Source organism: Sphingomonas paucimobilis NBRC 13935, from assembly GCF_000739895.2.
Taxonomy (GTDB): Bacteria; Pseudomonadota; Alphaproteobacteria; order Sphingomonadales; family Sphingomonadaceae; genus Sphingomonas; species Sphingomonas paucimobilis.
Window position 1 is genome coordinate 54,975 of record NZ_BBJS01000011.1, and the last position, 48,364, is coordinate 103,338.

Annotated in this window: 45 protein-coding genes and 1 pseudogene (1 of these 46 running past the window's edge); 30 read left to right on the forward strand and 16 right to left on the reverse strand. The window is 65.3% G+C overall.

All coding sequences use genetic code 11. The features are described 5' to 3' along the window. Together pspF and SP6_RS03210 are read left to right on the forward strand one after the other, a co-directional pair. A protein-coding gene (gene pspF, locus SP6_RS03205; protein WP_007404244.1) for a phage shock protein operon transcriptional activator crosses the window boundary here: on the forward strand, positions 1 to 873 show its 3' portion. It extends 177 nt beyond the left edge of the window; 873 of the gene's 1,050 nt are visible here — the last part of the coding sequence; its start codon lies beyond the left edge, outside the window; the stop codon is at positions 871 to 873. A gap of 66 nt (positions 874 to 939) precedes the next feature. Beyond that, positions 940 to 1,551, forward strand: coding sequence for a superoxide dismutase (locus tag SP6_RS03210; protein ID WP_007404156.1), 612 nt, complete (start codon positions 940 to 942; stop codon positions 1,549 to 1,551). Between the two features lie 159 nt (positions 1,552 to 1,710). Here SP6_RS03210 and SP6_RS21200 read toward each other — a convergent pair whose 3' ends face one another. Next, positions 1,711 to 2,097, reverse strand: coding sequence for a hypothetical protein (locus SP6_RS21200; RefSeq protein WP_161797733.1), 387 nt, complete (start codon positions 2,095 to 2,097; stop codon positions 1,711 to 1,713). Between the two features lie 58 nt (positions 2,098 to 2,155). Between SP6_RS21200 and SP6_RS19960 the strand changes: the two genes are divergently transcribed. Next, positions 2,156 to 3,556: a tetratricopeptide repeat protein gene (locus SP6_RS19960; RefSeq protein ID WP_161797734.1), complete on the forward strand. Its 1,401-nt coding sequence runs from the start codon at positions 2,156 to 2,158 to the stop codon at positions 3,554 to 3,556. 98 nt (positions 3,557 to 3,654) lie between these two features. Here SP6_RS19960 and SP6_RS03220 read toward each other — a convergent pair whose 3' ends face one another. Genes SP6_RS03220 through mtaB form a run of 3 tightly spaced genes read right to left on the reverse strand, consistent with a single transcriptional unit; the run spans position 3,655 to position 6,457 of the window. Continuing rightward, complete coding sequence (locus tag SP6_RS03220) at positions 3,655 to 4,284, reverse strand: septation protein A (protein ID WP_007404109.1); 630 nt, start codon at positions 4,282 to 4,284, stop codon at positions 3,655 to 3,657. After that, a complete protein-coding gene (gene ftsY, locus SP6_RS03225) occupies positions 4,281 to 5,216 on the reverse strand; it encodes a signal recognition particle-docking protein FtsY (protein WP_007404018.1) in 936 nt (311 codons plus the stop codon). The genes SP6_RS03220 and ftsY overlap by 4 nt, the downstream gene beginning before the upstream one ends. Further along, on the reverse strand, positions 5,213 to 6,457 hold the full coding sequence (gene mtaB, locus SP6_RS03230) for a tRNA (N(6)-L-threonylcarbamoyladenosine(37)-C(2))-methylthiotransferase MtaB (protein ID WP_007404176.1): 1,245 nt from the start codon (positions 6,455 to 6,457) through the stop codon (positions 5,213 to 5,215). Before mtaB ends, ftsY begins: the two co-directional genes overlap by 4 nt. On the opposite strand from mtaB, the gene SP6_RS03235 reads away from it, so the two are divergent. Beyond that, positions 6,456 to 7,031 (forward strand): DUF924 family protein, encoded by a 576-nt coding sequence (locus SP6_RS03235; protein ID WP_082052411.1) that lies wholly within the window; start codon positions 6,456 to 6,458, stop codon positions 7,029 to 7,031. The two genes, mtaB and SP6_RS03235, sit on opposite strands and share 2 nt — an antisense overlap. Here the strand turns inward: SP6_RS03235 and SP6_RS03240 are convergent. Beyond that, on the reverse strand, positions 7,006 to 8,466 hold the full coding sequence (locus tag SP6_RS03240; protein ID WP_007403999.1) for a putative bifunctional diguanylate cyclase/phosphodiesterase: 1,461 nt from the start codon (positions 8,464 to 8,466) through the stop codon (positions 7,006 to 7,008). The two genes, SP6_RS03235 and SP6_RS03240, sit on opposite strands and share 26 nt — an antisense overlap. Positions 8,467 to 8,789: 323 nt before the next feature. On the opposite strand from SP6_RS03240, the gene ffh reads away from it, so the two are divergent. From ffh to rimM, 4 genes are all read left to right on the forward strand, one after another. After that, positions 8,790 to 10,310, forward strand: a complete 1,521-nt coding sequence (gene ffh / locus SP6_RS03245; protein ID WP_007403978.1) for a signal recognition particle protein — start codon at positions 8,790 to 8,792, stop codon at positions 10,308 to 10,310. 57 nt (positions 10,311 to 10,367) lie between these two features. Continuing rightward, positions 10,368 to 10,754 (forward strand): 30S ribosomal protein S16, encoded by a 387-nt coding sequence (gene rpsP, locus SP6_RS03250; protein ID WP_007404083.1) that lies wholly within the window; start codon positions 10,368 to 10,370, stop codon positions 10,752 to 10,754. A gap of 107 nt (positions 10,755 to 10,861) precedes the next feature. Then, on the forward strand, positions 10,862 to 11,002 hold the full coding sequence (locus tag SP6_RS20790) for a hypothetical protein (RefSeq protein ID WP_007404167.1): 141 nt from the start codon (positions 10,862 to 10,864) through the stop codon (positions 11,000 to 11,002). Beyond that, entirely contained in the window at positions 10,974 to 11,468 is a 495-nt protein-coding gene (gene rimM / locus SP6_RS03255) for a ribosome maturation factor RimM (RefSeq protein ID WP_007404075.1), read from the forward strand. Before SP6_RS20790 ends, rimM begins: the two co-directional genes overlap by 29 nt. Here rimM and SP6_RS03260 read toward each other — a convergent pair. Next, positions 11,458 to 12,366: an NAD(P)/FAD-dependent oxidoreductase gene (locus SP6_RS03260; protein WP_007404224.1), complete on the reverse strand. Its 909-nt coding sequence runs from the start codon at positions 12,364 to 12,366 to the stop codon at positions 11,458 to 11,460. The genes rimM and SP6_RS03260 overlap by 11 nt on opposite strands. 86 nt (positions 12,367 to 12,452) lie before the next feature. On the opposite strand from SP6_RS03260, the gene SP6_RS03265 reads away from it, so the two are divergent. The 4 genes and pseudogenes from SP6_RS03265 to rplS all read left to right on the forward strand — a co-directional run bounded on the left by SP6_RS03265 (position 12,453) and on the right by rplS (position 14,221). Then, positions 12,453 to 12,725: an AbrB/MazE/SpoVT family DNA-binding domain-containing protein gene (locus SP6_RS03265; RefSeq protein ID WP_007404154.1), complete on the forward strand. Its 273-nt coding sequence runs from the start codon at positions 12,453 to 12,455 to the stop codon at positions 12,723 to 12,725. Next, positions 12,718 to 13,101 carry a type II toxin-antitoxin system VapC family toxin gene (locus tag SP6_RS03270; RefSeq protein ID WP_007404158.1) on the forward strand — a complete coding sequence of 128 codons (384 nt, stop codon included), beginning with the start codon at positions 12,718 to 12,720 and terminating at the stop codon, positions 13,099 to 13,101. Before SP6_RS03265 ends, SP6_RS03270 begins: the two co-directional genes overlap by 8 nt. After that, positions 13,098 to 13,813, forward strand: a pseudogene (trmD, locus tag SP6_RS03275) (tRNA (guanosine(37)-N1)-methyltransferase TrmD); the annotation flags it as partial. The gene SP6_RS03270 and the pseudogene trmD, both read left to right, overlap by 4 nt. 15 nt (positions 13,814 to 13,828) lie before the next feature. Continuing rightward, on the forward strand, positions 13,829 to 14,221 hold the full coding sequence (gene rplS / locus SP6_RS03280) for a 50S ribosomal protein L19 (protein WP_007404007.1): 393 nt from the start codon (positions 13,829 to 13,831) through the stop codon (positions 14,219 to 14,221). Positions 14,222 to 14,445: 224 nt separating this feature from the next. Here rplS and SP6_RS03285 read toward each other — a convergent pair whose 3' ends face one another. The 5 genes from SP6_RS03285 to SP6_RS03305 form a co-directional block, all read right to left on the reverse strand. After that, positions 14,446 to 15,087 carry a peptidylprolyl isomerase gene (locus tag SP6_RS03285; protein WP_007404062.1) on the reverse strand — a complete coding sequence of 214 codons (642 nt, stop codon included), beginning with the start codon at positions 15,085 to 15,087 and terminating at the stop codon, positions 14,446 to 14,448. A 73-nt stretch (positions 15,088 to 15,160) separates the two neighbouring features. After that, complete coding sequence (locus tag SP6_RS03290) at positions 15,161 to 15,619, reverse strand: GNAT family N-acetyltransferase (protein WP_007404140.1); 459 nt, start codon at positions 15,617 to 15,619, stop codon at positions 15,161 to 15,163. A 140-nt stretch (positions 15,620 to 15,759) separates the two neighbouring features. Beyond that, the gene (gene rpoD / locus SP6_RS03295) at positions 15,760 to 17,790 is read right to left on the reverse strand and encodes an RNA polymerase sigma factor RpoD (RefSeq protein WP_037568007.1); all 2,031 of its coding nucleotides are present in this window, start codon (positions 17,788 to 17,790) and stop codon (positions 15,760 to 15,762) included. A gap of 142 nt (positions 17,791 to 17,932) precedes the next feature. After that, positions 17,933 to 19,780, reverse strand: a complete 1,848-nt coding sequence (gene dnaG, locus SP6_RS03300) for a DNA primase (protein ID WP_007403969.1) — start codon at positions 19,778 to 19,780, stop codon at positions 17,933 to 17,935. 98 nt (positions 19,781 to 19,878) lie between these two features. Then, positions 19,879 to 20,331, reverse strand: coding sequence for a GatB/YqeY domain-containing protein (locus SP6_RS03305; RefSeq protein ID WP_007404070.1), 453 nt, complete (start codon positions 20,329 to 20,331; stop codon positions 19,879 to 19,881). 141 nt (positions 20,332 to 20,472) lie between these two features. Here SP6_RS03305 and carA point away from each other — a divergent pair, with 141 nt between their 5' ends. The 5 genes from carA (at position 20,473) to SP6_RS03330 (ending at position 26,437) form a co-directional block, all read left to right on the forward strand. Then, positions 20,473 to 21,657 carry a glutamine-hydrolyzing carbamoyl-phosphate synthase small subunit gene (gene carA, locus SP6_RS03310; RefSeq protein WP_007404210.1) on the forward strand — a complete coding sequence of 395 codons (1,185 nt, stop codon included), beginning with the start codon at positions 20,473 to 20,475 and terminating at the stop codon, positions 21,655 to 21,657. 6 nt (positions 21,658 to 21,663) lie between these two features. Continuing rightward, positions 21,664 to 21,891: a hypothetical protein gene (locus tag SP6_RS03315; protein ID WP_037568004.1), complete on the forward strand. Its 228-nt coding sequence runs from the start codon at positions 21,664 to 21,666 to the stop codon at positions 21,889 to 21,891. Next, positions 21,891 to 25,223 (forward strand): carbamoyl-phosphate synthase large subunit, encoded by a 3,333-nt coding sequence (gene carB, locus SP6_RS03320; RefSeq protein ID WP_007404011.1) that lies wholly within the window; start codon positions 21,891 to 21,893, stop codon positions 25,221 to 25,223. The genes SP6_RS03315 and carB overlap by 1 nt, the downstream gene beginning before the upstream one ends. A 94-nt stretch (positions 25,224 to 25,317) precedes the next feature. After that, the gene (greA, locus tag SP6_RS03325; protein WP_007404021.1) at positions 25,318 to 25,794 is read left to right on the forward strand and encodes a transcription elongation factor GreA; all 477 of its coding nucleotides are present in this window, start codon (positions 25,318 to 25,320) and stop codon (positions 25,792 to 25,794) included. Positions 25,795 to 25,798: 4 nt separating this feature from the next. Beyond that, entirely contained in the window at positions 25,799 to 26,437 is a 639-nt protein-coding gene (locus SP6_RS03330; RefSeq protein ID WP_007404012.1) for a rhomboid family intramembrane serine protease, read from the forward strand. A gap of 220 nt (positions 26,438 to 26,657) precedes the next feature. Here SP6_RS03330 and SP6_RS03335 read toward each other — a convergent pair whose 3' ends face one another. Continuing rightward, on the reverse strand, positions 26,658 to 26,873 hold the full coding sequence (locus SP6_RS03335; protein WP_007403996.1) for a DUF4170 domain-containing protein: 216 nt from the start codon (positions 26,871 to 26,873) through the stop codon (positions 26,658 to 26,660). Between the two features lie 126 nt (positions 26,874 to 26,999). Between SP6_RS03335 and SP6_RS03340 the strand changes: the two genes are divergently transcribed. Continuing rightward, the gene (locus SP6_RS03340) at positions 27,000 to 28,256 is read left to right on the forward strand and encodes an NAD(P)/FAD-dependent oxidoreductase (RefSeq protein ID WP_007404144.1); all 1,257 of its coding nucleotides are present in this window, start codon (positions 27,000 to 27,002) and stop codon (positions 28,254 to 28,256) included. Positions 28,257 to 28,299: 43 nt separating this feature from the next. Here the strand turns inward: SP6_RS03340 and SP6_RS03345 are convergent, their stop codons facing one another. Then, positions 28,300 to 29,007, reverse strand: coding sequence for a FadR/GntR family transcriptional regulator (locus SP6_RS03345; RefSeq protein ID WP_007404072.1), 708 nt, complete (start codon positions 29,005 to 29,007; stop codon positions 28,300 to 28,302). A 203-nt stretch (positions 29,008 to 29,210) separates the two neighbouring features. Here SP6_RS03345 and SP6_RS03350 point away from each other — a divergent pair, with 203 nt between their 5' ends. The 3 genes from SP6_RS03350 to SP6_RS03360 all read left to right on the forward strand — a co-directional run bounded on the left by SP6_RS03350 (position 29,211) and on the right by SP6_RS03360 (position 32,897). Further along, on the forward strand, positions 29,211 to 31,175 hold the full coding sequence (locus tag SP6_RS03350) for a CocE/NonD family hydrolase (RefSeq protein WP_007404187.1): 1,965 nt from the start codon (positions 29,211 to 29,213) through the stop codon (positions 31,173 to 31,175). Positions 31,176 to 31,333: 158 nt separating this feature from the next. Next, complete coding sequence (locus SP6_RS03355; protein ID WP_007404230.1) at positions 31,334 to 32,470, forward strand: GAF domain-containing protein; 1,137 nt, start codon at positions 31,334 to 31,336, stop codon at positions 32,468 to 32,470. Next, entirely contained in the window at positions 32,433 to 32,897 is a 465-nt protein-coding gene (locus SP6_RS03360; protein WP_082052413.1) for a response regulator, read from the forward strand. The genes SP6_RS03355 and SP6_RS03360 overlap by 38 nt, the downstream gene beginning before the upstream one ends. Before the next feature lie 64 nt (positions 32,898 to 32,961). On the opposite strand, the gene SP6_RS03365 is transcribed toward SP6_RS03360, so the two are convergent. Continuing rightward, the gene (locus SP6_RS03365) at positions 32,962 to 33,423 is read right to left on the reverse strand and encodes a MarR family winged helix-turn-helix transcriptional regulator (RefSeq protein ID WP_007404034.1); all 462 of its coding nucleotides are present in this window, start codon (positions 33,421 to 33,423) and stop codon (positions 32,962 to 32,964) included. 96 nt (positions 33,424 to 33,519) lie between these two features. Here SP6_RS03365 and SP6_RS03370 point away from each other — a divergent pair, with 96 nt between their 5' ends. The 3 genes from SP6_RS03370 to SP6_RS03380 are packed head-to-tail and all read left to right on the forward strand — an operon-like array spanning position 33,520 to position 37,804. Beyond that, positions 33,520 to 34,716: an HlyD family secretion protein gene (locus tag SP6_RS03370; protein WP_007404087.1), complete on the forward strand. Its 1,197-nt coding sequence runs from the start codon at positions 33,520 to 33,522 to the stop codon at positions 34,714 to 34,716. Then, entirely contained in the window at positions 34,713 to 36,302 is a 1,590-nt protein-coding gene (locus SP6_RS03375) for an MDR family MFS transporter (RefSeq protein WP_007404239.1), read from the forward strand. Before SP6_RS03370 ends, SP6_RS03375 begins: the two co-directional genes overlap by 4 nt. 8 nt (positions 36,303 to 36,310) lie before the next feature. Then, on the forward strand, positions 36,311 to 37,804 hold the full coding sequence (locus tag SP6_RS03380; protein ID WP_007404100.1) for an efflux transporter outer membrane subunit: 1,494 nt from the start codon (positions 36,311 to 36,313) through the stop codon (positions 37,802 to 37,804). A gap of 370 nt (positions 37,805 to 38,174) precedes the next feature. On the opposite strand, the gene SP6_RS03385 is transcribed toward SP6_RS03380, so the two are convergent. Together SP6_RS03385 and SP6_RS03390 are read right to left on the reverse strand one after the other, a co-directional pair. Continuing rightward, positions 38,175 to 38,567: a MerR family transcriptional regulator gene (locus SP6_RS03385; RefSeq protein WP_007404251.1), complete on the reverse strand. Its 393-nt coding sequence runs from the start codon at positions 38,565 to 38,567 to the stop codon at positions 38,175 to 38,177. Next, a complete protein-coding gene (locus SP6_RS03390) occupies positions 38,564 to 40,285 on the reverse strand; it encodes a long-chain-fatty-acid--CoA ligase (RefSeq protein ID WP_042468547.1) in 1,722 nt (573 codons plus the stop codon). Before SP6_RS03390 ends, SP6_RS03385 begins: the two co-directional genes overlap by 4 nt. 143 nt (positions 40,286 to 40,428) lie before the next feature. Here SP6_RS03390 and SP6_RS03395 point away from each other — a divergent pair, with 143 nt between their 5' ends. The 6 genes from SP6_RS03395 to SP6_RS03420 all read left to right on the forward strand — a co-directional run. After that, entirely contained in the window at positions 40,429 to 41,565 is a 1,137-nt protein-coding gene (locus tag SP6_RS03395; RefSeq protein ID WP_007404200.1) for a thiolase family protein, read from the forward strand. After that, positions 41,565 to 43,892 carry a 3-hydroxyacyl-CoA dehydrogenase/enoyl-CoA hydratase family protein gene (locus SP6_RS03400; RefSeq protein ID WP_037568084.1) on the forward strand — a complete coding sequence of 776 codons (2,328 nt, stop codon included), beginning with the start codon at positions 41,565 to 41,567 and terminating at the stop codon, positions 43,890 to 43,892. Before SP6_RS03395 ends, SP6_RS03400 begins: the two co-directional genes overlap by 1 nt. 18 nt (positions 43,893 to 43,910) lie before the next feature. Further along, the gene (locus SP6_RS03405; RefSeq protein ID WP_007404185.1) at positions 43,911 to 45,707 is read left to right on the forward strand and encodes an acyl-CoA dehydrogenase C-terminal domain-containing protein; all 1,797 of its coding nucleotides are present in this window, start codon (positions 43,911 to 43,913) and stop codon (positions 45,705 to 45,707) included. A gap of 163 nt (positions 45,708 to 45,870) precedes the next feature. After that, positions 45,871 to 46,278 carry a DUF2147 domain-containing protein gene (locus tag SP6_RS03410; RefSeq protein ID WP_037567999.1) on the forward strand — a complete coding sequence of 136 codons (408 nt, stop codon included), beginning with the start codon at positions 45,871 to 45,873 and terminating at the stop codon, positions 46,276 to 46,278. 35 nt (positions 46,279 to 46,313) lie between these two features. Continuing rightward, complete coding sequence (locus SP6_RS03415) at positions 46,314 to 47,624, forward strand: OmpP1/FadL family transporter (RefSeq protein ID WP_007404227.1); 1,311 nt, start codon at positions 46,314 to 46,316, stop codon at positions 47,622 to 47,624. Positions 47,625 to 47,638: 14 nt separating this feature from the next. After that, a partial coding sequence (locus tag SP6_RS03420; RefSeq protein WP_042468542.1) for an electron transfer flavoprotein subunit beta/FixA family protein occupies positions 47,639 to 48,364 on the forward strand: 726 nt, incomplete at its 3' end.

Below are 48,364 nucleotides of genomic sequence, written 5' to 3' on the forward strand. Positions count from 1 at the left end.
GTCGTGATGAACTGCGCGGCGCTCCCTGAGACGCTGATCGAGGCCGAGTTGTTCGGGCATGAGGCGGGCGCCTTTACCGGCGCGACCAAGGCGCGGGCCGGGCGATTCGAGGAAGCGAGTGGCGGCACGCTGTTCCTCGACGAACTGGGTACGTTGTCGATGGCGGCGCAGGACCGGCTGCTCCGCGCGGTCGAATATGGCGAGGTGACCCGGATCGGCTCGTCGCGGCCCTTGCGGGTCGATGTCCGTATCGTCGCGGCGACCAACGAGCATCTGCCCGACAAGGTCGCCGCGCATCAGTTCCGCGCCGACCTGCTCGACCGGCTCTGTTTCGAGGTCGTCACCTTGCCGCCGCTTCGCGCGCGCAAGAGCGATATCATGCTGCTCGCCAATCATTTCGGGCGGCGCATGGCGGCGGAGATCGGTTGGGAAAGCTGGCCGGGTTTCGGTCCGGCGGCAACCGACGCGCTGATGGAGCATCGCTGGCCCGGCAATGTCCGCGAACTGCGCAACGTCGTCGAGCGCGCCGTCTATCGTTGGGATCGCGAGGGGCCGGTCGATGCGATCGAGATCGATCCCTTCCGCTCGCCCTATCGCCCGCAAGGCCAGTCGCCGGCAGCGGCCAAGAGCGAGAGCCCGGGGCAGGGGAGTGCGCCGGCGCCCGCGACCAATGATGGCGACGAGGTGGCGGCCTGCGATGTGGGCCCTTCCGACTTCAAGTCGCGCGTCGCCCGGTTCGAACGCGAGCTGCTGACCCGTGCCCTGGCCGAGAACCGCTTCAACCAGCGGACCACCGCCGAGGCCCTGGGACTGAGTTACGACCAGCTTCGTCACGCGCTTCGTCGCCATGATCTGATCGGAACGGTTGCGTAACTCCGTTCGGGGAGCCATTTGAGGCGCCCGGCGTTGCCACAGGCAAACCCAAAAGGAGCACTTACGATGGCTTTCGAACTGCCGCCCCTTCCGTACGACTATGACGCGCTGGAGCCGGTCATCTCCAAGGAGACGATGACCTTCCACCACGACAAGCATCATGCGGCCTATACCAACAAGCTGAACGAGGCGGTCGCGGCGGATGCGTCGCTTCAGGGCAAGTCGATCGAGGACATCCTCGCCACCATCTCGTCGGCACCGGCGGTCGTCCGCAACAATGGCGGCGGCTTCTGGAATCATGACTTCTTCTGGAAGATCATGACCAAGCCCGGCACGACCCAGCCCTCGGGCAAGCTCGCCGAGGCGATCGAGGCGTTCGGCGGTCTCGACAAGCTGAAGGATGAGTTCAACACCAAGGGCGCGGGCCAGTTCGGTTCGGGCTGGGCCTGGGTCATCGCGGATGCCGAGGGCAAGCTGAAGGTCACCTCGACCCCGAACCAGGACAACCCCCTGATGGACGTCGTCGCCGACAAGGGCACGCCGATCCTGGGTAACGACGTGTGGGAGCACGCCTATTACCTGACCTATATGAACGACCGTCCGGGCTATCTGAAGGCCTGGTGGGACGTGGTGAACTGGGACGAGGCCGGTCGCCGGTACGAGGCCGCGGTGGCGTAATCCCGTCACATCCGTTTCGGACAAGGGAAAGGGCGGCCCCGATGGGTCGCCCTTTTTCGTTTCTTTGAGGCAAGATGATTGCCGGAATTTCCAAGCGGTTACGACTGATCGACATGATCGCCAGCACTTTGGCGCTCATGAAAAGAACAAATGCATTATTTAATCGGAATAGTGAGCCGACTTTCCAGCAGGTGAAAATAATTTATCCTGGCCGATAATGATGAAATGAGTCGAACATAGAAAAGTCGTTGCTGGCGGGAGGGTCAAGGTGGCGATCGAAATCGGAATTTCTGTTCGCGGCGGGATCGTAAGCTGCGTTGTGGCCCTTTGCGCTTCCTTGATCATGGCGCACCCCGCCTGGGCCGAGTTCGATGCGCCGATTGCCAAGGCAAATGCCGCGAGCACCAGGGTGGCGGAAAAATCTTCGGTCGCTGACGGAGAGGCCAATGAGGCATCGGACGACATAGGCAAGGACAAGACGATCATCGTCAACGGCCGGCGTCTGCCCCAGGCGGAGGCGCCGAAATGGGCGATCTGCTCGGTCATCAGCCGTCTTCCGGCCTATTCCCTGATCCTGCGCACCGCACCGGGAGCGATGCCGCCCGTGATCCAGCCCACGCGCATGCCCCGCAACCCCGACTATAAGGCACCCCCGAAGGTTCCGGTCGGTTCGCCGCTGCCTGTCTTGGGCAAGACCCGTTTCGGCATGACGATGGGCGGTGATATCGCGCTACCGGGCGGCGACCCGTCCGTGGCGATCGAGGCGGGGGCGCTGCCGGGCGGGTTCGAAGCGACACAGCAGGGGGCCTACGCGACGGGGCTGCAAAGAGCGCGATCCTATGGCCTGGGCGCGTTGTCGGCCGATCATGCGGCGGCGCTGAACTGTCTGCAGATGTTTCGCGGCGCGAGCGAATTGACGCAGGCGCCCCGCATGTCGGCGACGGCGCGCGATCCGTACACGGCCGCCGCCGAATATGCGATGCGCGATACCTCGCTGCCCATGGGGTTCGCCCTGTTCGATCAGGGGCGCTATGCGGAGGCATTGCCCTATTTCCGGGATGCGGCACGTCGGCTCACCGATCATAATGGCGGCGATGAGGCGGCGCTGTTTGTCGCCAAATTGCTGCTGGCGGGCTTTGGCGACGGTGATGAGAATGATCGCGCGATAAAGTCGCTGAAACGCGCGGCGCTGACCAATTATGTCGAGCGGCTGCACCGACCGGTTTTCGATCCGGACAATCCCGAAATGAACACCGCCTCGGGCGAAGCGGCCATGATGCTGGGGGCGATCTATCGTCAAGGTCTGTACGGGACCAAGGCCGATATGGACGAGGCATGCCGCTGGTACCGGCGCGCGGCCTTTGTCGGCCACGTCGCCGCCTACAAGGCCCTGGGGGATATCCAATATTTCGGGCTGGGTATTCCACGCGATCCCAAGGCGGCATTCGCCAATTATCAGCGTGGGGCCAAGCGTCACCTTGCTGCGGCGCAGGCGGCGCTCGGCGATATGCTGGAACATGGCGATGACGGGGTGGCGGCCGATCTACCCACAGCGATTGCCTGGTATCGCGAGGCGGTGAAACATGGCGATCCGGATGCCGCCTATGCGCTCGCCCATGCCTATGACAGCGGGCGCGGCGTGCCGCTCGATCGCGAGGTGGCGTTCGGTCTGTACCGCCAGGCGGCGCTCAAGGGATCGGCCGAAGCGCGCGTCGCGGTCGGGACCTATTATCGGACGGGAACCTTCGTCGCGCGGGACGAAGCGATGGCGCGGCGTTGGTTCGAACTGGCGTCGCGCGATGGCGATCCCGACGGGATGTTCAACTATGCCGCGCTGCTGGCCAATGGCCGGGGCGGTGACCGTGATCTGCCGCGCGCCTGGGCCTGGCTGACGCGCGCCGCCGCCCGTGGCAATGCCGAGGCCCCTGCGGCGATCACGGCGGTCGAGGCCCGGATGACATCGACCGAGAAGGCCGCCGCTACGGAGATCAGCCGGCAGCTTTAATTCGAGCGGGCTGGGCCCCTTCGCCATTGTCTCGCAACGCTCACAATGACGTGCCTACCCCATGTGAGCGGCGGCGAGGCCGACGCCGAGTGCCAGCCTTACTCCACCGGCGGTTCGTCGATCTTCACGGCTTCCGCGTTCAGCCCATGCTTCAGCAACATCGGGATGTTGGCGATGGCAAAGCCGATGGTCAGCGGCATCGCGCCCCACAGCTTGAACCCGACCCAGAAATCCCAGGTCGAATGGCGCCAGACCACCTCGTTCAGCACCGCCATGAAGGCGAAGAAGATCGCCCAGTTGCGTGTCAGCTTGCGCCAGCCGACCGGGGTCAGGCCCGAATAGACGCTGCCCAGCACCATCTGGATCAGCGGTCGTCCCGTGACCAAGCCGAAGAACAGCAACGCCGAGAACATGGCATAGACGATGGTCGGCTTCATCTTGATGAAGCGCTCGTCGTGGAAATAGAGGGTCAGGCCGCCGAACACGACGACCAGCGCACCCGACAGCCACAGCATCGGCGATATGCGCCCCAGCTTCACCCGACTGACGATCATCGCGATCACCGTGGCGACCATGAACGCCGCCGTCGCCACCAGCACGCGCGTCAGTGCCCCCATCGGGGCGAGGAAATTGACGGCGAAGAAGAGGACCAGCGGGCCATATTCGATCCCGGCCTTCAGCGCGGCGCCCGCTTCCTTCTGGGGGACTTCCTTCTGCGGGGCGTTCACTTCCGGCCTCCTTCGATGCCGGCGATGATCCGGCTGACCTCATTGGCGTCGAACGGACGCAGGTCGGTCATGCCCTCACCGACACCGATGGCATGGATGGGCAGGCCATATTTCTCCGCCGCCGCGACCAGCACGCCGCCGCGCGCGGTGCCGTCCAGCTTGGTCATGACCAGGCCGGTGACGCCCGCGACGTCCTTGAACACCTCGATCTGGTTGAGCGCATTCTGGCCCGTCGTCGCGTCGAGCACCAGCAGGATGTCGTGCGGCGCCTCGGGGTTCAGGCGGCCGAGCACGCGGCGGATCTTGGACAGCTCGTCCATCAGCTCGCGCTTGTTCTGAAGGCGCCCGGCGGTGTCGACGATCAGCACGTCGACGCCGGTCGCGGTCGCCTGCTTCACCGCCTCATAGACGATGCCCGCCGCGTCGCCGCCTTCCTTGCCCGATACGATCGGCACGCCGACCCGCTCGGCCCAGGTGGCGAGCTGGCCGATCGCGGCGGCGCGGAAGGTGTCGCCCGCCGCCAGCATGACGCCGTAATCCTGCTCCATGAACAGATGGGCCAGCTTGGCGATGGTCGTCGTCTTGCCCGAGCCGTTGACGCCGATGACCAGGATCACCTGCGGCCGGGGAAAGGCGTCGATCTCCAGCGGGGTGGCGACCTTGGCCAGCGCCTTCTCCACCTCCTCGGCGACGACCAGGCGAATGCCCAGGTCTTCCATGTTCCGCTCGAAGCTGCCTTCCGACAGGCGCGTGCGGATATGACCGGCGGTTTCGGGGCCGAGGTCGGAAGCGATCAGCGCTTCCTCGATCTCGTCGAGCGTATCCTCGTCTAGCCGCGCGGTACCCAGGCCGGCGAGATTGCCGACCAGCCGGTCGGAGGTGCGACGGAAACCGCCGAGCAGCTTTTCGTGCCAGGAGGGAGAAGAACTCATACCAATTGTCCGATCAGATGGGTTTCGGTCGCCGCCGTGACCCGAACGCGGGCGATGCGGCCCGGTTCGGTTGCGGGGGAAAAATGGATGTCTGCAAAGTCGGGCGCGTGGCCGCGCGTGCCTGGCCGTTCGACCAGTACGTCACGCGTCCCGCCGATCTGGGCCGCCAGCCAGTCGCGGCGGCGGCGCGCGGCCGCCTCGCGAAGCTTCGCGGCGCGCTCGCGGCGAAGAGGATGGGGCACTTGCGGCATTCGGGCGGCGGGCGTGCCGTCGCGCGCCGAATAGGGGAAGATATGGGCGTGCACGATCCGGCAATCGTCGATCAGCGCCAGCGTGTCGGCCGCCATCGCGTCATCCTCGGTCGGGAACCCCGCGATCAGGTCGGCGCCAATCGCGATCTCGGGCCGCGCGCTCAACATGCGCTCGACGATCGCTACCGATTGGGCACGGCTGTGGCGGCGCTTCATTCGCTTGAGGATCAGGTCGTTGCCCGCCTGAAGCGACAGATGAAGGTGCGGCATCACCCGCGGCTCGCCCGTCACCAGCTCGAACAGCCGGTCGTCGATCTCGATCGAATCGAGCGAGGACAGGCGCAGCCGGGGCAGGGCGGGGACATGGGTCAGGATACGCTCGACCAGCAACCCGAGGCCCGGTTGGCCCGGCAGGTCATGGCCATAGCTGGTGAGATCGACGCCGGTCAGCACCACCTCCTGGTGCCCCAGCTCGACCGCGCGCGCGATGCGTTCGATCACCAACCCGGCGGGCACCGAGCGGCTGGGCCCGCGCCCGGTCGGGATGATGCAGAAGGTACAGGCATGGTCACAGCCATTCTGGACTTCGACGAACGCCCGCGCATGGCCGGCAAAGGCGGAGACCAGATGCGGTGCGGTTTCGACCACGCGCGACAGGTCGGCGACCAGCATCGGTTCGGTCGAGGCCCAGCTTTCGGGGCGCAGCTTGTCGGCATTGCCCAACACGCGGGCGACCTCGGGCATGGCGGCGAAGCTGGTGGGATCGATCTGCGCCGCGCAGCCTGTCACGACGATCTGGGCATCGGGACGCGCCTTGGCCGCGCGGCGGATCGCGGCGCGGGTCTGCTTCACCGCTTCGTTGGTGACGGCGCAGCTATTGACGACGACCATATCCTCCCGGCCCGCGGCCAGCGCGCGGATCGTTTCGCTTTCGGCGATGTTGAGGCGACAGCCCAGACTGATGATCTCGGGCCCGGAAGGGGACGACATGGTTGCTGATCTAGGGATGGATGAACGACGTGTCCACGCGGAGGCGCGGGACATATTGGACTTCTGGTTCTCCCTGGCACCCGAAAAGCATTTCGCCAAGGACGATGCGCTCGACCAGGTGATCGCCGAGCGGTTCGGTACGCTTCGTGATCAGGTGCTGGCGACCGAAGCGATGGGCTGGCGCGACGATCCCGATACGCTGCTGGCCGCGATCCTGCTGCTCGATCAGTTTTCGCGCAATTTGCACCGGGATTCGGCGCAGGCTTACGCCGCCGACCCGCTGGCGCTGGAGCTTTGCCTGGCGGCGATCGATGCGGGATGGGAGTATCGCTATCCGCCCGAGCGGTTGGTCTTTGTCTATATGCCGCTGATGCATGCCGAGTCGCGCGCGATGCAGGATTTGAGCGTCGCCAAATTCGCCGAACTAGGCCGCGAGGAAAATCTGTCCTTCGCCCGCGATCATCGCGATGTCATCCGGCGCCATGGCCGTTATCCCAGCCGCAATGCCGTGCTGGGCCGGACCTCCACGCCCGAAGAACAGGAGTATCTCAGCCGGCCAGACGCGGGATGGTAGGGAAGGGGGACGATGAGGCACTCCCCGCCAGCAACCGCTTTTCCGCCAGGAGCTGACGGACCTGCCCCAGATCCATGGGTGCCCCGTAAAACGGCCCCTGACCATGGGCGCAACCGATGATGCGCAGCCGCTCTTGGGTCTCGGCATCGCGCAGGCCCTTGGCGGCGATGGGCAGGTTCAGATTGTCGCCCAGTTGGACGATGGCGGTCACGATCTTCATCAATTCGGGATCGGCTGCCATATCGCCGATGAAGTCGGGGTCAATCCGCACCCGATCGAACGGCAAGGCACGTAAGTGCGCCAGGCTGGAATAGCCGCTGCCGAATTCGTCCAGCGCCAGGCCGATGCCCTGGTTCTTCAGGCTGACGACGATCGACTGGGCCAGCGCCATATTGGCAAACAGGGCGTTCTCGGTGATCTCGACCTCCAACCGATGGGCGGGGAAGCCGCATTCGGTCAGCGTCTTGATGATCTTCTGCGCCAGCCAGGCATCATGGAACTGCGCGGTGGTCAACGGAAAGGAGAGGGTCAGCGACGGATCCCAGTCGCGCGCGGCGGCCATCGCCTGTCGCATCAGCGCTAGCGAGACGTCGCCGGACAGGCCGGAGGCTTCGGCAACCGGCATGAACCGTTCGGCCGTCATCGCCCCCAGGATGGGATGGTCCCAATGCGCCAGAACCTCGAACCCGGTCAGCCGGGCATTGCCCAGATCGACCTGGGGTTCGAAGCGCGGTTGGATATCGCCATTGGTCAGGGCGGCACGCAGGTCGCTGACAATCATGTTGCGCTCGGCCATGGCGGCTTCCATCGCCGGATCGAACCACAAAGGCCGTCCATCGCCACGGCTCTTGGCCGCGATCAGCGCCAGGTCGGCGCGGCGGATCAACTGGTCGATCGTCGCGGTCGTGCCCTCTACCTGCGCCAGAGCGATCGCGGCGCGGGGAGCGAACTCCTGATCGGCCAGCCGGATCGGCTGCGCGATGCGAATCGCCAGTCGCTCCGCGAGCCGGTTGATGCGGTCGCGGCCGCGGGCGTCGACCGGAATCAGGCATCCGAAGCAATCCCCCTCGAACCGCGCGACAATGGCTTCGGAGGGGGCTTCGCCGCGCAGCGTTTTGGCGACATGCTGTAACAGGGCATCGCCCGCGGCATGGCCGAACGAACCGGCGATCGCCCGAAACCGGTCGATATCGAGCAGCAGCAGCGCGACCCCGCGCTTGCGGCCATGAGCGGCGTCGATCATCGCCTGCCCGGCGCGCTGCAACTGGGGGCGGTTGGTCAATCCGGTCAGCGCGTCGGTACGGTCGACGGGGTCGGCATCAGGGCGCTGCGCCAACGGCATCCGCCAGTAGATAACGGTCAGTGCGGCGGCGGTCAGAAACAGGATGATTTTGGCTGGCAGCACGAAGCCCAGTTGAATCAACAGGATCGCCACGGCCACCATGAACGCGCCGCCGGCAAGTCCCAACGCGAAAAGGCGTGCCCGAACAGGCGGGGGAGCGGGGGTGTCGGGCGGCCCGTGCATAGCAAAAAGAGGTCGCATGTCAGGCGTGTACAAGAGGTTAATGTCGGGGCCCGACGCCCTAGACTTGCGCCGGGTTGAGTTTTGCCATAAGAGCCCTCCCCAAGTTCCGTTTCGGAATGTGAAAGTGAAGCGCCCAAGGGTGCACGCTGGCCGGCGAGGTTTCGCCCGCCGGCGCTTTTGCGTTTGGCGGAATGGCGTGGGTCTTCGGGCCGGGTTTTGACGAGGTAGAGGCGATGTTCGACAGCTTGAGCGATCGGCTTGGCGGCGTATTCGACCGCCTTCGTGGCCGTGGCGCGCTGACCGAGGCGGATGTCCGCACCGCGATGCGTGAGGTGCGTGTCGCGCTGCTCGAAGCCGACGTCGCGCTGCCCGTCGCGCGCGATTTCGTCGACAAGGTCACCGAACAGGCGATCGGCCAGAACGTTCTGCGCTCGATCACGCCGGGCCAGCAGGTCGTCAAGATCGTCCATGACGCGCTGGTCGACATGCTGGGCGCGGATGCCAGCGAGCTGCTGCTCGACGTCACCCCGCCCGCCGTCGTGATGATGGTCGGCCTTCAGGGCTCGGGCAAGACGACGACGACCGCCAAGATCGCCAAGCGGCTGTCGAGCGGGGCGATGGGCCGCGAGCGCAAGAAGGTGCTGATGGCGTCGCTCGACGTCAATCGCCCGGCCGCGCAGGAACAGCTGGCGACGCTCGGTACCCAGGTCGAGGTGTCGACCCTGCCGATCATCGCGGGCCAGCAGCCGGTCGAGATCGCCCGCCGCGCGCTGCAGGCCGCCAAGCTCCAGGGCTATGACGTCCTGATGCTCGACACCGCCGGTCGCCTGCACGTCGACCAGGCGTTGATGGACGAGATGAAGGCGGTGGCGGAGATCGCCCAGCCGCAGGAAATCCTGTTGGTCGTCGACTCGCTGACCGGCCAGGACGCGGTGAACGTCGCGACCAGCTTCTCCGAGCAGGTGCCGCTGACCGGCGTGGTGCTGACCCGTATGGACGGTGACGCGCGCGGTGGTGCGGCGCTGTCGATGCGCGCTGTCACCGGCAAGCCGATCAAGTTCGCCGGTGTCGGCGAAAAGATGGACGCGCTGGAAGCCTTCCACCCGGAGCGCGTTGCGGGCCGCATCCTCGGCATGGGCGACGTCGTGTCGCTGGTCGAGCGCGCCGCCGAGACGATCCAGCAGGAAGATGCTGAGCGCATGGCCATGAAAATGGCCAAGGGTCAGTTCGATCTGAACGATCTGCGCGGCCAGCTGGCGCAGATGCGCCGCATGGGCGGGCTGGGCGCGCTGGCGGGCATGATGCCGGGCATGAAGAAGGCGCAGAACGCGCTCAATGATGCCGGTGGCGACAAGATCCTGCTCCGCATGGATGCGATCATCACCTCGATGACGCCCAAGGAGCGCACCAAGCCCGAACTGGTCAACGCCAAGCGCAAGATCCGTATCGCCAAGGGTTCCGGCACCACGGTGCAGGACGTGAACAAGCTCCTGAAGATGCATCAGGAAATGTCCACGGCGATGAAGAAGATCAAGAAGATGGGCGGCATCAAGGGCATGATGGCCATGCTCGGCAAGGGCGGCCTTGGTGGCCTGGGCAATGCGCTAGGCGGTCCGCAGATGGGCGACATGCTCAACAAGGCGGGCGCCAATGGTCTTCCCGGTGGCGGCATGGGTGGTCTGGGCGGCGGTAAGCTGCCCGACGGGATGCCCAAGCTGCCCCCCGGCTTCGAGAATCTTCTGAAGAAGAAATAACCCCCGCGCCGGACGGAATTGCCGGTAATTTTGAACTTTTACTCCAAGGACTGAAATATGGCTCTCAGCATTCGTCTGTCGCGTGGTGGCTCGAAGAAGCGCCCTTACTACCGCATCGTGGTGGCCGACGCCCGTGCGCCGCGCGACGGCAAGTTCATCGAGAAGATCGGCAACTACAACCCGCTCCTCGCCAAGGACAACGACCAGCGCGTGCAGCTCGACGCCGAGCGCGCGAAGCACTGGCTGGCCAATGGCGCGCAGCCGACCGACCGCGTCGCCCGCTTCCTGGACGCCGCCGGCGTTCGTGAGCGCGCCGCTCGCAACAACCCGAACAAGGCGAAGCCCGGCGAAAAGGCCACCGAGCGTGCCGAAGAGCGTGCCGAGAAGCTGAAGGCTGCTCAGGAAGCCGCCAACGCTCCGGCCGAAGAGACCGCCGAGGCGTAAGCCTTTGATCCTGGGCCGGTCCCGATCGATCGCGATCGGGCCTGCCTTAGGCATCGGAATGCGGGGCCATGCGTTTCCTAAAGCCATTGGCTTAGGAGGATAAGCGCATGACCCCGCCGACCGAACCCGATCCCCGGACCGCACCCGACGATCATGACGACGCGACCAACCAAGGCGTCTCCGCCCCCGACCCCGCCGAAGGCGACGACGATAGCCCCGATGGCGACTCCGGTTCGCCCAGCGGGTGAGCCGCGCGTTACGCTGGCGGTGATCATCGGCGCGCATGGCATCACGGGCGAGGTCCGGTTGAAGGTCTTCGCCGAGGACGTCTCGGCCTATCGCGCGTTCAACGATGGTGCGCTGACGCTGAAATCGGCACGCGAAGGCTCGAACGGGGTCATCGCGCGCTTTGCCGAAGTGACCGACCGCAACGCGGCCGAAGCCTTGCGAGGCACGGAACTGACCGTGCCGCGCTCGGCGCTGCCCCCTTTGGAAGAAGGGGAATATTATCATGCCGACATTATCGGGCTGCCCGCCATCGCCAGCGATGGTGAGGAACTGGGCCATGTCGCGCTGATCGAGAATTTCGGTGCGGGCGACGTGCTCGAAATCGAGCGTCCTGATGGCCGCCGCTTCATGGTGCCGATGAAGGTCGAAGCCGTGCCCGAATGGGATCAGGACCGCCTGATCGTGGAACGCGCTTTCATCGCCTGATCGGGCGTTGCTCGTTCAACAGGTTGCGGATCGTCGTGGCCGCGACCCCGGCCTCGCCCATGGCGTGGCTGATCTGATCCAGCCCCTTCACCACATCGCCCGCCGCAAATAGGCCGGGCACTGACGTGCGCTGGTGATCATCCACCTCCAGGCATCCGCTCGGATCCGCCTTCGCACCGGCCGATACCGCCAGCTCGGAGCGAATACGCGATCCCAAGGCCGGATAAACGCTGTCGAAGCGCATTCGCCCTTGGGCCGTGTCCAGCGCCAGATGATCCCCCTCGATCGCCCAACCGCCGCAGGGACCATCGACGCGCGTGATGCCAGCCTCATCCAGTGCCCGCGCGCATTCGGGATCGAGGTCATGCTCGGCATCGGGGGCGATCAACGTCACGTCGTGGGTGAAGCCGCGAAGGAACAGCGCCTCGCGCATGCCATGGTCGCTGGTGCCGATCACCCCGACTCTCTTGTCGGTCACCTCATAGCCATCGCAAACGGGGCAATAGCGGAGCAGCCCGCGTTCGAGCGCAGGGTCGTGCACCTCGGGCAACAGATGCTTGGGCCGATGATTGACGACTCCGGTCGCGAGCAGGATCGTGCGCGCCATATACTCACCCTCGTCGGTGGTGACGTGAAACCGGTCGCCATCGGGGGTCAGCTTGGTGACCCGATGCGGGATACAGTGCGCGCCGTAACGCTTGGCCTGGTCATGCATCCGGGCGAGCAGCGCCTTGCCGCTGATCCCTTCGGGGAAGCCGGCATGGTTATGGGTGCAGGGAATCATCGCGGCCCGGCTTGATCCGCTGTCGAACATCCGGATGCGCAGATGATAGCGCGCGAGATAGATCGCCGCGGTCAGTCCGGCAGGCCCCGCGCCGATGATGATGCAATCGTCCATGGCGGGGGCAAAGCGTCAGGTTGCGCATCGTTCCTTGTCCTGTAACGTCGGATGGCGTATATACATGACGTATATACGGAGTCGTTATGGGCAAGGATTATCAGGCGAAGGTCTTCCGCTCGGGCAATTCGCTCGCCTTGCGGCTTCCCGCCGCGCTGGGGCTGACCGAAGGTACCGAAATGACGCTGCGTGAGGAACAGGGGCGTTATGTCTTCGAACCCGTCCAGGCGCCGCGCAAGACAATCGACCTGACCGGCATTGCGGGCTCGATGCCGTGGCTGAAGCCGATTGAGCGGGAAGATTTCGAAATGGAGCCGCGCGCGCTGGATTGGGATGGGAAGCTGCTCGGTCGTGATTGAGCCGCGCTATTTGCTCGACTCCAATATCTGCATCTATGTGCTACGCGACGCGGATGGCCGCGCGGCCCAGAGGCTGGCGACATGCGAGCCGGGCAGCGCGGTGGCCTCCGCAATCACCTATGCCGAAATCATGCGGGGGCTGGAACGGCATGGTGAAGAGGCGATTGCGGCCTTTGATCGCTTTTTCGATCGTGTGCCGATATTGCCGTTCGACCGGCATGCCGCATCGGCCTATGCGACGATCCCGTTCCGGCGCGGGCGGTTCGATCGCCTGATCGGCGCCCATGCGCTGGCGACGGGCCTGACGCTGGTGACCAACAACGAAGCCGACTTCGCCGACATCCCCGGCCTGACCATCGAGAACTGGACGCTGTGACCTTCCGCGCGACGATATTGACGCTGTACCCGGAGATGTTTCCCGGACCCCTGGGCCATTCGCTGGCGGGGCGGGCGCTGCGCGAGGATCGCTGGGCACTGGAGACGGTGCAGATCCGCGACTTCGCGACCGACAAGCACCGCTCGGTCGACGACACGCCAGCCGGCGGAGGCGCAGGCATGGTGCTGCGCGCCGATGTGCTGGCGGCGGCGGTGGACTCGGTTGCCGACGACCGGCCCGTGTTGGCGATGACGCCGCGCGGGCGCCCGCTGACCCAGCCGCGCGTCCGCGAGATCGCGGCGGGGCCGGGCGTCACCGTGTTATGCGGCCGGTTCGAGGGGTTCGACGAACGCCTGTTCGAGGCACGCGGCATCGAGCAGGTATCGATCGGCGACTATATCCTGTCGGGTGGCGAGATGGGGGCGCTGGTGCTGCTCGACGCTTGCGTTCGGCTGCTTCCCGGCGTAATGGGCGCGGCTTCCAGTGGAGTCGAGGAAAGCTTCGAAAGTGGCCTCCTCGAATATCCGCAATATACCCGACCTGCGGAGTGGGAAGGGCGCACGATCCCTGAAGTGCTGCGATCGGGGGATCATGCGAAAATCGCAAAATGGCGTCATGCCAGGGCTTGCGAGGATACACGGTCAAGGCGGCCGGACCTTTGGGAACGTCATGAGGGCGTTCGGGTCGGTCGCCCTCTGGCGCGCGGCGACGATTGAGGAATGAAGTCATGAACGTGATCCAGCAGATCGAAGCTGAGCAGATCGCCAAGTTCAACGAGACGAAGAAGATCCCGGAATTCCGCCCCGGCGACACGCTGAAGGTCGGTGTGAAGGTCGTCGAAGGCGAGCGCACCCGCGTCCAGTTCTATGAGGGCGTCTGCATCGCCCGCTCGAACAAGGGCATGGGCTCGTCGTTCACCGTCCGCAAGATCTCCTTCGGTGAGGGCGTGGAGCGCGTCTTCCCGCTCTACTCGCCGAACGTCGACTCGATCGATGTCGTCCGCAAGGGCGCCGTGCGTCGTGCCAAGCTGTACTATCTGCGTGGCCGCACCGGTAAGTCGGCGCGTATCGCAGAGCGTCGCGACATGCGTCCGGCCAAGGGCACCGCTGCCGCCGAGTAATCGACGCGGCGGACCCTCTAGCGGTTCGATAGGGAAGGGGCGGTGGCACCAAGCGGTGTCGCCGCCCTTTTTCTATTCCAACCTCCGTTCAGCCTGAGCGAAGTCGAAGGCCAAGGGACGCCCTTCGCCACGAGCGTCTGCATGGCGCGTGGTCATGGTTGCGGCGTGGCCTTCGACTTCGCTCAGGCTGAACGGGTGTTGGGAAGTGGGGCGGGTAGGGGCGCTTACCCCCCGAAATTATACAGCCACATCTTCGGCTCGCCCGTCGGCTTGGGCGTGCCGTCGAGGCGCTTGGCGGAGCGGATCGCGACGGGCTTCAGGATCATCTGTCCCTTCATCGCGTCCAGGCCGCCGCCCGAGGGCTTGGCGAGGATCTTCTTGACCGTATCCATGCCCGCCACGACGCGTCCAAAGGCGGCATAGCCGTCATAGCCCGGCCGCGCGTCCATGCCCGGCGTCGGCCCCACGGTGATGAAGAAATTGCCCCCGGCGGAGTTGGGCGATTGCCCGCGCGCCATCGAGATGGTGCCGTCGAGATGCTTGATCCCGGTCTTGGCGGTCGTCTCCAGCGGGAAGGGAGGCAGGATGCGGCGCGCATCGGTGCGGATGCCGCCCTGGACGAAGCCCTCTTTCGGGTTCCGCTTGTCGCGGGCCGCACGGTAGAAGACCGTCCCGTCGAACCGCCCGTCATCGACATAGGCGAGGAAATTCCGGGTCGTCGCAGGCGCATGGCGCGCGTCGAGCGCGACGACGATCGGGCCTTCCGAAGTATTTATCTGCACCCGGACATAGCCGGGGCGGGGGACATTCTGGTTCGCTGGTGCAGCGGCGGTGAGCAGGGCGAGCAGCGGGAGCAGGCGTTTCATCCGGCGGCAATTATCGCCCTTGGGTGCGATTGTGGAGCCCAAAGCCATCGGATGCGCCGAGTGGCGGCACCGATCAGGCGGTCAGATCGTGCGTGAAGAACTGATTATGCGGGCTCGGCTGGTAATCGCCAAAGGCGTCGCAAGATCGGAAGCCCGCGCTGCGATAGAGCGCGACGGCGGGCTGGTATGGCGACGTGGTTCCCGTTTCCAGGCTGATCCGATCATAATTGCGGCGCTGCGCCTCCGCGATGACATGGTTGAGCAGCGCACGGCCTATACCCCGGCCCAGAAAGCCGGGCGCGACCCGCATGGATTTCACTTCGCCATGCCGGGCGTCCAGTTGCTTCAGCGCGGCGAAACCGGCCAGCGCTGGGCCGTCCCAGATCGTCCAGAAGGAAATGCGGGGATCGGCCAGCGCGGAGGCGTCGAGCGCGAAGGAAAACTCTTCCGCCTCGCCGCGCATATCGCGCAGGTGATAGGCGAGCAGATCGGCGACATGCGGCGCGGTCGGATCGTCGAGGCGAATATCCATGTCAGTCCCTTGGGTCTGGCGTGCGAGATGGCTGATGACGGGCCAGTCTATCGCGGTCCGCATGGATGCGACAGACAATGGCCCACAAAAAAGCCGCCGACCGGGTGGTCGACGGCTTCTCCGTTTCGTCGCGCCCGACCTTACTGGTCGAGGAAGCTGCGCATCTTGCGGCTGCGGCTGGGGTGCTTCAGCTTGCGCAAAGCCTTGGCCTCGATCTGGCGGATGCGTTCGCGGGTGACCGAGAACTGCTGCCCGACCTCTTCCAGCGTGTGGTCGGTGTTCATGCCGATGCCGAAGCGCATGCGCAGCACGCGCTCCTCGCGCGGGGTCAGGCTGGCCAGGACGCGAGTGACCGTTTCCTTCAGGTTCGCCTGGATCGCCGCGTCCACCGGGATGACCGCGTTCTTGTCTTCGATGAAGTCGCCGAGGTGCGAATCCTCCTCGTCGCCGATCGGCGTTTCGAGGCTGATCGGCTCCTTGGCGATCTTCATCACCTTGCGCACCTTCTCCAGCGGCATGGAGAGGCGTTCGGCCATTTCCTCCGGGGTCGGCTCGCGGCCCTGCTCGTGCAGGAACTGGCGGCTGGTGCGGACCAGCTTGTTGATCGTCTCGATCATATGGACCGGGATGCGAATGGTCCGCGCCTGGTCCGCGATCGAGCGGGTGATCGCCTGACGAATCCACCAGGTCGCATAGGTCGAGAACTTGTAGCCGCGACGATATTCGAACTTATCGACTGCCTTCATCAGACCGATATTGCCCTCCTGGATAAGGTCCAGGAACTGCAGGCCGCGATTGGTGTATTTCTTGGCGATGGAGATAACGAGGCGCAGGTTCGCCTCGACCATTTCCTTCTTGGCGATCCGCGCCTCGCGCTCGCCCTTCTGCACCATGTTCACGATGCGGCGGAATTCGGTCAGCGCCATGCCGGTCTGCTGCGAAATCTCGGCGATCTCGCTGCGGATGCGGTCGACGGTGGCGGCTTCGTTGCTGGCGAAATTGCCCCACTTCTTGTCGAGCCCGCGCACCGTGTCGAGCCAGTTTTCGTCCAGCTCATGACCCAGATAGCGGTCGAGGAAGTCCTTGCGGTTGACCTTGTGCCGCTCGGCCAGACGCAGCATCTGACCGCCCAGCGCGGTCAGACGGCGGTTGAAGGCGTAAAGCTGGTCAACCAGGAACTCGATCTTGGCATTGTGGAACTGAACGCTTTCGACCTCGGCGGTCAGTTCCTCGCGCAGCTTGTGGTACTTGCGCTCGTCCGCGGCCGACAGTTCGCCGCCCAGCGCCATCGACTCCAGGCGCTGCTGCTGAATCTTCGAGAATTTCTTGTAGATGCTCGTGATGTTGGCGAACTTCTCCAGCGCCTGCGGCTTGAGAGTCTCTTCCATCTGGGCGAGCGAGAGGGTGTTGTCCTCTTCCTCGTCCTCGGCGCGCGGACCACGCCGCTCGCCGCCCTCGCCATCCTCGTCATCGACCGAGGGTTCCTCGGGCTCTTCTTCTTCCTTGAACTGCGGGCCGGCGTTCTTGGCGCTGATCTCGCCATTGTCGTCGTCTTCGTCCTCGCCCAGATTTTCCGGGCCGGCGTCCTTGGACAACATGGCGTCGAGATCGAGGATCTCGCGCAGCTGCATCGTGCCTTCGTTCAGCGCGGTCGACCAGTCGATGATCGCGTTGAAGGTGATCGGGCTTTCGCACAGCCCCAGGATCATCGTGTCGCGACCTGCCTCGATCCGCTTGGCGATGGCGATTTCGCCCTCGCGCGACAGCAGTTCGACCGCGCCCATCTCGCGCAGGTACATGCGGACCGGATCGTCGGTGCGATCGACGGTTTCCTTCTTCTTGGCCTCCGGCTGAGGCCCGGAATCGCTGTCGCCATCGACGCTGTCGGCGGCGTCGTCGGCTTCCTCTTCGCCTTCGCCGTCCTCGCCCTGTTCCTCATTCTCGACGATGTTGACGCCCATCTCGTTGAGGGCGGCCATGATATCCTCGAGCTGGTCCGAGGACATCTGGTCCTGCGGCAGCGCTTCGTTCAGTTGGTCGTACGTGATGTAGCCGCGCTTCTTGGCGCGGGCGATCAGTTTCTTGATCGACGCCTCGTTCAGGTCGATCAGCGGCGCATCGCCCGTCTCCGTCGTGTCGGTCGTATCCGCCGCCATATTCGCCTTCGCCATCAAATGCCCTCAGGGTTCAATGCCCGGCCTCTGTCACGCACGCCGCCGGTTTGGCAAGCGGGTGAGGGAGCCATGCATAATTTTCCAGTGTGGACGCGTCCCGCCCAATATGCCCCGGATATGGGGCGGAGAGGTTGTCGTATCAAGCGGCCTCCCCCGCTTGCCGATCGGCCAGGTCGCGGGCGGCTTCCAGCCAGCGATAGAGCTGATCGAGCGATTGCGCATGCGCGGCGTGGCACCGCGTCTGCTCGGCGAAGCGATCCTCGGTCATGTCGGCCTGGAACGCCTCCACCGCGCGCGCGCGGTTCGCGCGGGTCTCGCTTTCCTCCAGCATCACCTCGATGACCTTTTCCAGATCGCGCACGGCGATGGCGGGATCGCTCATCTTGCTGAAGAAGCTGAAGGCGAGGTCGCGGGTATAATCGCGCGCGTCGATCGGGTGAACGTCGGTGGTCGCCATGATCTGTTCGATCAGGCTCTCTGCCTCTGCCGCGTCTTTCCGCGACAGATGGGGATCGTTGACCGCCGCGTCGAGCAGATGATGCCGCCAGTCGTTGAGATAGCGGTCGCCCATGTCCAACCGACTGAGCTCGTCCATATAGCGGCACAGGACATGCGGATAGCGCATCAGCCCGAGCAGCACGGCGCGCTTGAGGCTGTATTCGACGCCGCGCCCGACATGGCGATTGGCCTCGGCCACCGCCTGATGCACCGCCGCCGCATTGACGCGGCGGATGCCGAAGATGTCGAAATAGCGCGACATCATCGCGCGCTTATATTCGTAGGCCAGATCCTTGTGCGGGATCTGCTGCGCCAGTTCCTCCAGCCGCTGTTTCAGCGCGGCGCGGCCCTCGGGCGTGTCGGTCTGTGCCTGCGCGATCTCCGACTGCCAGAGCAGATCGCTGAGCGGCGTGGCGCGGGTGAGCACTGACTCGAACCCGGCCGCGCCCTTTTCTTGCACCAGATCGTCGGGGTCCTGACCTTGCGGCAGGGTGACGAAGGACAGGCTCTTGCCCGGCTGGAGCAAGGGCAACGCACGGTGCGCGGCGCGGATCGCGGCCTTCTGTCCCGCCGCATCGCCGTCGAAGCAGAGCGTCGGCACATCGACCATCCGCCACAGCCGTTCCAGCTGATGCTCGGTCAGCGCAGTGCCGAGCGGGGCGACAGCTTCCTCGATCCCGGCCTGGGCGAGGGCGATCACGTCCATATAGCCTTCGACCACCAGCACGCGGCCGCTCTTGCGCACGGCGGCGGCTGCGCGGTCGAGATTGTAGAGTGTACGCCCCTTGTCGAAGAGCGGGGTGTCGGGCGAGTTGAGATATTTCGGCTCGCCCTCGCCGATGATCCGGCCGCCGAACGCGATCACCCGGCCGCGCGCATCGCGGATCGGGATCATCAACCGACCACGGAACCGGTCATACGGGTCCTTGCCGTCGACCTTGATGAGCAGACCGCACTCGATCAGCGCCGGATCGCCATAGTCGGCCAGCGCGGCTTTCAGCTTGCCCCGACTGTCGGGCGCAAAGCCCAGACCGAAGGCGCGCGCCGTCTCCGGGGTGACTCGGCGGCGTTCGAGCAGCGCACGAGCGTCGCCACCCGACAGGCCGCCCAGTTGCTCGGAAAACCAGTTGGCCGCATCGGCCATCGCATCGTGCAGGCCCTTGGCGCGCTCGGCTTTCTGCGCGGCACGGCGGTCCTGCGCCGGCATCTCCAGCCCGGCGACCTGCGCCAGTTCCTTGACCGCGTCGATGAAGGGCAAGCCGCGCTGATCCGTCATCCAGCGAATGGCATCGCCATGGGCCGAGCAGCCGAAGCAGTGATAGAAGCCCTTGTCGTCGTTGACGTAGAAGCTGGGCGTCTTTTCGTTATGGAAAGGGCAGCAGCCCTTATATTCGCGGCCCGCTTTTTGCAGCTTCACCGTCTTGCCGATCAGCGCCGACAGACTGGTGCGAGCCCGAAGCTCGTCAAGGAATTGCGGGGTCAGGCTCATGGCGTCCGCGCGATTATAAGTGGTATATAAACGGCGTCGTTTATGCAAGCAAAATGGGGCGGTGGGGAGGGGTGCCGACCCGCTCCCCGACCGGACAATTAGGCCAGCGACGCCTTCACCAGCCCGCTCGCCTTGCTCATGTCCAGCACCGCCGCATGGCGTGCCTTCAACTCGGCCATCACCCGGCCCATGTCCTTCATGCCGGACGCGCCGATCTCCGCCTTGATCGCCTCGATCGCGGCCTTGGTTTCGTCCTCGGTCAGCGTCTGCGGCAGGAAGCGCTCGATCACCGCGACCTCGGCCTTTTCGGCGTCGGCCAGTTCCTGGCGGCCGCCCTGTTCGTACATCGCGATCGATTCGCGGCGCTGCTTGACCATCTTTTGCAGCACTTCGATCACGACCATGTCGTCATCGGCGGGCGCGTCGCCGGTGCGGAGTTCAATGTCGCGGTTCTTGATAGCGGCCTGGATCAGGCTGATCGCCGCGCGGCTTTCCTTGTCGCCCGCTTTCATGGCGGCCACCTGCGCGGCCTTGATGTCGTCGCGAATCATGTTTTTTCCGTCTTGTCTGAAAGGCGGGGACGATAGCCGATGGAACCAATTCCGTGAACCGGTTGACGCGGCGGCCATCGGGGTCTAGCGGACGCCACTTAGCGACATTGCAGACATTTTAAGCAGGAGTGCCCGCCGATCATGGCCGACGCCAAGCCATTCGTCATGCCCGAAAAGCCCGAAGGCGCCACGGGCGTTCTCGTTCTGGCGAACGGAGACGTGTTGTGGGGGCGCGGTTTCGGCGTCGAGGGTGATGCCGTGGGCGAGGTGTGTTTCCACACCGCGATGACCGGCTATCAGGAGATCATGACCGACCCGTCCTTCGCGGGCCAGATCATTACCTTCACCTTCCCGCATATCGGCAATGTCGGCGCGAACCCCGACGATATCGAGGCGGACGCGCCGCATGCGCTGGGCATGATCGTCCGCGAGGATCCGACCGCCCCGTCCAACTTCCGCGCGATGGAGAACCTCGCCGGATGGATGGCACGGCACAACCGTATCGGCCTGGCGGGTATCGACACCCGTGCGCTGACCCGCCGCATCCGCGCGGCCGGCGCGCCCAACGGCGTGATCGCGCATTCGGCCGCCGGTGAGTTCGATATCCCCGCGCTGCTGGAGAAGGCGCGCGCCTGGCCGGGGCTGGAGGGCATGGACCTGGCGAAGGACGTGTCGACCGAGCTGCATTATGGCTGGGGCGAGACGCGCGAGGGCGGCCTGTGGCGGCTGGGCTTCGGCTATACGGGCGCGGAGGGCGCGGATCGCCCGCACGTCGTCGCGATCGATTATGGCAGCAAGCACAACATCTTCCGCAACCTGGTCCAGGCCGGTGCGAAGGTGTCGGTGGTCCCCGCCACTGCCTCCTACGAGGATGTGATGGCGCTGAACCCGGACGGCATCTTCCTGTCCAACGGCCCCGGCGATCCTGCGGCGACTGGCGAATATACCGTACCGGTGATCCGCCAGCTGCTCGACACGGGCAAGCCGCTGTTCGGCATCTGCTTGGGCCACCAGCTTCTGGGTCTGGCGGTCGGCGCCAAGACCACCAAGATGCACCAGGGGCACCGCGGCGCGAACCACCCGGTCAAGCGCCTGTCCGACGGTCTGGTCGAGATCACCAGCATGAACCACGGCTTTGCGGTCGAGCGCGAGACGCTGCCTGCGAACGCGCGTGAGACGCATGTGTCGCTGTTCGACGGGTCGAATGCGGGTCTGGAACTGACCGACCGACCGGCCTTCTCGGTCCAGTATCACCCCGAAGCCTCGCCGGGGCCGCAGGACAGCTTCTATCTGTTCGAGCGGTTCGTGGGGTCGCTGAAGGGATAACGACCCATGGTTCGCTTTCGCATCAAGGCAGAGCACGTCGAAGATGTCTTCGCGATGCTAGCAGATGTGAAGATCGAGCCGATCCACGTGCAGGATCGCGGCGACGGTGGAGTTGCTATCGAGATTGGCGAAATCTCGGATGAGCAAGGTCAAGCGATCGCCGCAGCGTTCCGGCCAGAATGGTCGGCCATCATTGGAATAATCGGCGGGGTTCCGCCGCTTGAGAGGCACTAATGCCAAAACGCACCGACATCTCCTCCATCCTCGTCATCGGCGCTGGCCCGATCGTCATCGGTCAGGCGTGCGAGTTCGACTATTCGGGCACGCAGGCGATCAAGGCCCTGAAGGAAGAGGGCTATCGCATCGTCTTGGTCAATTCGAACCCGGCGACGATTATGACCGATCCCGAGCTGGCCGACGCGACCTATGTCGAGCCGATCACGCCCGCTGTCGTCGCCAAGATCATCGAGAAGGAACGCCCCGACGCGGTCCTGCCGACCATGGGCGGACAGACCGCGCTGAACACCGCGCTGGCGCTGTTCCATGACGGCACGCTGGAAAAGTTCGGCGTCCAGATGATCGGCGCCGATGCCGAGGCGATCGACAAGGCCGAGGATCGGCAAAAATTCCGTCTGGCGATGGACAAGATCGGGCTGGAATCGGCCCGCTCGGCGATCGCGCATACCGAGGCGGAGGCGCTGGCGGGGCTGGAGAAGGTCGGCCTGCCCGCGATCATCCGTCCCAGCTTCACGCTGGGCGGCACCGGCGGCGGTGTGGCGTATAACCGCGAGGAGTTCATCGCGATCGTTCGCGCCGGGCTCGACGCTTCGCCGACGACCGAGGTGCTGATCGAGGAATCGCTCCTCGGTTGGAAGGAATATGAAATGGAGGTCGTGCGTGATCGCAACGACAATTCCATCATCATCTGCTCGATCGAGAATATCGATCCGATGGGCGTCCATACCGGCGACTCGATCACCGTCGCGCCCGCGCTGACTCTGACCGACAAGGAATATCAGATCATGCGCAACGCCAGCCTGGCGGTGCTGCGGGAGATCGGCGTGGAGACGGGCGGCTCGAACGTGCAGTTCGCGGTCAATCCCAAGGACGGCCGCCTGATCGTCATCGAGATGAACCCGCGCGTGTCGCGTTCGTCGGCACTGGCGTCGAAGGCGACCGGCTTCCCGATCGCCAAGGTCGCGGCCAAGCTGGCGGTCGGCTATACGCTGGACGAGATCGAGAACGACATCACCGGCGCGACCCCGGCCTCGTTCGAGCCGACGATCGACTATGTCGTCACCAAGATCCCGCGCTTCGCCTTCGAGAAGTTCAAGGGCTCCGAGCCCTATCTCTCGACCGCGATGAAGTCGGTCGGTGAGGTGATGGCGATCGGCCGCAACATCCATGAATCGATGCAGAAGGCGCTGCGTGGGCTGGAAACCGGCCTGAGCGGCTTCAACGATGTCGAGCATCTGGTGGGCGCGCCGCGTGCCGAGATCGAGGCGGCGCTGGCCAAGGCGACCCCGGACCGGCTGCTGGTCGCCGCGCAGGCGCTGCGCGAAGGCTTCACCGTCGCCGAGGTCCATGCGATCGCCAAGTACGATCCCTGGTTCCTGGAGCGGATCGCCGAGATCGTCGCGGCCGAGGCCGAGGTGATGCAGAACGGCCTGCCGCAGGATACGGCGGGCATGCGCCGCCTGAAGGCGATGGGCTTTTCCGACAAGCGGCTGGCCTATCTGGCGCTGCAATCGGCGAACCTGCGCGGCATGGATCGCGGCATCGCGCGCGGCTCGGGCCTGATCCACGAAGTCGTCAAGATGATGACCGGCGGCGTGACCGAGCAGGAGGTGCGCGAGCATCGCCAGAAGCTGGGCGTGCGTCCGGTCTTCAAGCGGATCGACACCTGCGCCGCCGAGTTCGACGCCAAGACGCCGTACATGTACTCGACCTATGAAGCGCCGACCTTCGGCGAGCCCGAGGACGAGGCGGTGCCGAGCGACCGCAAGAAGATAGTCATCCTGGGCGGTGGTCCGAACCGGATCGGGCAGGGGATCGAGTTCGACTATTGCTGCTGCCACGCCTGCTTCGCGCTGGCGGATGCGGGCTATGAGACGATCATGGTCAACTGCAACCCGGAAACGGTCAGCACCGACTATGACACCTCGGATCGCCTGTATTTCGAGCCGCTGACCGCCGAGGACGTTCTCGCCATTCTCGACGTCGAGAAGTCGAAGGGCGAACTGGTCGGCGTGATCGTGCAGTTCGGTGGCCAGACCCCGCTGAACCTCGCCCGCGCGCTTGAAGCCGCTGGCATCCCGATCCTGGGCACCAGCCCCGACGCGATCGACCTGGCCGAGGATCGTGAGCAGTTCGCCGCTTTGGTCGACAAGCTCAAGCTGCTTCAGCCCAAGAACGGCATCGCGCGCAGCCGCGAGGAAGCGCTGATCGTCGCCGAGCGCGTCGGCTATCCGGTGCTGATGCGCCCCAGCTTCGTGCTGGGTGGTCGCGCCATGGAGATCGTCGACGGCCCGCAGCAGCTCGAGGATTATATCCAGACGGCGGTGCAGGTGTCGGGCGATGCGCCGGTGCTGATCGACCAGTATCTGCGTGACGCGATCGAGGTGGACGTGGACGCGATCTGCGACGGCGACCAGGTCGTCGTGGCGGGTGTGCTCCAGCATATCGAGGAAGCGGGCGTCCATTCGGGCGACTCGGCCTGCTCGCTGCCGCCCTACAGCCTGCCCGAGGAGATCATCGCCGAGATCGAGCGTCAGGCCGAAGCGCTGGCGCGCGGCCTGAACGTGCGCGGCCTGATGAACATCCAGTTCGCGGTGAAGGACGGTCAGGTCTATCTCATCGAGGTCAACCCGCGCGCCAGCCGCACCGTGCCCTTCGTCGCCAAGGCGATCGGCACGCCCATCGCCAAGATCGCCGCGCGCGTCATGGCGGGCGAAAAGCTGGCCGACCTGCCGCCAATCGATCGTCACATCGATTATTATGCGGTCAAGGAAGCGGTCTTCCCCTTCGCGCGCTTCCCCGGCGTCGATCCGGTGCTTTCGCCGGAGATGAAGTCGACGGGCGAGGTCATGGGCATCGACCCCGACTTCACCACTGCCTTTGCGAAGTCGCAGCTCGGCGCGGGCACCGTCCTGCCGACGGAAGGCGCGGTGTTCATCAGCGTGAAGGACAGCGACAAGCCGCATATCGTCCCCGCGGCCAAGCTGCTGGCGGAGGCGGGCTTCGCGATCGTCGCGACCGGTGGCACCGCCGATTATCTCGATCGCGCGGGCGTCACGGTTGAGAAGATCAACAAGGTGGCGCAGGGGCGTCCGCATATCGTTGACCGGATCAAGGACGGCGGCATTACCCTGATCTTCAACACGACCGAGGGATGGCAGAGCCTGAAGGACTCCAAGCCGATCCGTCAGGCGGCGCTGGGGCAGAAGATTCCCTACTTCACCACAGCGCCCGCCAGCGTCGAAGCGGCGAAGGCGATTGCGACCGCAGGCACCCGTGGTCTTGAAGTACGCCCCCTGCAATCCTACTATTCGCGTTCGCACAACTGATCCCGACATGAGAACATGATGTGCTGGCGGACCGCTCTCCCGGTTGGGGAGGGTGGTCCGTACCGGGAATGCGTAAGAATTGGGGACAGATATTATGGCGACCGTCGAAAAGATGCCGATGCTCCAGGAGGGCTATGACAAGCTCACCCAGGACCTGCGGCGTCTGAAAGAGGAACGGCCGCAGATCGTCGATGCGATCGAGGAAGCGCGGGCACATGGCGACCTGTCCGAAAACGCCGAATATCACGCGGCCAAGGAGCGTCAGGGCCAGATCGAGGCGTCGATCGCCGACATCGAGGACAAGCTGAGCCGCGCGCAGATCATCGATCCGAAGGACCTGTCGGGCGACAAGATCGTGTTCGGCGCGACCGTCACGCTGCTCGACGAGGACGACAAGCCGGTCAAGTATCAGATCGTCGGCCAGACCGAGGCGGACGCCAAGACCGGCCGCATCAGCTACAACTCGCCGCTGGGCCGTGCGCTGATCGGGCGCAAGGTCGAGGAAGAGGTCGAGGTGACGGTGCCGTCAGGCGATCGCTATTACCTCGTCAGCAAGATCGAATTCATCTGATCCGATGAACTGGACAGCGGCACGGGCGACGACGGCCATCGCGGTCGTCACAGCGATCGTGTCGCTGTTCCTGATCCTGACCGGCATGGTGCCGGATGCGGCGGTCGGGGCGGGCTTCATCCCCTTGCGCTTCGAAGGCGCGGCGCTGCCCCCCGATTTCGGCTTCGCCGTGCCGACGCTGCTGACCCCGTTGACCGCGACGCTGGTCCATGGCGGGTTCGCACATATCGCGTTCAATCTGATCATGCTGGTCTATTGCGGCGCGCAGACCGAGCGCGCGCTGGGCCCGCGCGGGATTGTCGTCCTTTACATCGTCGGCGCCTATGCGGCGGCAATGGCGCAGTATTTTCCCGATCCGAGTTCACCCATGCCGATGATCGGCGCGAGCGGCGCGATCTCGGCGATCGTCGGGGCCTATGCGCTGCTCTTCGGGCAGCGTCGTGCGACGCGCGGCATTGCCGGCTTGTCGGCGGAGCTGACGCATGTGCTGTGGCTGGCGGCGGGCTGGATCGGTATCCAGCTACTGATCGGCTATGCCGGCATGGGCATGGGCGCGATCGCGGTGGCCGCGCATATCGGCGGGTTCGTGGCGGGGCTGGTCTTCGCCAAGCCGCTGCTGTTGTGGCGTTACCGTAACGCCTGAGGCGGATGGGGCTTCATGCCCCGAGCGGGGTTTTCACATCGCCCGGCATGACCGTTTTCCCGTGCACTTCGACTTCGCTCAGTGCGAACGGAGGGGGATCGGCTCAAACAGACGCTCGGTACGAGCGTGATGCGGTGTATGGGGCGGATTCCTAATCCCAACCGTCGTTCAGCCTGAGCGAAGTCGAAGGCCGCGCCCCCAACTTCGCCCAAAACCAGGATCAGTCGAGCGTCGGCTCCAGCAGCCGGTGCAGATGCACGACGACGAACTTCATTTCCGCGTCATCGACGGTCCGCTGCGCGGCGGCGCGCCAGGCCTTTTCGGCGCTGGCATAATCGGGGAACACGCCCACCACTTCCAGCGCGGCGGGATCGACAAAGTCCAGGGTCTGCGGGTCGCTGACGCGGCCACCGAAGACGAGATGCAGCTTGCTCATGATGTCTCCTGAAGAATTGCCCGCTCCCTAGCGGCAAGCCGCCTGCGATTGAAGATGCTCTTTCACGCTCGCAACGCTTTGTCATGACCGATGACAGGCGGGGTGGTTCCGTCCTAGGGAATGGGCATGAACCAGATGCCGACCCATTCCCCGTCCGCCTCCTATGATGTTCTGATCGTCGGCACCGGCCATGCCGGCGCGCAGGCCGCGATCGCGCTGCGGCAGGAGGGGTTTGCGGGCACGATCGCGATGGTCGGCGAAGAAGCCTATCCGCCCTATGAGCGCCCGCCCTTGTCGAAGGATTATCTGGCCGGCGACAAGCCCTTCGAGCGGATCCTGATCCGTCCCGAACGCTTCTGGACGGAGCGCGACATCACGCTTCGGCTGGGTGAGGAGGTCGTCGCGGTCGATCCCGAAGCGCGCTGCGTCACCACGGCCGGGGGTGCCGTGATCGACTATGGCCATCTGATCTGGGCCGCAGGCGGCCATGCCCGGCGGCTGAGTTGTGCCGGTCATGACCTGGCGGGTGTGCATGGTGTGCGGACGCGTGCCGATGTCGATCGGCTGATCGCCGAACTGCCGAGCGTCGAGCAGGTGGTGGTGATCGGCGGCGGCTACATCGGGCTGGAGGCGGCCGCCGTCCTGACCAAGTTCGGCAAGCAGGTCACGATCGTCGAGGCGCAGCCGCGTGTGCTGGCGCGTGTGGCGGGCGAGGCGCTGTCGCGCTTCTACGAGGCCGAGCACCGGGCGCACGGCGTGACCGTGCGGCTGAACGACGGCGTGAACTGTATCGAGGGGGACGGCAAAGTGACCGGCGTTCGCCTTGCCGATGCTACGGTCCTGCCGGCGCAAATGGCGATCGTCGGGATCGGCATCATACCGGCCGTCGCACCGCTGATCGCCGCCGGGGCAGCGGGCGACAATGGCGTGACGGTCGATGCGCAAGGGCGGACCAGCCTGCCGCACATCTTCGCGGTCGGGGATTGCGCCGCGCATGCCAACGCCTTTGCCGGCGGGGCCGTCATCCGCCTGGAGTCGGTGCAGAATGCCAATGACCAGGCGACCGCCGCCGCGCGAACGATCGCGGGGCGCGAGGCGGCCTATCATGCCGTGCCCTGGTTCTGGTCGAACCAATATGATCTGAAATTGCAGACAGTCGGACTGTCGATCGGCCATGACCGGGCGATCCTGCGCGGTGATCCGGCGACGCGCAGCTTCTCGGTCGTTTATCTGCGCGAGGGGCGGGTGATCGCGCTCGACTGCGTCAACGCGATGCGCGATTTCGTGCAGGGCAAGGCGCTGGTGGCGGATGGCGCGGCCGTGGCGGAGGATGCGCTGGCCGATGCGACGCAGCCGCTCAAGACGCTCTGGCCGATTGGCTGATGGCCGGTTGGGCCTAAGTTGACTGTCTTGAGGAAACCCCGCGTCAACTGGCCAGTGCGCGTTCGGTATCCTCGCGGGCCTGGTCGACCAGCACGATCGTCGCAGCGCGTGCCGCCGCCGCGTCGCCATCGGCGATGGCGGCGAAGAGCTGGCGGTGTTCGGGCATGGAGTCTCGCGGCACGCGGCTGCCGCGATGCTTGTAGAGCGTGGTCCAGCGGACGGCCGCGCCGATGCTGCCAGACAGGCTGATCAGCAACTCGTTGCCCGTCGCTTCTAGGATGATGTTGTGGAACAATTGGTCGGCGGCGCGGCCCTGTTCGGTGTGGAGGCCATGTTCGCCCATCGCCTCCAGCGCGGCGCCCATGCGCGAGAGCTGGCGCGTGGTGCGACTGATCGCGGCAAGTTCGGCGGCGGCGGGCTCGACGATCAGGCGAAGCTGGAACAGGCTGCTGACGAAGCCAGCGGGCGGCTCGCCCTCGAACATCCAGGCGAGAAGATCGGGGTCGAGCAGATTCCATTCCAGCCGCTCGCGCACCCGCGTGCCCGCCTTGGGCTTGCTGACCACCAGCCCCTTGGCCGACAACATGCGAAGCGCCTCGCGCACCACCGAGCGCGACATACCGCGCTGCTCGGCGATTTCGACCTCGCCCGGCAGGGTCGATCCCGGGGCGATCCGGCCGGTCACGATGGCGACACCGATATCCCGCGCCAGCGCGCTATGGGCGGGTCCGCGCCGCTTCAAGGTGGTCACTCGGTGGGTTCCTCCCCGGATGGTCCGTTGTTGTCAGACCTTTCTATGGACCGAAGCGCGGAAAGGAAAGCGCGGCGGTACGTTACGCGCCCGCTTGCACCACATATGATACCATGTATCATTATTGAATACGCCAGTTGCCCCCGACCCCGTGTCGCGGCACGATGCGGTATTCACCGATCCATGAGGGGGTCCGTTTTTCCATGCGTTTCCGCAACCTTCTGCTCGCCGCCAGCGCGCTCGCCGTCCTGACGCCCGCCACCGCGCAACAGGCACCCGTGACGGGTCAGCCGGTCAAGGTCGTCACCGACTCGACGGTCAGCGACATTCCGCCCCACTTCACGCCGCCGACCAACGTCGCCGAGCGGGATTATGACAAGCGGGTGGTGATGATCCCGATGCGCGACGGGACGAAGCTCTATACGGTGATCGTCGTCCCCAAGGGCGCGGTCAACGCGCCGATCGTCCTGACCCGCACGCCCTATAACGCCGCGGGTCGCGCCAAGCGTTCGGACAGCGCCAAGATGATCGAGGCGCTGCCGCTGGCCGATGAGGAGTTCGTCAAGGCGGGTTATATCCGCGTCTATCAGGACATTCGCGGCAAATATGGCTCGGAGGGGGAATATGTCGTGACGCGCCCCGTCATCGGCCCGTTGAACGCGACCAAGGTCGATCACACCACCGATGCCTATGACACGATCGACTGGCTGGTGAACAAGGCGAACCTGCCTGAATCGAACGGCCGCGTCGGCATGATCGGTTCGTCTTATGAAGGCTTTACCGTCGTCATGGCGCTGCTGAACCCGCACCCGGCATTGAAGGTCGCGGCGCCCGAAAGCCCGATGATCGATGGCTGGATGGGCGACGACTGGTTCCATTACGGCGCCTTCCGCCTGGCCAATATCGGCTGGATCGGTTCGCAGACCGGTTACAAGGGTGAGGGGACCGCGCCGTCCAGCGGCGGCTATGACGATTATGAAAATTTCCGCTACGGCTCAGCGAACGACTGGGCCAGGAAGTCGGGATATGACCAACTGCCCTTCTGGCAGCGCATCGTCCAGCACCCGTCCTATGACTTTTATTGGCAGGGCCAGGCGCTCGACAAGCTGCTGGCGGCCAATCCCTCCAATGTCCCGACCATTTGGGAACAGGGGCTGTGGGACCAGGAGGATATGTACGGTGCGATCACGTCCTGGGAAGCGCTGAAGGCCAAGGGGAAGCTGGGCAACAACTTCCTCGTCATGGGCCCGTGGCGGCACAGCCAGATCAACCGCACCGGCACCAGCCTGGGGCCGTTCCAGTGGAATGGCGACACCGCCAAGCAGTTCCGCCAGGACATGGTCCTGCCGCTGTTCAACCAGTATCTGAAGGACGGTCCGGCGGCCAATCTGCCCAGCGCGGCGATCTACAACACCGGGGAGAATCATTGGGACAAGCTCACCCAATGGCCGCTCGCTTGTCAGACTGGTTGCGCCGCCCCGCTGACCCCGCTCTATCTGGCGGACGACGAGGGGCTGAGCTTTGACAAGCCGGCGGCGGGGCAGGACAGTTATGTCTCCGATCCGGCCAATCCCGTGCCGCATCTATCGCGGCCGGTGAACTTCAGCGACGGCCGCTGGGGCGACTGGCTGGTCAGCGATCAGCGTCATGCCGATGGCCGCACCGATGTCGTCACCTATCGTTCGCCCGTGCTGACCAAGGCGGTGCGGGTGTCCGGCGCGCCGATCGCCGACCTGTTCGCGCGCACGACCGGCACCGATGGCGATTTCGTCGTGAAGATCATCGACGTCTATCCGTCCGAGGATGCGATCGAACCCAAGATGGGCGGCTATGAACTGCCGATCAGCCTCGACATCTTCCGGGGACGCTATCGCAACAGCTTCGCCAACCCGACCGCCATCCCGGCGGGCAAGGTGCAGGAATACAAGTTCCGCCTGCCGACGGTGAACCATGTGTTCCAGCCGGGGCACCGGATCATGATCCAGGTCCAGTCGAGCCTGTTCCCGCTCTACGACCGCAATCCCCAGACCTTCGTGCCCAATATCTTCACGGCGAAGGCCGGCGATTACAAAAAGGCGACGATCACGCTGGAGCGCGGCGGCGCCAATGCCAGCCGCGTGTGGTTGCCAGTGGTGCCGGTCGACCAGTCGGCGGTCATCGCCCGCTGAATGTAGCAGGGGGCCGGGTGGACGGCAGCGCCGATCCACCCGGTCTCGCGCCCCAAGCGATTGCGGTTCATCGTAATTTTTTAAAGGCCCTTGGACCGGGGCCTCGCAATTGTTATCCTTTTAAGGTGGCTTCTCCCACCACCCTGAATGCGGCGCCTTTGCCGTTGGTCGACGATGCGATCGGACCGGTCGCCAGCGATCCGGATACGACGCGGCGCTATCTGGCGCTGATCGCGGCGGCGACCGATCGCCTGATGGGGGCCGACGACCCGGCGCGGATGATCGAGGCGCTGTTCGAGCTGATCCGGGACGAATTGCGGCTGGACCTGTTCTTCAATTTCCGGCGCGATGCGGATGATATCCGTCTGGAAGCCTGTGGCGGGCTGAGTCCGGCCCAGCGCCGCGCCATGGCGGATCTGGATATCGCCGGCTCGCTCTGCGCACGTGCCATGCGCGAGCGGCGGGTGCTGCACTTGACCGACATCCAGCACTCGGACGACCCGGCCGCCGCCTTTGTGCGTTCGATCGGGGTCAAAGCCTATCTGTGCATGCCGCTTTTCTATGGCGAGCAATTGCTCGGCACGCTCAGCTTCGGGCGACGCGCGGCGGGGCCCTTCACCGATGAAGAGCAGCGGCTGCTGTCGCTGCTGTGCCATTATGTCTCGCTCGCCAAGCATCGGCTGCGGATCGAGCAGGCGTTGCGGGAAGGCATCGAAACCCAGACAAGGCTGCTGGACGAACTTAATCACCGGGTCCGCAACGCGCTTCAGGTTGCGATCGGTCTCGTCACCAACGAGGTTCGTGCCGCCGCCGACCCGCGGACACGCGCCGCCTTGGGTCGGGCGGCGGAGCGGCTGCAGGTGCTCGCCAGCGCGCATCGCCCGCTTTACGCGACCGCCGAGCCGGGGCTTGTCGATCTGGCCGCCCTGTTCGGTGATGTGATCGGGCAGTTGCGCGGCGACGAGGCACCGCCCGAGATCGCAGCGCCAGACGCCATCGCCGTGCCCATCGAGCGGGCGGTTGCCGCCGCCCTGTTGCTCGACACCATGTTGGAGGCGCAGATCGGGGTGCCGCGCATCCATATGACGACGCGCCAGATCGATGGGAACGAAATGCTGCGCATATCGTTTGACGGCGTTGGATGGGAGCGTGGCGTCGATCTGGTTGGGACGGATCGATTGGTCGCGAGATTATGCCATCAACTGCGTGCGACGCTGACGAGCGAGGGAAGTGGGTGCCTCATTTTGGTTATGCCGCATGATGGCGGCGAGCATCGGCACGGTCCCGCAGTCTGACGAAAGCCGGTTCGGCGACCAGCAGCTCAAGCTGCTGATCATCGAGGACGAGGCCTTGGTCGCCATGCTCGTTGAAGATGCGCTGACGCTTCACGGCCATCACGTTACGGGCGTCGCCGACACGGTCGCCGCCGCGATGGAGCTGGTGGAGGCCGAGCGCCCCGATCTGGTGCTATGCGACGTCAAGCTGGCCGATGGCGATAGCGGCATCATGGCGGCGCAGATGATCGCCGAGCGCGGCATCCCTTGTGTGTTTCTCAGCGGCAATTGCCCCGATCATGGCGGTCATCCGCTGGTCATCGGCTGCATCTCCAAGCCGTTTCGCGCGGGCACTTTGGGGGCGGCGGTCCATGCCGCCTATGTCATCGCCCGGGGCGGACATCCCAACGATCCGCCCGCCGCGCTCAGACTTTACAACGGCAATTAGGGACGATTGCCGAGGCCGTTCATCCGGGGAAGGGGGCGGGCTTATGCCGCGATCAGGGCAGGATTTAGCGACCGGTAGCCCAAGAGCCCGGCAAATCCTCGACCTCGGCGGCGATCGCGTCTTCCAGCTTGGCCAGGATATGGTCGAGTTGCGCGGCTTCCTCGTCGGTCAGCGTGCCAAAGGCGAGGTCGACGATCTCGCGGCGCAGCGGCTCGGTCTGCTCCAGCACCTGTCGGCCCATATCGGTGATGTCCAGCCGCTTGGCGCGCCGGTCGGCCGGATCGGGCACGCGCCGCACCAGCCCGTCGCGCTCCATCGTATCGATCGCCTGGGTCACGGTACGCGGCGCCAAGCTGAAGCATTCGGCAATGTCGGCGGCGCGGACCGGCGCGTGCTTGTTCATGAACATCAGCATCTTGGCACGCGCCAGCGATGCCCCCTGCGCCGCCATGCGCCGGTCGAGCAGTCGATGAAGACGCATGTACAGGCGGCCATAGCGTACGAGCAGGGGTTCGCGGGTCTGCATAATATGAGGTAGCTCAATAAATGGTCTTGCCTTATTGTGCAAGTGCGAGCAAATGCACCATCAAGTTCTATTGATTCCATCGACAGGGAGGCCGGCATGGCCGACGCTAACCAAGTAAATGACGGCCAGGAAGACGCCGCAACCCACGTGCCGCAGGACGATGCGGCCGAGGTCGCATCGCCGCAGAAGAAGCGGCGTATCCGGGTCATTCTGCTTGTCGTGGCCGCCATCGCGATTATCGGCGGGGTGTTCTGGTATGCGCGCTACAAGAGCGTTGGCCAGTATATGCAGTCGACCAACGACGCCTTCATCCAGGCGGACGCAGTGACCGTGGCGCCGAAGGTGTCCGGCTATGTCGACAAGGTGTTCGTCGGCGAGAATCAGGACGTCAAGGCCGGCCAGCCGCTGCTTCAGATCGACACGCGCGATTATAGCGCGCAGACCGCGCAGATTCAGGCGCAGATCGGCGTCGCACGCGCCAATGCCGAGGGCGTTCAGGCGCAGATCCGCGAGCAGCAGGCCGCGATCGACCGCGCCCGCGCCGAGCTTCGCGCCGCGCAGAGCGATGCCGCCTTCGCCCAGGCCGAAGTGACGCGCTACACTCCGCTCGCCGCCTCGGGGGCGGAGAGCCGCGAGCGCCTGTCGCAGCTTCAGAACCAGGCACGCCAGGCCAATGCCCGCGTCGCCAGTGCCTCCGCCGCGCTCGCCGCTGCGCAGCGCCGCGTCGGCACACTGAATGCCCAGGTGCAGCAGGCCCGCTCGCAGGGCCAGGCCGCCAAGGCGCAGCTCGATGCCGCCGAGGTCAATCTGGGTTCGACCCTGATCCGCGCCTCGATCGCGGGCCGTGTCGGCAACAAGACGGTGCGTGTCGGCCAGTTCGTACAGGCCGGCACCCGTACCATGTCGATCGTGCCCGTCAGCCAGCTTTATATCGAGGCGAACTTCAAGGAAACGCAACTGGGCCTGATGCGCCCCGGCCAGCCGGTGAAGATCGAGGTGGATGCGCTGCCCGATGTCGAGATCAAGGGCCATGTCGAAAGCGTGGCACCGGGCACCGGCGCGCAATTCTCGCTGTTGCCACCGCAGAATGCGACCGGCAACTTCACCAAGATCGTCCAGCGCGTGCCTGTCCGCATCGCGGTCGACGCCGATCCGCAGACGCGCAGCCTGCTCGTCCCCGGCATGTCGGTCGAGGTGGTCGTCGACACCCGCTCGGCCAAGGGTGCTTTGAAGCGCATCGCCGAGCAGCAGGACCAGCATAACGAAGCGCGGGAGGGGGCGCAGGGCCGGTGAGCGCCGCTGCGGCCCCCGCCCGGGGCGGCCCGGCCAAGGCACCTGCCCGTGCGAGTGGCGGTGCCCCGGCCAAGGCCGACCTGACCGCCTGGCTGGCCGTCGCGGCGGGCAGCATCGGCGCGCTGATGGCGACGCTCGACATCTCGATCGTCAATTCCGCGCTCCCCACCATCCAGGGCGAGATCGGCGCGAGCGGGACGGAGGGGACGTGGATCGCGACCTCCTATCTGGTCGCCGAGATCATCATCATCCCGCTGTCGGCCTGGCTCGAGCGCTTGCTTGGCCTGCGCACCTTCCTGCTGATCGCCTCGATCCTGTTCACGGCCTTTTCGGTGCTGTGCGGGCTTTCGACCAATTTGACGATGATGATCATCGGTCGCGCGGGGCAGGGGATTACGGGTGGCGCGCTGATCCCGACCGCGCTCACCATCATCGCCACCCGCCTGCCGCGCGAGCAGCAGCCGATCGGGACCGCCTTTTTCGGCGTCACCGCCATTCTCGGCCCCGTCATGGGGCCGTTGATCGGTGGCTGGCTGACCGAGAATATCAGCTGGCATTATGCCTTTTTCCTGAACGTGCCGGTCGGGGCGATCCTGGTCACATTGCTGCTCGTCGGCCTGCCGCACCAGAAGCCGCATCTGTCGGAGCTGTTGAAGGCCGACTGGCTGGGCATTGCCGGCCTTGCTTTGGGGTTGGGCGGCCTGACCGTCGTGCTGGAAGAAGGCCAACGCGAGCAGTGGTTCGAGTCGCGTGAAATCATCGAGCTGACCATCCTGTCGATCATCGGCTTCGGCCTGTTGTTCGCCGGCCAGTTCGTCGCGTCGCGGCCCGTCATCCGGCTGAAGCTGCTCCTCGACCGCCAGTTCGGCAGCGTGGTCATCATGGGCATCGTGCTGGGCATGGTGCTCTACGGTACCTCCTATGTGATCCCGCAGTTCCTGGCCGCGATCGCCGGTTATAACGCGTTCCAGGCGGGCAAGGTGGTGCTGCTCAGCGGCATTCCCAGCCTGATCATGATGCCCTTCACTCCGTTCCTGATCAAAAAGGTCGATATCCGTATCGCGGTGGCGCTGGGGCTGGGCATCATGGCGCTGAGCGCAGGGATCGACACCGTGCTGACGGCGGACTCGACCGGCAGTTCGTTCACCGACTCCCAGTTGTTGCGCGGCGTCGGCACCATCCTAGGCATGTTGTTCCTGAACCAGGCGGCAATCTCCTCGGTGCCGCCCGAACAGGCCGGTGACGCCGCCGGGCTGTTCAGCGCAGCGCGCAATCTGGGCGGCTCCTTCGCCTTGGCCGGTATCGCGACCGTCCAGGACCAGCGCAGCTTCCTGCACGAGCGGCGTCTGGAGGAATCGCTGTCGGCCAATGCCCAGTCGGTGCAGGACTGGCTTACCGGGCTGACCCAGCAATTCGGCAGTACCGAGGCGGCCTATCGCATGATCGGCAATACCATCCGGCAACAGGCGCTGGTGATGACCTATAACGACCTGTTCTGGATTTTGTGCGTGGGCATCCTGATGGTGATGCCGCTCGTCCTCTTCCTCCGCCCGCTGCCCCAGGGCGGCCCCGTGGCGATGCATTGAGACCCATGATGCGCAAGCAGCTTTCCCTGATTCCGCTCCTCCTGCTGGGGGCCTGCACCGTCGGGCCCAATTATGCGGGACCTCCCAAGGGTGTCGGTTCGGCGGCGCAACCGCCCGCCGGCTTCGCCCGCGCCGATGCCAGCGTCGCGACGACCGCACCTGCGGTCGCCGAGTGGTGGACGACGTTGAACGACCCGATGCTCACCTGGCTGGAGGAGCAGGCGCTGGCCGCCAATCCCAATGTCGCGGTGGCGCAGGCACGGTTGAAGCAGGCGCGCGCCTCGCTGCGGCTGGAGCGGGCCAATCAGGCGCCCAATGCCAATGCCAGTGCGACCTATCTCCATGCCGACCTGCCGGGGATCAATCTCGGTGGCGGGCAGCAACAGGGTGGCGGCGAGCAAGGCGGTGGCCAGGGTGGTGCCAATGGCGGTGCGGCCGGCGGTGGTTCGGGCGGACAGAGCCTCGACTTCTTCAATCTCGGCTTCGATGCGAGCTGGGAGATTGATCTGTTCGGTGGCCAGCGCCGCACGGTCGAGGCGGCCCGGGCCAATGCGGCGGCGGCGGAGGCCAATGTCGCCGACGCGCAAGTGTCGCTCAGCGCGGATGTCGCCCAGGCTTATGTCGGGCTTCGCGACGCGCAGCAGCGGCTGATCCTGGCGCGTGAGGCATCGCGGATGCAGCGCGACACGCTGAACCTGACGCAGCAGCGGTTCAACAACGGCACCGCCTCGCAGCTTGAGGTCGAGCGGCTGCGCAATCAGGTGGAAAGCACCGATGCACAGATCCTGCCGCTCTCGGCCTCGGTCGAGACCTATCTCAACGCGCTGGCCATTCTGATCGGCGAAGCGCCGGGAACGCTCGACCAGCGCCTGGGGCAGGCGGCGCCGGTGCCCTTGCCGCCCGCGCAGGTGGCAGTGGGTGATCCGACCTCGCTGTTGCAACGCCGACCCGACATCCGCGCCGCCGAGCGCCGTCTAGCGGCGCAGACCGCCCGCATCGGCGTGGCGGAGGCGGCGAAGTTTCCGCGGCTCAACCTGATGGGAATCATCGGCATCGGCGGCACGTCGCTCGACGCGCTGACCGATCTCGACAATCTGGTGACGCTAGGCGCGCCGATGCTCCAGTGGAACGTGCTGAACTTCGGTCGCGCCAACGCCCGTGTCGGCCAAGCCGAGGGCGCGCGGGACGAAGCGGAGGCGCAGTATCGCGGGGCGGTCCTGTCGGCGCTGCGCGATGCGGAGGATGCGCTCGCCCGGTTCCGCGCGCGTCGCAACACGGTCGCGACGCTGGCTCGGGCCAAGGCTTCGGCCGATCGCTCGGCAGTGCTGATGCAGCAACGCTACCGCGCGGGCGCCGCGACGCTGATCGACACGCTGGATGCCGAGCGGCAGCGCGTATCGGCACAGCAATCACTGTCGCAGGCGGTCGCCGGACTGACCAACGACTATGTGGCGTTGCAAAAGGCGCTCGGGCTGGGCTGGCGCGCGCCGACCGGGGCGTGATCCTTCGCGATTAATATTGCGGCACCCACGGGTTGAACGGAGCCCATCGGATCAATCGCCGCCAGGGTCACGCGTCCTCCCTGATGGGGATCGTTGCGAAGCTTGATCTTCTTCATGTGCTCCACCCCGGCGAAGGCCGGGGTCCAGTCGCGACGCGATGGGGCGGCTTACCGGCGTTTACCCAACTGGATCTTGGCCTTCGCCGGAATGGTGTGGCCGGTTTTGCACCGACCTCCCGTAAGGGGATAGGACCAGCGAAGCTGGAGGGGCGCCGCACGCCTTGAATGTACTACGCTCGCGATCGCTGACGCTCCTCCGTCAGGGCTTCGCCCTGCTATCTCGCCTTCCAGGGGGGATATGCACCGGCCTTTCACACCTTCTCGGCCGCGCCGATTCGCTCATGCGCTTCGCGTTCGATCGTCTCCAGTTCCTCGACCGTCTGGATGAGCGCCGTCATTTGCTGGCGTAGCTCGTCGATACGCTCGCGGCATCGCTCGGCCAGCACGCGCATCTGTTCGACATGCTGAGGATCGGCGTCGTAGAGCCGCAAAAACTCCTCGATCTCGCGCAGCGAAAAGCCCAGCCGCTTGCCGCGCAGGATCAATTGCATCCGGCCCGTTTCGCGCTTCGAATAGACACGCGCGGTGCCGACGCGGCGCGGCTCGATCAGGCCGCGATCCTCGTAGAAGCGCAATGTCCGCGTCGTCACACCCAGGCTGTTGGCCACATCCTGGATGCCGCGCAACTCCTCTTCGTCACTCACCCTGTCGTTCCCCCACCCGCAGCCGCCTTGGCGGCCGCCTTCGCCAGTTCTTCCTCGACCAGTTCCTTTTTCGACAATTTGCCGATCAAGGTCTTGGGCAGGCTCTTGCGGATTTCGACCTCGCGGGGAAGCTCGATCTTGCTGACCTTGTCCTGTAGAAATACACGCAATTCCGTAGGGGAAACCTCATGGTCCGGGGTCAGAGTGACAAAGGCCTTGGGCGACTGGCCACGATAGGCATCGGGCACGCCGATCACGACCGCCTCGGCGACGGCGGGATGCTCGTACAGCGCTTCCTCGATCATACGCGGATAGACGTTATAGCCGCCGCACAGGATCACGTCCTTGATCCGGTCGACGATGAACAGATAACCGTCCTCGTCGAGATAGCCGACATCGCCCGTGCGCAGCGCGCCGTCGATAAAGACCTGCTCGCTCTCCGCCGGCTTGTTCCAATAGCCGGACATCACCTGTGGCCCGCGCGCGCAGATTTCGCCGACCTCACCCGGCGGCATCAGCCGGTCGGGATTGTCGCGGTCGCGGATCTCGATCGTGGTGCCGGGGAAGGGGAGGCCGGCCGACCCGCCCTTATTCTCACCGGTCAGCGGGTTGCAGGTGATAATCGGCGACGCTTCCGACAGGCCATAGCCCTCGACCAGCTTGCCGCCGGTCGTCGTCTCGAACGCGACGCGCACCTCGGCGGGAAGCGGCGCACCGCCCGAGATACAGGCCTTGATCGCCGACAGGTCGACGCTGCGTGCCTCGGCCACGCCCGCGATCGCATTGTAGATGGTGGGGACGGCCGGGAAATAGGTCGGCTTGCTGCGCGCGATGGTCCTGAGCACCTGATCCAGCTCGAACCGGGGCAGCAGGATCATCTCGGCGCCGACGCGGATGGCGAAGCTGAGCACCGTGGTGAGCGCGAAGACGTGGAAGAGGGGCAGGACGCCCAGGATACGTTCCTCGCCGATCGCCTCCTCGCCGCCGGTGTGCACCACCATCGCATCGGCATTGGCGATCAGATTGGCATGGGACAGCATCGCCGCCTTGGGGCTGCCGGTGGTGCCGCCGGTATATTGCAGCACGGCCACGTCGTCGGGCTTGGCGGAGACGGGGCTGGTCTGGGTGCCCCGCTTCATCATCTGCGCGAAGGTCAGGTGGCGGGGGGCGGGGCCCGGCTTGGCGATCATCGAGCGCTTGAGCAGCCGATAGGCCCAGCCCTTCACGACCGGCAGGGCGTCGGCGACGGGGCAGGCGATGACATGGCGCAACGCCAATTTGTCGGCGGCCTTGCTGACCCGTTCATAGATGTCGGGAATGTCACAGGTCGCGATGATCTCCGCGCCCGAGTCCTCCAGAAGATGGCACAGCTCGCGCTCGACATAGAGCGGGTTGACGTTGACGACGATGCCACCGACCTTCAGCGTCGCGAAGAACAGGACCGGGTAATAGACGATATTGGGCAGGCAGAGCGCGACCCGCATACCCGGCTTGACCCCCAGCGCCTGAAGCCCGGCGGCGGCGCGATCGACCATGTCGCTGAGTTCGCCATAGCGGGTGATTCGACCCATGAAATCGATGGCGGGGCGATCCCGATGCCGCCGTACCGTAGTCTCGAACATGTCGGTCAGCAACCGCGGCTCGAACGACAGTGGTCGTCCCGTCGCCTGCCCCCTGGCGCCCCCACCTCCAGCCTCTGCGACAGATCCGATCGTCATCGTGCGGCTCTCCTTCGATATTTTTTCGACCATACCCGGTTGTCGATTGCGGTCGAGTTTCTTATGGTGTTTACGTATAGGGTAGGTAACGCACCTTAACGTGAGGCTGCAAGCCCAAAGATGACCGCACAAGAGAGGATTGGATGACCAACATCGTGATCGCCGGCTATGCCCGCTCTCCCTTTACGCAGGCGGGCAAGGGTGCCCTGGCCCGGGTTCGCCCCGATGATATCGCCGCCCAGGTGATTCGGGGACTCATCGAGCGCAGCGGCGTCGATCCCGCCGAAATCGAGGACATCATCCTGGGCTGCGCCTTTCCCGAGGGCGAGCAGGGGATGAACGTCGCGCGGCTGATCGGCCTGCTCGCGGACTTGCCATTGTCGGTCGGCGGCATGACGGTGAACCGCTTCTGCGGATCGTCCATGTCGGCGATCCATATCGCCATGGGCCAGATCCAGATCGGCGCAGGCGAGGCCTTCATCTGCGCCGGCATCGAGTCGATGAGCCGCGTGCCGATGGGGGGCTATAATCCGCTGCCCAACCCCGAACTCGCGGCCGCGCGGCCGGGCGCCTATATGGGCATGGGCCAGACTGCCGAGAATGTCGCGCAGAAGTATCAGATCACCCGCGCCGAACAGGAGAAGTTCGCGGTCGCCAGCCAGAAGAAGGCCGCCGAGGCCCGCGCCGCCGGGCGTCTGGCCGATGAGATCGTGCCGATCCACACCAAGGCGGGCGATGTCACCGAGGACGGTCTGATCCGTCCCGACACGACCGAGGAAGTCCTGTCCGGCCTGAAGCCTGCCTTCGACAAGGACGGTACGGTGACGGCGGGTACCGCGTCGCCGCTGACCGATGGCGCGGCGGCGGTACTCGTTACCTCGGAAGAGTTCGCCAAGAAACATGGTCTGAAAATCTTGGCCCGTATCAAGTCGGTCGGTATTTCGGGCTGCGAGCCTGAGACGATGGGCCTCGGCCCGATCGGTTCGTCCAAGAAGGCGCTGGCGCGCGCGGGCGTGTCGGCCAGCGACCTCGACGTGGTCGAGATCAACGAAGCCTTTGCCAGCCAGGCGATCGCCTGCATCCGCGATCTGGGCCTCAAGGACGAGACGATCAACAAGGATGGCGGCGCGATAGCGATCGGCCATCCTCTGGGCGCCACCGGCGCGCGCATCGTCGGCAAGGCAGCCGCGCTGCTGGCACGTGACGGCGGCCACTATGCGCTTGCCACCCAGTGCATCGGCGGCGGGCAGGGCATCGCCACGGTTCTGGAGCGTGCATGATGGCTGACACGATCAATAAGGTTTGCGTGATCGGCGCAGGGGTGATGGGAGCTGGCATCGCGGCGCAGGTTGCCAATGCCGGTGTCCCCGTCCTGCTGCTCGACATCGTGCCCAAGGACGGTGCCGATCGCGACGCCATCGCCAAGGGTGCCGTGGCGAAGATGCTCAAGACCGAGCCCGCGGCCTTCATGTCGCCTGCCGCCGCCAAGCTGGTGGAAACGGGCAATATCGAGGATCACCTGGGCAAGGTCGCCGAGTGCGACTGGATCGTCGAGGCGGTGGTCGAGCGGCTGGACATCAAGCAGGCGCTTTATGCCCGGCTGGAGGAATTGAAGCGTCCTGGCACGGCGGTGTCGTCCAACACCTCGACCATTCCGCTCGGCCATCTGGTCGAGGGGCGGTCGGCGCAGTTCAGACAAGACTTCCTCATCACCCATTTCTTCAATCCGCCGCGCTATATGCGGCTGATCGAGATCGTGACCTCGCCCGATACCGACGCCGGTGTCGCCGCCAAGGTCGAGCAGTTCGTCGATCACCGCATGGGCAAGCGGATCGTCCGCGCCAAGGACACGCCGGGCTTCATCGCCAACCGCATTGGCACCTATTGGCTGGCGATCGCGCTCAACGCCGCGCTCGACCAGGGGCTGACCGTCGAGGAGGCGGACCAGATCGGTGGGCGGCCGATGGGCGTGCCCAAGACCGGCATTTTTGGGCTGCTCGACCTGGTCGGCATCGACCTGATGCCGCTGCTCGCCAAGTCGCTGTCCTCGACCCTGCCGGAGGGTGACGCCTATTTCGACACGATCCGCCCGCTGCCGCTGATCGACAAGATGATCGCGGAAGGCTTTACCGGTCGCAAGGGCAAGGGCGGTTTCTATCGCCTCGACAAGAAGCCCGATGGGACCAAGGCCAAGCAGTCGCTCGACCTCCAGACCGGCGAATACCGGCCTGAGAAGAAGCCAGATCGTCTGCCCGGCCGTGCCGAGAAGGATTTGGCCGCGTTGGTCGCGACGCCGGGCAAGGTCGGCGACTATGCCTGGGCGATCCTGGGTCCTGTCCTGTCCTATGCGGCGGGTCTGGTCGGCGAGGCGGCCGACGATGTGGTCGCGATCGATGACGCGATGAAGCTGGGCTATAACTGGAAGTTCGGTCCGTTCGAGCTGATCGACCGGATGGGGCCGGGCAAGCTGGCCGAGCGGCTCCGCGCCGAGGGCAAGCCGGTCCCGGCGCTGCTGGAGACCGCGGGCGACCGTCCTTTCTACCGCGTGGTCGATGGCAAGCGTCAGTATCTGACGGTCGGCGGCGACTATGCCGATGTCGTCCGCGCCGAAGGCGTGCTGCTGCTGGAAGACATCAAGCTGCGCTCTGAGCCGCTGCTCAAGAACGGTTCGGCCTCGGCCTGGGATGTCGGTGACGGCGTCGTGGCGTTCGAGTTCACTGGCAAGATGAACGCGCTGGACGAGCAGGTTTTGTCGCTCCTGCAGAAGACCATCGCGCTGGTGAAGAGCCAGTATAAGGCGCTGGTCGTCTATAACGAGGGCAGCAACTTCTCGGCCGGTGCCAATCTCGGCCTCGCCATGTTCGCGGTGAACATCGCGGCCTGGGGCGAGGTCGACAAGCTGGTCGTCGCGGGGCAGCAGGCGTACAAGGCGCTGAAATACGCGCCTTTCCCGGTGGTCGCCGCACCGGCGGGCATGGCGCTGGGCGGTGGTTGCGAAATCCTGCTCCATGCCGATGCGATCCAGGCCCATGCGGAAAGCTATATCGGCCTGGTCGAGACCGGCGTCGGTCTGGTGCCCGGCTGGGGCGGCAATGGCGAGTTGATCGATCGCCTCGCCAAATCGCCCAAGATGCCCAAGGGGCCGATGCCTGCGGTCATGAAGGCGTTCGAGACCATCTCGACCGCGCAAGTGTCGCGCTCGGCGGCGCTGGCCAAGGACTTGGGCTATCTCCGCAAGGACGACGGCATCACCATGAACCGCGACCGGTTGCTGGCCGATGCCAAGCAGAAGGCGCTGTCGCTGGTCGAGGGCTATCAGCCGCCCGAAAAGCCGATCTTCCGCCTGCCGGGTGCGGCCGGACGGGTCGCTTTCAACGGCGCGGTTGCCGACTTCGCCAAGAAGGGCGTCGCCACGCCGTACGACGTGGTGGTGGCGGGCCGTCTGGCGAACATCGTCACCGGCGGCGAGGCCGACCTGATCGACGAGGTGAGCGAGGATCAGCTGCTCAAGCTGGAACGCGCCGCCTTCATGGAAAGCGTCAAGGATGCGCGGACCCAGGCGCGGGTCGAGCATATGCTCGAAACCGGCAAGCCGCTGCGCAATTGATCGGGAGAGGATAATCCCATGCAAGTCTATAACGCGCCGCTACGCGACATGCGTTTCGTCCTCCACGAACTGTTCAAGGAGGACGAGTTCGGCCCCGTCGCGGGGCAGGACGAATTCGGTCCCGAACTGTACGACGCCATCCTCGAAGAGGCGGCACGCGTCACGCAGGAAGTGCTGCTGCCGCTCAACGCCACCGGCGACATCGAAGGCTGCAAGCTGGAGAATGGCGTCGTCCGCACGCCCGCCGGGTTCAAGGAAGCCTATAGCCAGTTCTGCGAAGGCGGCTGGGCCGCGCTCGCCTCGCCGGTCGAATATGGCGGGCAGGGGCTGCCCGAGGCGGTGAACAAGCTGGTCGAGGAGATGATCTGCGCGACCAACCTGTCGTTCAGCCTTTATCCCGGCCTGACCCACGGCGCGACCACCGCGCTGATGGGCCATGGCTCGGAAGACCTCAAGAGCTTTTATCTGCCCAAGATGATCTCGGGCGAATGGTCGGGGACGATGTGCCTGACCGAGGCGCATTGCGGCACCGATCTGGGGCTGCTGCGCACCCGTGCCGAGCCGCAGGAGGATGGCTCCTATGCGATCACCGGCGGCAAGATCTTCATCTCGGCGGGCGACCATGACCTGACCGATAACGTGATCCACCTCGTCCTCGCGCGCACGCCCGATGCGCCCAAGGGGGTGAAGGGGATCAGCCTGTTCCTGGTGCCGAAATATCTGCCCAAGGACGACGGCTCGGTCGGTCCGGCCAACGGCGTCAGCGTCGCGGCGATCGAGCACAAGATGGGCCTGAAGGCATCGGCCACCTGCCAGCTGGAGTTCAACGACTCCAAGGGCTGGGTCGTCGGCGAGCTGAACAAGGGCCTGGCCGCCATGTTCACGATGATGAACACCGAGCGTGTGTCGGTGGGCATTCAGGGTCTGGGCGTCAACGAGATCGCCTATCAGTCGGCTGTCGCTTACGCCAAGGATCGCCTGCAAGGCCGGGCACTGGGCGGCGCGAAGCGGCCCGATCTGCCCGCCGACCCGATCATCGTCCACCCGGACGTACGCCGGATGCTGATGACGATGCGCGTCTATGCCGAAGGCTGTCGGGCGCTGGGCCAATGGGCGGCGCGTGGTCTGGATGCCGAGGCCCATGCCATCGACCCGGCCGACAAGGCGCGCGCGGCCGATTTCGTCGCGCTGATGACCCCGGTCGTGAAGGCATTGTTCACCGACCTGGCCTTTGACGCGGCCAATCTGGCGGTGCAGGTGCATGGCGGCCATGGCTTCATTCGCGACCATGGTATCGAGCAGTTCGTCCGCGACGCCCGCATCGCCCAGATCTACGAAGGCACCAACGGCGTCCAGGCGCTTGACTTGGTCGGTCGCAAGATGCCGGCGCATATGGGCCGCTATATGCGTCCCTTCTTCCATGCAGTGTCCGAGCAGGTCGAGGCGCTGACCAAGCATGAGGACAAGGCGCTCACCGGCTGGGCCGCCGCGCTCCAGCAGGCCTTCGGCGCGTTGCAGCTTAGCACCGGCATGATCGCGCAGAAGGGCATGAAGGACCCCGAGGAAGCGGGCGCGGCGGCGACCGATTATCTGCGGCTGCTCGGGCTGGTCGGCATCGGCCACTGCTTCCTGAAATCGGCGCGGATCGCGACCGAGCGGCTCGCCGAGGGCACGGACGAGGCGGCGTTCTACACCGCCAAGCTCGCCACCGCCGGTTTCTTCTTCGATCGCATCCTGCCGCAGGCGACGGCGGCGTTCCTGGCGATCAAGTCGGGCAAGCGTTCGACGATGGCGCTGGAATTGGAGGCGTTTTGAGGTGACACGATGCCGGCGGGACTTGATTGAGGTCAGTCGGCATCGTAGTCATAGAAGGATGTTGTCCTATGCGTCACGTGACGGACGTATAGGGAAATTCGGGGGCGACCGTGCATAAAGCGGCGTTCCGGCCCGAATGGCGGGTGTGGAGAGGAGAAGAGGCATGTTGTTGACCCTGACGGCCATGGCCCTGGCGGCGGCCGGTGCGAATGCGGACACGGTGATCGGTCGCTGGCAGACCCAGACGCGCGGTGGCGTGGTTGAAATCCAGAAGTGCGGCAACTCGGTTTGTGGCCGGATCCTCAGCTCCGAAAAGCTGCGCACCAATCCCAATCTGACCGACCAGAACAACCGCGATGCCAAGCTGCGCAATCGCCCGCTCAAGAACCTGCTGATCCTTCAGGGCTTTTCGCAGGACGGCAATGTCTGGAGCGGCGGCACCATCTACAATGCCGAGGACGGCAAGACCTATAGCGCCAAGTTGACGCCCGAAGGGCCCGACACGCTGAAGGTGCGCGGCTGCGTCTTCGTGCCGCTCTGCAAGACGCAGACCTGGACCCGTATTCGCTGATCCTTTTGCCTAATCACAAAATATTTCCGGGGAGTATGCTCATGACCAAGTCCTTTAAGGCTCCGCTCCTGGCGACCGCCATCCTGTCTTCGTCCTTCGCCTTTGCGGGGGCGGCGCATGGCCAGGCCTTCTATCTTCAGGAACAGTCGACTCGTGGCCAGGGCCGCGCCTTTTCGGGTGAGGGTGCCGACACCGGCGCGTCGTCGCTGTGGTGGAACCCGGCATCGATCGCCGGTATGGAACGCGGCGAAGCGGTGCTCGGCGCCTCGGCGATCATTCCCAAGGGCGATGTCGTCGATACCGGCACGCTGATCCGCCGCCCGGGCCAGACCTTCCAGCCGGTCGGTGGCAACCGGGTGTCGAGCGATCCGATCAATCGCGGTGTCGTCCCCTCGGGCGCGGTCGCTTTCCCGCTGAACGACCGGGTCGCGGTCGGCTTGGCGGTGACCTCGCCCTACAGCTTCACCACCGAATATGAGGCGAATAGCTGGGCCCGCTACAGCGCGCTCAAGACCGAGCTGCGGACCATCGACATCCAGCCCTCGGTCGGCGTGGCGCTGCTCGACTGGCTGCGCGTCGGCGGCGCGCTGAACGTCGAATATACCAAGGCCGAGCTGGGCAATGCGCTGCCCAACCTGTCCTCGGCGCTGCCCGATGGTTTCCAGCGCCTGAAGGGCGATGGCTGGGATCTGGGATGGACCGCCGGTGTGCAGCTGCACAATGACTGGGCAACCGTCGGCATCAGCTACAAGTCGCGCATCAAGCACCAGCTCAAGGGCAGCCTGGAAGTGGGCGGTCTGCTCGGGCCCCTCGCAGGCCAGAACCGGACGGTCGATGGCGCGACGGCGGAATTCTATACCCCGGCGCAGATCATCGTTGCGGGCCGTTTCCGCGCCACTGACAAGCTGACGCTCAACGCCCAGGCGGTGCGCTTCACCTGGGCCGATTTCGACGCGATCCGCCTCGGCGCGCCGATCAACACCGCGATCCCCGAGAACTACAAGAACAGCTTCTCGCTGGCTGGCGGTTTCGATTATGCGGCCAATGACCGCCTGACCCTGCGCGCGGGCGTGCAGCGCGGCATCACCCCGACCCAGAACGGCAATCGCGACGCGCGCGTGCCCGATGCGAACCGCTGGAACTACTCGATCGGCGGCTCGTACCAGGTGACGCCGCGCTTCACGCTGGATGCGGCGGGCAGCTATATCGACTTCACCAACGCTAGCATCGACCGTCGCACCGCCGCCTATGCGGGTACGGCCGTGCAGACGCCGATCCTGACCAACGGCCAGGTGCAGAATGCGCGTGCGTTCGTGGCGTCGATCGGTGGCCGCTTCAGCTTCTGACGGAGTTTGATTTGATGAAGATCGTCGTGCCCGTGAAGCGGGTGTTGGATTATAACGTGAAGCCGCGTGTGAAGGCGGACGGGACGGGCGTCGATCTGGCGAACGTGAAGATGTCGATGAACCCGTTCGACGAGATCGCGGTGGAAGAGGCGATCCGGCTGAAGGAGAAGGGGGCGGCTGCGGAAGTGGTCGTCGTCTCGATCGGCGAGCCCAAGGCGGCGGACACGCTGCGCACCGCGCTCGCCATGGGCGCGGACCGGGCGATCCTCATCACTTCGGACCAGCCGGTGGAGCCGCTCGGCGTCGCCAAGCTGCTCGCCAAGGTGGTCGAGGAGGAACAGCCCGGCCTCGTCATCCTGGGCAAGCAGGCGATCGACGGCGACAACAACCAGACCGGCCAGATGCTCGCCGGGCTGCTCGGCTGGGCACAGGGCACGTTCGCGTCCAAGGTCGAGATCGACGGCCAGACCGCCAACGTCACCCGCGAGGTCGATGGCGGCCTGGAGACGGTGGCCCTCACGCTGCCCGCGATCGTCACCACCGACCTGCGCCTCAACGAGCCGCGCTATGCGTCGCTCCCCAACATCATGAAGGCCAAGTCCAAGCCGATGGCGACCAAGACGGCGGCCGATTACGGCGTCGACATCGCGCCGCGCCTGACGATCACCCATGTCGCCGAGCCCGGTAAGCGCCAGGCGGGCGTCAAGGTCGGCTCGGTCGACGAGCTGGTCGAGAAACTG

Bases quoted from the DNA above. Each gene is read 5' to 3' on its own strand.
- SP6_RS03340 (WP_007404144.1), top strand. From the start codon at position 27,000: ATGAACCAGATGCCGACCCATTCCCCGTCCGCCTCCTATGATGTTCTG.
- SP6_RS03405 (WP_007404185.1), top strand. From the start codon at position 43,911: ATGCAAGTCTATAACGCGCCGCTACGCGACATGCGTTTCGTCCTCCAC.
- SP6_RS03350 (WP_007404187.1), top strand. From the start codon at position 29,211: ATGCGTTTCCGCAACCTTCTGCTCGCCGCCAGCGCGCTCGCCGTCCTG.
- SP6_RS03290 (WP_007404140.1), bottom strand. From the start codon at position 15,619: ATGGATATTCGCCTCGACGATCCGACCGCGCCGCATGTCGCCGATCTG.
- SP6_RS03260 (WP_007404224.1), bottom strand. From the start codon at position 12,366: ATGGACGATTGCATCATCATCGGCGCGGGGCCTGCCGGACTGACCGCG.
- SP6_RS03380 (WP_007404100.1), top strand. From the start codon at position 36,311: ATGCGCAAGCAGCTTTCCCTGATTCCGCTCCTCCTGCTGGGGGCCTGC.
- SP6_RS03285 (WP_007404062.1), bottom strand. From the start codon at position 15,087: ATGAAACGCCTGCTCCCGCTGCTCGCCCTGCTCACCGCCGCTGCACCA.
- SP6_RS03400 (WP_037568084.1), top strand. From the start codon at position 41,565: ATGGCTGACACGATCAATAAGGTTTGCGTGATCGGCGCAGGGGTGATG.
- rpsP (WP_007404083.1), top strand. From the start codon at position 10,368: ATGGCTCTCAGCATTCGTCTGTCGCGTGGTGGCTCGAAGAAGCGCCCT.
- rplS (WP_007404007.1), top strand. From the start codon at position 13,829: ATGAACGTGATCCAGCAGATCGAAGCTGAGCAGATCGCCAAGTTCAAC.
- SP6_RS03315 (WP_037568004.1), top strand. From the start codon at position 21,664: ATGGTTCGCTTTCGCATCAAGGCAGAGCACGTCGAAGATGTCTTCGCG.
- SP6_RS03390 (WP_042468547.1), bottom strand. From the start codon at position 40,285: ATGACGATCGGATCTGTCGCAGAGGCTGGAGGTGGGGGCGCCAGGGGG.
- SP6_RS03305 (WP_007404070.1), bottom strand. From the start codon at position 20,331: ATGATTCGCGACGACATCAAGGCCGCGCAGGTGGCCGCCATGAAAGCG.
- SP6_RS03265 (WP_007404154.1), top strand. From the start codon at position 12,453: ATGGGCAAGGATTATCAGGCGAAGGTCTTCCGCTCGGGCAATTCGCTC.
- rpoD (WP_037568007.1), bottom strand. From the start codon at position 17,790: ATGGCGAAGGCGAATATGGCGGCGGATACGACCGACACGACGGAGACG.
- dnaG (WP_007403969.1), bottom strand. From the start codon at position 19,780: ATGAGCCTGACCCCGCAATTCCTTGACGAGCTTCGGGCTCGCACCAGT.
- SP6_RS03365 (WP_007404034.1), bottom strand. From the start codon at position 33,423: ATGCAGACCCGCGAACCCCTGCTCGTACGCTATGGCCGCCTGTACATG.
- ftsY (WP_007404018.1), bottom strand. From the start codon at position 5,216: ATGAGTTCTTCTCCCTCCTGGCACGAAAAGCTGCTCGGCGGTTTCCGT.
- SP6_RS03335 (WP_007403996.1), bottom strand. From the start codon at position 26,873: ATGAGCAAGCTGCATCTCGTCTTCGGTGGCCGCGTCAGCGACCCGCAG.
- SP6_RS03235 (WP_082052411.1), top strand. From the start codon at position 6,456: ATGGTTGCTGATCTAGGGATGGATGAACGACGTGTCCACGCGGAGGCG.
- SP6_RS03360 (WP_082052413.1), top strand. From the start codon at position 32,433: ATGATGGCGGCGAGCATCGGCACGGTCCCGCAGTCTGACGAAAGCCGG.
- rimM (WP_007404075.1), top strand. From the start codon at position 10,974: ATGGCGACTCCGGTTCGCCCAGCGGGTGAGCCGCGCGTTACGCTGGCG.
- greA (WP_007404021.1), top strand. From the start codon at position 25,318: ATGGCGACCGTCGAAAAGATGCCGATGCTCCAGGAGGGCTATGACAAG.
- ffh (WP_007403978.1), top strand. From the start codon at position 8,790: ATGTTCGACAGCTTGAGCGATCGGCTTGGCGGCGTATTCGACCGCCTT.
- SP6_RS03395 (WP_007404200.1), top strand. From the start codon at position 40,429: ATGACCAACATCGTGATCGCCGGCTATGCCCGCTCTCCCTTTACGCAG.
- SP6_RS21200 (WP_161797733.1), bottom strand. From the start codon at position 2,097: ATGACCGAGCAGATCGCCCATTTCGGCGCCTCCGCCTGGGGCAGACGC.
- SP6_RS03410 (WP_037567999.1), top strand. From the start codon at position 45,871: ATGTTGTTGACCCTGACGGCCATGGCCCTGGCGGCGGCCGGTGCGAAT.
- carA (WP_007404210.1), top strand. From the start codon at position 20,473: ATGGCCGACGCCAAGCCATTCGTCATGCCCGAAAAGCCCGAAGGCGCC.
- mtaB (WP_007404176.1), bottom strand. From the start codon at position 6,457: ATGTCGTCCCCTTCCGGGCCCGAGATCATCAGTCTGGGCTGTCGCCTC.
- SP6_RS03415 (WP_007404227.1), top strand. From the start codon at position 46,314: ATGCTCATGACCAAGTCCTTTAAGGCTCCGCTCCTGGCGACCGCCATC.
- SP6_RS03330 (WP_007404012.1), top strand. From the start codon at position 25,799: ATGAACTGGACAGCGGCACGGGCGACGACGGCCATCGCGGTCGTCACA.
- carB (WP_007404011.1), top strand. From the start codon at position 21,891: ATGCCAAAACGCACCGACATCTCCTCCATCCTCGTCATCGGCGCTGGC.
- SP6_RS03210 (WP_007404156.1), top strand. From the start codon at position 940: ATGGCTTTCGAACTGCCGCCCCTTCCGTACGACTATGACGCGCTGGAG.
- SP6_RS03370 (WP_007404087.1), top strand. From the start codon at position 33,520: ATGGCCGACGCTAACCAAGTAAATGACGGCCAGGAAGACGCCGCAACC.
- SP6_RS20790 (WP_007404167.1), top strand. From the start codon at position 10,862: ATGACCCCGCCGACCGAACCCGATCCCCGGACCGCACCCGACGATCAT.